Source organism: Sphingomonas sp. DMC6, from assembly GCF_056314225.1.
The window spans coordinates 55,140-112,810 of sequence record NZ_JBQUYT010000004.1 but is presented as its reverse complement, the minus strand read 5'-3'; the positions used below and the strand labels follow the sequence as shown (position 1 = coordinate 112,810).

Below are 57,671 nucleotides of genomic sequence, written 5' to 3'. Positions count from 1 at the left end.
GGTGAACATCGGCGAAGCGGTCGGCGTCATCGCGGCGCAGTCGATCGGTGAGCCGGGTACTCAGCTTACCATGCGTACCTTCCACATCGGTGGTGCGGCGCAGCTCAACGAACAGTCGAACCTGGAAGCGCCGGTCGACGGCAAGGCCGAATTCCGCGACCTGCGCCTGATCGAGGACCAGCGCGGTCGTCGCGTGGTGCTGAGCCGTTCGGGCGAAATCGCGATCCTCGACATGGAAGGTCGCGAACTGGCCGTCCACAAGATCCCGTACGGTGCGTACGTCATGTTCGACGACGGCCATGTAGTGTCGAAGGGCGACCGGATGGCCGAATGGGATCCGTTCACCATGCCGGTGATCACCGAAACCGGCGGTACGGTGAAGTATCAGGACCTGATCGACGGCAAGACCATGACCGAGCAGGTCGACGAAGCGACGGGTATCGCCCAGCGCGTCGTCACCGAATATCGCGGTGCAGGGAAAAAGGAGGATCTGCGTCCTCGCCTGACCCTGACCGGCGAGAATGCTGCCGAAGCCGCCCGCTACATGCTGGCGCCGGGCGCAGTGATCTCGGTCGAGGATGGTGCCACGGTGCAGGGTGGTGACGTGCTGGCCCGTGTGGCCCGCGAATCCGCCAAGACCCGCGACATCACCGGCGGTCTGCCGCGCGTTGCCGAGCTGTTCGAAGCGCGCAAGCCCAAGGAAAATGCCATCATCGCCAAGGTCTCGGGCCGCGTGGTGTTCGGCAAGGACTATAAGGCCAAGCGCAAGATCGGCATCCAGCCGGAGGACGGCGGCGAGGTCGTGGAATATCTGGTGCCGAAGTCGAAGGTGATCGACGTTCAGGAAGGCGACTACGTCAAGCGTGGCGACAACCTGATCGGCGGCTCGCCGGATCCGCACGACATTCTGGAAGTGCTCGGCATCGAGCCGCTGGCCGAATATCTGGTCAGCGAAATCCAGGAAGTCTATCGACTGCAGGGCGTGAAGATCAACGACAAGCACATCGAGGTGATCGTTCGCCAGATGCTGCAAAAGGTCGAGATCACCGATGGCGGCGACACCACGCTGCTGGCGGGCGAGCAGGTCGATCGCGATGAAATGGACGAGCACAATGCGAAGCTCGCTCCGGGCCAGGCTCCGGCCCAGGGCAAGCCGATCCTGCTCGGCATCACCAAGGCGTCGCTGCAGACCCGCAGCTTCATCTCGGCGGCGTCGTTCCAGGAAACCACCCGCGTGCTCACCGAAGCCGCGGTGCAGGGCAAGAAGGACACGCTGCTCGGCCTGAAGGAGAATGTGATCGTCGGCCGTCTCATCCCCGCCGGCACCGGCGCGGGCATGAACCGTCTGCGCGTCGCGGCCACCTCGCGCGATGCAGCGCTGCGCGTCGCCCAGCGCAAGATGCAGGAAGCCTCGCTCATCGCACCGGCTAGCGCAGCGGAAGAACATGCCGCTGAACTCGCCCGCAGCCCGCGCGATGCGGCCGGCACCGGGGATGATCCCCTGGCGTCGGTGGCCCCCTCGGGCCACGGCACCGATGCGGATGCCGGCGAATATCTGAACGAGGCGGAGTGAACCGCGCCGTTCAGCGGCCAAGCGCCTGCTGAACGCCTGAAATGGAAAAGGCCGTCGTCCGGAATGCCGGGCGGCGGCTTTTTCATTGCCCGATCAACGGCATAGAACCACTTCAGAAAAAATCGAGCAACAACGGCAAGTGATGATCCCGGCGCCGGCGGCGCAAGTAAAAATGCCCCGCCCGATGCGAAAAGGGGATCCCCATGTTCAAACATGTACTTGCCTGCGCCGGCGCAATGATTGCGCCCTCGATGGCCCATGCCGACGTCGCCACGATGTTCTACAGCGTGACCGGCACCAATTTCCACGCCGATAGCACGCCCGCCACGCCGGTATTGGCGGACACGGTGCAACTGCGGTTCAAGCTGACCATCGACCCGTGGACCGCGACCAATATCGACGCGACCAATGCCGGGCTGGACATTGTTTCGTTCAACCTGCCCTACAAGCTCTATTATGCCTTTGCCTCATCGGGCATCATGATCATCGCGACCAATCCCCAGCCCGCCGGCTGCGCGATCACGTCCAATTCCTTCTGCGCGATGATCAACAATCCGTTCGGCAGCCGCCCCAAGGTGCTGTCGCTGCAACAGGCGGGCACGCAGGGCAACTGGAGCGGGCGCACCAACAGCGTCAGCAGCTATGCCGTGGTGCCCGAACCGGGCGCCTGGACGATGCTGCTGCTTGGCTTTGGCGTGCTGGGCGGCGCGGTGCGCTATCGCCGGCGCATCGCTCGCCAAGGCATCACAGCGCCAGCTTCAGCCTGAGCGTCGACATCACGACGGCCGGCCCGCCCTCCTCACCGTTGCGGTCGAAGATGACCTGCACGTCCGGCTGGACGGTGAGGCGGCGGGAGACGCGGTCCGAATAGGTCAGTTCGAACGCGGACTCAGCGTTGGCAGCGCGGAGCGCCGTGTCGCGCATCACGCCGCGATAGCCGGACGTCGTGACACCGCGGCTGATGCCGAAGGACAGCGCAGAATCCGGTCTTCCCGGCACCGCGCGCTCGACCAGGAAGCCGGTCTGCCAGCCGCCCTGGAACGGCGTCGTCTTGCCATCGGACAGGCCGATGCGCGCAAACGCCGTCAGCGACCGGCTTTCCTCGCTGCCCGCAAGGTGGAGTTCGGCCAGGGCGTAGCCCCCATGAGCGATGCGCTTCAACGGCGCGCCGTCCGCGCCGGTCTCGGTATAATCGTCCTGACGGTGCGTGTAGCGCCAATAGCCGGCCGCCAGCTTAAACCCCTTGCGCTGCACACCGACCTCGCCGACCAGCAGCGCGCCATAGCGGAAGCTCAGATCAACGCCCCTAGGGTCGCCCAGCGTGCCGGCATTGCCGTTCAGCACCACGGCGCGGACATAGCCCAGGTCTCCCAGATGATGATCGATCCGCACGGCAAGCGCCGTGGAGGGGAAGATCGAAGGACCATTGGGGCCGGTCGCTGCGAATTCGGCGCCGACCCCGTAGGCGGGTGCCAGCAACAGGCCGGCGGCCTCGTTGGCGTAAAATTCGGTGTTCAGATTATAGAGGCCGGCCCGGACGCTGGTGTGCGCGCCGATGTGCTGCTCGATCCACGCCTCGAACAGGCGCAGCCGGTGCGTGCCGACTTCAATATTGTCGACGCCCTGCAACGTGCCGGCGCCGTCATTCGGTCGCGTGCCCATATTGTTGAGCACATGGACATGCGCGGCCGCCTGCTTCCACCCGATCAGCTTGTCGAGATCGCCGTCAGCCACCACGTCGAGATTGTCGAGCGCCCGCAGGCGACCATCCGCACCACCATGCGCGGCGACCGCAAGATCAACCGTTTCAGTAACATGCACTTCAATCGCGCGCTGCGCTTGCGCTGTCGACGCAACCGCCATGACGACAATAAATGCCAGAATAGAGTATCGCACCGCACACAAACCTTCCTCCCCCGCCAATAAATTTAGCTGTCAGGCGCGGTGCAGGTCCGTATCAACGCTATAAAAAGCGGGGATCGACGAATTATTCGTAGTAAATTCGTGAGAAAGGATTCCCAGTCGTGCAGTCCATCGCACATTCGACTCGCAAGATAACCCTCGTTGTTTTGGGAATTTTCCTGCTACTCGGAGCAACCGGAGTCGTCTCAGCATGGCAATTGAGCGCTGCACTCGGCCGTCAGGCCCAGGCTGCGGCGCTGCTGCGCAACCATATGGAAGCCGATATGATGCACGATGCGGTGCGTAGCGACGTGCTCGCCGCGCTCGCATCGACCGATCCCGGCATGCACCTTAGCTATAAGGACGCGCGCAAGGATCTGGCCGAGCATGTCGCGGCGCTACGCAAGGCGATCGACGAAGACGCCGCGTTCCGGGGCAATGCCGCGATCGAGGCCGCCACCGCCAGCATCGCCGAGCCGATGAAGGCCTATGCCGATGGCGCTGCGCGCATCACCGAAATGGCCACGACCGATCCAGCCGGCGCGCGCCGGATGCTCCCTGCCTTTTTCGACCTGTTCCACAAGCTCGAAGAATCGATGAGCGCGGCATCGGACGCGATCGAAGCGCATTCGACCGCCACCGCCAAATATGGTGAGCGGCTGGGCATCATCGCGATCGTACTGCTGGTCATTACGCTGGCTGCGGCGATCGCCGGGGGACTGGGCATCGCCCGGCTGGTCCGCGCCCGCCTGATCGCCCCGTTGGTGGATCTGGCCGAAGCGGTGCAGAAGCTGGGCGCCGGCGCCGATGCCACCGTGCCGGAGACCGATCGCCCCGACGAACTGGGCGAGCTCGCCCGTGCCATCGGCCATTTCAACCAGCAGGTGCAGGTCGCCGAGGGCGAGAAACAGGCCATGACGGCGCTGATCGTCGAAACGGTAGGCGCCGGCCTCCAGAATCTCGCCACGGGCGATCTGACCGCACGCGTCGATGCCGAACTGACCGGCCCGTTCGCGCGGCTGAAGCGCGACTTCAACGCCGCCGTGGAAAGCCTGCGCGGCCTGATCGGCACCGTTCATACCGGCGCCGGCCATCTCCGCCAGGCCTCACGCGAGATCAGCGATGCCGCCGACGATCTCGCCCGACGCACCGAAGCAACCGCCGCCAGCCTGGTCGCAACCACCCAGACCGTGGGCGAAATCGACAGCCGCCTCAAAAGCTCGGTTCAGGCGGCTACCACCACGGTCGAGCGCGCCGACCACACGATCCACGCCGTCCAGTCGGGCCGCTCGCGGGTTACCAACGCCGTGTCCGCCATGGGCCGCGTGTCAGACAGCGCCAAGGGCATCGATGCCGTAATCGAGGGGCTCGACAAGATCGCGTTTCAGACGCGCGTGCTTGCGATGAACGCCGCCGTAGAAGCAGGCCGCGCCGGCGAGGCCGGGCGTGGGTTCGCCGTCGTCGCCGATCTCGTCTCGGCGCTGGCGATGCGCGCGGAAGAAGAAGCCGGCCGCGCCCGCGACCAGCTCACCGTCACGCAGGTCGAAATCGGCACCGCCGTGTCCGCCGTGCAGGATGTCGACGGCGCCTTTGCCGAAATCAGCGAAAATGCCGCGACGGTGCATCAGCTTCTGTCGCAGGTCGCATCCGACAACCGCGTCCAGTCGCAGGCGATTTCGCGGCTGGGCGAGACGATCCGGACGATGGACCAGAGCACCCAGCAAAACGCCGCGATGGTGGAGGAGACTTCGGCCTCGGCACGCAACCTGTTGCAGGAAGTGACTCAGCTCGCCGATGCCGCCGATCAGTTCGAAATCGGCAGCAAACCGAACGGTTCCGCATCCGCACCTGCACCCCGCCGCCAGACCGAAGCTGCGGGCGTCTGGATGCACTGAGCCCCGGTCAGCCCATCGCGACGATGCGGTCGCCCAGCCGCTCCGCCTCATCGCGATCATGCGTGACCAGCAGGATCGGCAACCCGGTCTCGCGCCGCAGCCCCTCCAGCAGGCCTATGATCTCCTCGCGCCGTGCCCGGTCGAGCGAGGCCAGCGGCTCATCGAGCAGCAGGAATTCGGGTGCGGACAGCAATGCCCGCCCGATCGCCACGCGCTTCGCCTCCCCCCCGGAGAGCGTGCGCGGCCAGCGGTCGAGCAGCCCACCAATGCCGAGCAACGCAATCACCTCCTCGCCCTTCCCCGACGCGTCGCGCGGCCGGCCGTAGAACAGGTTCGCCCGCACCCGCAGATGCGGAAACAGCCGCGGCTCCTGAAACACATAACCGGCACGGCGCGCCTCCGGCGCCAGATCGACAGCCGCGGCCGTAGCGAACAGCGTGCGCGAACCCACCCGCACATGCCCCGCATCGGGGCGCAGCAACCCGGCGACCATGTTGAGCACGCTCGTCTTGCCCGCACCCGAAGGGCCGAACAACACCGTCACGCCGGCGCCGGGTTCGATCCGGCAGGCTATCTCCGCTTCGCCCAGCCGGCAGCGGACATCAACATCAAAGGACATGGCCGCCACGCCCCAATCGTCGCGCAAACCATTCGGAGCCGAGCAGCGCAACCAGTGCTAGCACCACCGAGATGCCGGCAAGGCGCAGCACCTGCCCCTCCCCGCCCGGCTGCTGCAGCGCGGAGTAGATGGCCAGCGGTAGCGTCTGCGTCTCGCCCGGTACGTTGGACACGAAGGTGATGGTCGCCCCGAACTCGCCCAGCGCACGCGCAAAGCCCAGCACCAGCCCCGCAATCACCCCGGGCATCGCCAGCGGCAGCGTCACGCTACGCAGCACCCGTGCGGGCGAGGCGCCCAGCGTCCGCGCCGCCGCCTCCAGCCGGGGATCGACAGCCTCAAGCGACAGCCGGATCGCGCGCACCATCAGCGGCAGCGCCATCACCCCCGCCGCAATCGCCGCGCCGCTCCAGCGGAACAGCACCGTGATGCCGATCAAGCGCTGGAGCAGCGCGCCCAGCGGTCCGGCCGGCGCGAAGGCCAGCAGCAACAGCCACCCCGTCACCACCGGCGGCACCACCAGCGGCAAATGGACCAGCGCATCGAGTAGCAACTTGCCGGGGAACCGCCAGCGCGCCAGCGCCCAGGCCAGCGCAAAGGCGATCGGCAGCGCGCCGAACACCGCCACCAGCCCCACCTTCAACGACAGGGCGACGATCGCCCATTCCTCACCGCTCACAGCGGCGTGAAGCCATAATGCGCGAAGATCGCCTTGCCGGCGCGCGACAGGAGGAAGCGGCGCAACGGCTCGGCATCGGGACTGGTCGCAGCCTTCAGCCGCGCGATCGGATAGCGGATCGGCGGGTGACTGTCGGCCGGGAATATCCCCGCCACCCGTACCGCGCGCGAGGCCTGTGCGTCGGTCGCATAGACGATACCGAGCGGCGCTGCGCCTCGCTCGACCAGCGCCAGCGCCGCCCGCACGCTTTCGGCCCGCACCACCTTGGGCGCGACCGCGTTCCAGATGCCCAGCTTCTCGAGCGCGGCCTTGCCATAGCGACCGGCAGGCACCGAATCCGGATCGGCCATTGCCAGCCGCCCGCCACCCAGCATCGCCGCCAGCGGGGCGCCGGGACGCAGCGCGAGGTTTCGGCGGTCCTCCGCACGTGCGACCAGCACCAGCCGGCCGCCCAGAAACGGTGCGCGCGTGCCCGGTGCGAGCAACCCGCGCTGCTGCAGATCGTCCATCCAGGGCTCGTCCGCCGAGACGAACAGGTCCGCCGGTGCCCCCGCTGCGATCTGCCGGGCCAGCGCCGATGAGGCCGCGAAGGACAGAACCGGCCGCGCATGCCCCGCCCACGCCCAGGCGTCGGCAGCAGCGTCCAGCGATTCCTGCAGGCTGGCAGCGGCCAGCACCAGCGGCGCCCGCCCCTGCGCCCGGGCCGGAAAGGCCAGCGCAGCCCCCAGGCCCGCCATCAGATCGCGCCGCCGTATCAGCATGGGACCGGGGTGGCGCAAAGCGGCGGCGATGGCAAGGGTGGAGGCACGCTGCCTGCCATGCTATCCTGACAGCCCCTGCCGGTAGGAGAGTATCTTTGCCCCTTGCAACCGCCCTTGCCGCGCTCGCCACCCTCACATCACCCGCATCTGCCGCGATTTGCGAAATCGGCCGCGCGGTGTTGCGGGATCTGCCGGCGCTGACGCCCAAGGGCGCGGACGGGACCACCTTTCATCTCGGGGAAAGCGCCACATCGCCTGGCCTGCTGCGCACCTGCCCCGCGCTGCGCGGCGCGCTGCCCGCCGGTTACACCTTGGCGGATGCGGATGCTCGCAAGCGCGCAAGCGAGCATATGCCGCAACCGGGCGTGCCGACGACGCCCGCTTATATCTTCTATTTCGCCCTTCCCAGCATCGATGCCGATGGCAAGGGCGCGCTGGTCAAGGTAACGACCGAGTGCACGGGCCTTTGCGGTGCGAGCTTCGAGATGCGCTATATCCGCACGCGCGATGGCTGGCGCCGCGACGGCGAAGTCCACATCCTCTCGGTTTCTTGACGCCGGTAGACAGGACGCCGGCGCTCAGCGCCGCAGCAACGCCCGAAACCCGCCGATAAGCTGGCTCGCCGCAAGGTCCAGCGGCGCGCCGTCCTTCAACGCGACACCGGTCGGGCGATCCGCCAGCAGCGCCAGCAGCGCCATCCGGCCCGATCGCACGGCGGTACGGCACAGGCGCCACCACAGGCGCGAGATCTGGCGGTCCACCGCCGCCAGGTCCGCCGCATCCCGTCCCTCTCCGAATGCCCCCCTGAGCACGCCGATACCGGCGAACAGCCGGGCCAGCGTCACGCGATCGGGCACCGGCTCCAGCGCCATCAGATGGCGCACGATCAGCGGCGCAATATCGGGCGCATCCTCGCCCATCAGTGCGGCATGGCGTTCGCGCAGCAGCGCCTCGGCATGGGCGCGCATCGTCGCGTTGAACTGGTTCGAGGCACCACCGGCATGCACGCGGTAGCGCAGCAGCACTTCGTCGATCTGCGCCAGCCGGCCAAAGGCGCGCAGCCGGTGATAGAGGTCGAAATCTTCGACATAGCGCAGTTCCGGCCGCTCGAACGGGTCGAGCTGCCGCGCGGCATCGGCACGGAACATCACCGAGGACCAGACGATCGGGTTCTGCACCAGAATCAGCCAGTCGATCAGCCCCGGCGTCAGCGGCCGCAGCCAGCGGCCGGACTCCACGCCCTTGTCGGTCAACAGGTCGGCGGCCGTCGCGACCAGCACCGTTTTCGCATCGGCATCGAGAACCGCCACTTGCCGCGCGAAGCGTTCGGGCAGGCAGATATCGTCCTGGTCCAGGCCAGCGACATAGCGGCCGCGCACTTCGGCAAAGGCGCGGTTGCGCGCCAGCACCGGGCCGCCATTTTCGCTCGCCTCGATCACCCGGATGCGCGGATCGCCAAAGCCGCGCAGCACCGCCGCGCTGTCGTCGCGCGAACAGTCGTCAACGGCGATCAGCTCCCAGTCGGTCCGCGTCTGGGCCTGCAGGCTGGCGATCGTCTCTGGCAGCAAGGCTGCGCCGTTATAGACCGCCATCACCACCGATACGGTGGGCACCGCGCTCATGCGGCGCGGCGCACCGCATCGCCCAGCAGCTGATCGACGATCATCTGGCCGATGTCGTTCTGCCACAGCCACAGGCCATTGGCCTTGCCGCTGAAGCTCGCCTCGCCGCCCAGCGGCCCGTCGGGCACGTGGCCGGAGGCCAGGCCGATCCCATAGACGCCCGGCACCGGCCGCCCATCGGCGTCGATCACCCGGCATTGCTGGTCGACCAGCCGCGGCCGGCCCGGCGCATCGGCCATCAAGGCGATGCGATTGCCTTCCACGTCGTAGAGCGGGAGCGCCCGCGGGCGATAGCCCAGCGCGCCGATCACCACATCGGCAGCCATCAGTTCGGCGCCGATTTCCTCGGCATTTTCGAGCGTCATCCGCCGCAGCCCCATGCGCGGATCGGGTGCACGGCCGCCCACGCCCAGCATCCGCAGCACCAGCTCGCGCGCCTCCAGCCGGAAGCCGGCAAGGCGATAGACGAAGCCGCTGACCGGGCAGATGTCCTCGGGACCGAAATCGGTGAAGCCATCGGCATGGGCTTCCTCAGCCGAGCGATAAAAGGGCCGGAGCGGTCGGCGATGATAGAGGCGCAGCCCCTCCGCCCCCAGCGGCAGCGCCGGTGCGGCCTTCAGCATCAGCGCCGCAGCGGCCATCGCGCTGGTCGAGCCGCCGACGATCGCGATGCGCGGAGCCCGGGTATCGGCAATGCGCGCACGCAGCCGGTCCAGTCCGCCGACGCGGAGGAAGTCGTCGCCCAGCATCAGCCGGTCGCCGGCCAGCTCGCCCAGCGTTGCACCCGCCACCTGTTCACCGGCCACATGCTCGCGCGCCTGATAGCCGCCGGTAGCGATCACGAGGTTGGCCGCGCGCATCACGCGCTCATCGCCGGTCACGAGATTGCGGACGCGCGCCGCCCAGTCTCCCTCGGCGGTGCGCCGCGCCTCGACCACTTCGGACCGGGTGACGACGGCGCCCCCTTCCTCGGCGACGATCGCCCCGAGCCGCGCGCCGGTCGCTTCCAGCAGCGGCGTGGTGCGGGTGAGCGGCACGCCAAGCCGGCCGACATGCATCGCCACTTCACGCCCGGCATGATGCTCGGTCAGCGCGGCAATATTGCCATGCACATTGTCTTTCACCGCGGTCAGGAAGGTCTCGGCCGTGCTGTCGGAGGTGATGGCATAGGTGCCGATCTCACCCCGGCCCAGCACCGCATCGCGCTCGATGATGGCCAGCCCGCTCCGCGCCAACGGCACCAGATGGTCGCCCTTGGTCGCCGCCGTCAGCAACGCCGTACCGGCCGGCCCGCCACCGACGATCAGCGCCGAATGGACCTTGCGACCGCGCCGGTCGACATGAATGCCGTCGAGCCCGCTCGAGCGGCATGCATCCATCAGCGTCTCGCAGATATGTTCGACATCTGCCTCAGTCATCGCGTCGGTGATCGGCAACGACACGATGCGCGCGGCGATGTCATCGCACACCGGCAGCGGCTCGATCATCGCCTGGCCACGGAACCAGGGCTGTTCGGCCAGATGCGGGCTGAAATAATGCCCCGCGCCGATGCCGCGTTCGGCCAGCGCGGCGATGATCGCGCGGCGATGGCCGGCAAAGGGGCGCGGCAGAAGCAGCGACTGGAACTGCAGCGCAGGTCGCGTGCCGCGCAGTTGCTGAAACTCGAACCCGTGCTTGTCGGCAAAGCTGCCCAGCCGGTCGCGATAGACCCGATCCAGCCGGGCGCGGTGCGCCGCCAGCCCCTCAATCTCGCCCAGCTTGGCGGCGGCGAGCAGCCCCAGCACTTCGGGCAGCTTGGCGTTGAGTCCCGGCCCTTCGGCCGATCGGCCACCGGCAAAGCCGAAATTGGTCATCCGACGCAGCGCGTCGATCAGCTCAGCGTCACCACTGTGCACCAGCCCGCCTTCGGCAGTGGCGAACACCTTGGTCGCGTGCATCGAATAAACAACGGCGAAGGGCGCGCCCGCGCCAAATGAAAATCCCTGCGCGTCACGCGCGCCGAGCGACGCCGCCGCATCGACCACCACGCCCACACCGCACGCCTGATACCGGCGATAGCGCGCCAGATCGATTCCCGCGCCAAAGGTGGCATAGGGCACCACAACAGCGATCCGGTCGCCATAGCGGCCAAAGGCAGCGGCTTCGGCCGCCTCGCTCATCGCCCAGTCGTCGGGGTCGCTGTCGCACAGCACCGGGGTCAGCCCCGCCCACTGCACGGCCTGCGCCGTCGCGGCGAAGGTGAAGCTGGGCACCAGTGCCAGCGCGCCAGTGCCCGCACGCGGGCCTGCGGCGTGGCGGATCGCGATCATCAGGCCCAGCGTGGCGTTGCTCACCGCCAGGCTGTCGCCGACACCGCCGAACAGGGTGGCGGTCGCCGCGGCCTCGAAATCGCGCACCACCGGGCCGCCATTCGAATAGATGCCGCGCCCCTCGATCGCTGCAAGCTGGTCGCTCATCGCGCTCAGGCGTGGCGGGTTCGGGGCGATAAGCGGCAGGCGGCGCATGCGAGTCTCCGGTCATCCCGGCCCCCCGGCCAGGATGTTTGCGCCGGAACCTCGCACTTGCGGCTTAGCAAAGGGTAAAACTGGCTTAGACCATGTCGGCGAAGGCTGCGGCGCCGCCCCGTTTTGGGACGGCAGCCGCTCCCCCTGCCCGCCGGTCAGACTGCCGCAGGCACCCGATGCCCGCTGCGTCGGCGGATCGCAGTACCCGCCATGCCAAAACCGATCAGCAGCATCGCCCAGTTCATCGGCTCCGGCACGCCGGTGATCGAGCGATAGATTTGGTCGGTGTTGAAGGTGTAGCCGCGGTTCGCCAGCACATCGACGTTCAGGTTCCAGCCGATTGCATCGAACGCGGCGAGGTCGGTCGCGGCGATCACGCCCATCTCGCCAAAGCAGAAGGTCGGGTCCATCACCCCGATCTGGGCATAGCCGTTGCAGCCGCCGGCCGACGAGGCAGTGTCCTTGAAGTGCGACGCCTGGCGCCCGTCGCCATTATAGGCCCCGGTCGAGAATTGCGACCGGCCGTTGAACTGGGTGAGGCCGCCATCGGTCGAAAAATAGGAAGGCGTGCCCACGCTCCAGTCGAGCGCCGGCCCGCTGCCCGGCACCGCATTGCGCGGATCAGTGCTGTAGCGGAACAGGTCGAGCACCGACCCTGCCGTCTGGTTGTCCCAGTTCACCTGGCTACCGATCGAAGCACCCGGGCCGACGCCCGAATATTGATCGTACAGGTCGACACCGCTGGTGAAGCCCAGCGCATGGCCGATTTCGTGGATGGCCACGCCGATAAAGTCCATCTTCCCGGCGGAAATGCCGTTGGTCGGATCGAAATCGAAGCTGAATGCCGAGCTGAAGGTGATGTTGGCATCCTTGCCCGACAGGCCATAGCCCAGCGCCTTCAGATTGGCCGAGGTCGCCACCAGCCGCGCATTGTCGCGCGTGATGCTGGTGTCGTACTTCACCGAATTCAGGTCGATGCCGGTGCCGCTGTTGCTTGCCGGTCCGTTGCGGATCATCGAAATGCCGTGGATCGCCCCGAACAACGGATCCTGATAGGTTTTCGAGGACAGCGTCGGCAACACGATCGCCGCGTCAAGCGATGACGTGCCGACGTCCTTCAGCGCGCCGATCACATCCTCTGCCGCCACTTCATAGCGGGTGCTGCCGGTCGAACCGATTATGTCCTGGCCCAGCTTGCTATAGCCCACGCCCAGATTGACCGTGACGTTGGTAGTAATCACGCTTTCCCAATAGGCAGCGGCAATTTCGAAGCCCTTCTCCGCCGCACTTCCCTTCACCCCGCCATTGTCGATCAGGTTGATCTTGAGCTGTGCGTGCGCCGGTGCCGCAGCCCCGCCAAGCGCCAGAACCGCCGCACCCGTTGCGGCCAGATGCTTGATCCTTGTCCGGATGGTCATCGCTGTCCCCCATTTTCCGGCGCGGCCCTACCGACACCTTAGATTAGTTAGTAATTTAGCAACCATTCTCGTCAAGAAAATTAATGCGTTATCGCATTGTGTTAATCGCAACCATTATGGAAGAACCGCTCAAAATGGGCGCGATGCGTTACAAATTGTTGCCAAATTTCTTAAGCGCTCGAGGCTAGCCAGAAAGCTGGCGGCGTAAGGTTGGTGAGTGATTTTTCCGGTTCGCCGAGCGCCGCGCCCTGCCGACGCTGAAGCATCATTGAGGACCGGTAACGCTACTGCGGAGAATCCCGGCAGGCTGGCCGCTCAATTCCACACCTGCCTCTCAGGTACAAACGGGGGCGCGCAGTATACCCAAATACAGGATAAATCCTTAGGTCAGTCTCGCCGCGTATCGATCTGCCAACCAAAGTTACCCTCCTATAAGTCACGAAGAGGGATCCGATTTGGTTTGAACAGGTGGAATCGTGCGCTATCCTTTCATTTCACTTCTATTGCTGACTTCCAGTGCCCTTGTGACACCGGCGCATGCCCAGAACGCATCAAGCACGGCGCCTGGCGGGCCAGACAAGCAGAACAACACCAAACCGGCGGCCGAGAAAGAAGTCTTCTCTACCGGTGTGGCCAAGGGTCGCGACCGGCTGGACAGCGCCACGTCAACCAGTTCGCTGAAGGGCAGCGATGCCCAGAAGCTGGGTCCGGTCGGTCTGGCCGACATCCTGCGCACCATGGCGGGCATCCGCGTCGAAAGCGGCATCAGCGAGGGGAACAATAACTACACCGTGCGCGGCCTGCCGATCGGTTCGGGCGGCTCGAAATATGTCCTGCTCGAAGAGGATGGCCTGCCGGTCGTCGAGTTCAACGACATCTTCAACATCGCCGGCGACAGCTTCTTCCGCGCCGACCTCAACCTGGCGCAGATCGAGACGATCCGCGGCGGCTCCGCCTCCACCTTCGCGTCCAATTCGCCGGGTGGCCTGATCAACCTGATCTCCAAGACCGGCGAGGTCGCAGGCGGTTCGATCCAGGCGACGACCGGGCTCGATTACGACCTGAAGCGCGTCGATTTCGACTATGGCACCCCGGTCAGCGACACGCTGCGCTTCCATGTCGGCGGCTTCTACCGCACCGGCGAAGGCCCCCGCACCACCGGCATGACGTCCTTCCGGGGCGGCCAGGTAAAGCTGAACATCACCAAGCAATTCGCCAATGGCTATGTCCGGCTGAACGCGAAGATGCTCGACGACCGCGCGCCCAGCTATGCCACCTATCCGGTGACGCTGACCGGTACCAATGATGCGCCGGTGCTCAGTAATATCGTCGGGTTCGACATTTTGAAAGACACGATGCTGTCGCCCAATATCAGCACGATGCTGGGCCTCGACAGTACCAACCGCGTCACCCAATATTCGGTGAAGGACGGCCAGCACGCCGAAAACAAGTCGATCGGGCTGGAAGCGCAGTTCGATCTGGGCGGCTGGACGCTGAGCGACAAGCTGCGCTACTCGACTGCTTCGGGCCAGTTCCTGCGCGGCTTCCCCAGCACGGTCGCGCCGATCGCGACGGTTGCAGCGTCGCTCGCTGGTGCCGGGGCTACGGCGACCTATGCCAACGGTCCCAATGCCGGCAAGCCGGTGCCCGCCAACGCCAATGGCAACGGACTGCTCTCCAACTTCTACGTCAACAGCTACAATCTGCGCAGCGGCGATCACTTTGCGAATGATTTCCGCGGCACGCGCGTATGGCGCGTCGGCGGCGGCGATCTGACGGTTACCGGCGGCCTGTATGTCGCCAGCCAGACGGTGGCAGCCGATGCGATGCAGGTGTCGATGGTTACCGACGTGGTCGGCGGCGGTCAGGCGGCGCTGGTCAACCTCACCTCGGCCAGCGGCGTCGCCCAGACGCAGGACGGCGTCTATGCCTATGGCCGCAACGGGCCGCGCCTGCGTCGCTCGTTCGACATCGATTACAGCTTCTTCGCCCCCTATGGCTCGGTCAACTACCATATCGGCAAAATCGCGATCGGCGGCAGCCTCCGCTATGACACCGGCCATGCGCGCGGTGTGATGATCGGCTCCGACCTGGGCGGCGGCCGGGTTGGCACCGGCAGCGTCGACATGAACGGCGACGGCAAGATCAGCGCACCCGAAACGCGCACCTCGATCCTGCCGCTCAGCCAGCCGGCGCCGGTGAACTACGACTACAAGTATCTGAGCTATTCGGCCGGCATCAACTATCGCGTCGCCGAGCCGCTGGCCCTGTTCGCCCGCTACAGCCGGGGTGGCCGTGTCAATGCCGACAAGATCCTGTTCACCAACGCGATCACCGCGACCGGGAACATCATCGAGCCGCGCCAGGCCTATGATGCCGTCAAGCAGCTCGAAGGCGGTCTGAAATATCGGCAGAACGGCGTCACCTTCAACGCCACGGCGTTCCTCGCCTATGCCGATGACCATAATCTGCTCAACGGCTCGGTGACCTGGACCAACCGCAAATACCGGACCTATGGCCTGGAACTCGAAGGCGGCGTGAAACGCGGCCCGTTCAGCCTGGCGGCAGGTGCGACCTACACCAAGGCCAAGATCACGCTCGACTTCTTCGACCCGACCCAGACCGGCAAGCAGCCGCGCCACCAGCCCGCCTGGACGCTGCAGGCCAGCCCGCAGATCGATACCCGCCTCGCCACTGTCGGCGCCAGTGTGGTGACGATCACCAGCAGCTATTCGCAGGACGTGAACCAGCTAAAGATGCCTGGCTTCACCACGGTAGGCGGCTTTGTGATCCTGCACCCGACCAAGGCGATCGACCTCGCAGTGACCGGAACCAACCTGTTCAACGCCAAGGGCTTTCTGGACATCAGCCAGAGCACGATGCCGACCACCGGCATCGGCTGGGCGCGTTCGGTGCAGGGTCGCACGGTCGCAGCCTCGGCCCGCGTCAACTTCTGATCTTCCGTCCCTCGGAGACCCCTCCCCCGGTCGCGGTCCGCCGCGGCCGGGAGTTCTTTTTGGCACGGGCGCGGGTTATTCCTCGCCCATCCGCAGCGCGGCGATGAACGCCTCCTGCGGGATCTGCACGCTGCCATATTCGCGCATCCGCTTCTTGCCTTCCTTCTGCTTTTCCAGAAGCTTTCGCTTGCGGGTGGCGTCGCCGCCATAGCATTTGGCGGTCACGTCCTTGCGCAGCGCGGCGATCGTCTCGCGGGCGATCACCTTGCCGCCGATCGCCGCCTGGATCGGGATCTTGAACAGGTGGCGCGGGATCAGGTCTTTCAGCCGCTCGCACATTCCGCGGCCGCGGCTCTCGGCGGTCGAGCGGTGGACGATCATGCTCAGCGCATCGACCGGCTCGTTGTTGACGAGGATGCTCATCTTGACGAGGTCGCCGGCGCGGTGGCCGATCTGCTCATAATCGAAGCTGGCATAGCCGCGGCTGATCGACTTCAACCGATCGTAAAAGTCGAACACCACTTCGTTGAGCGGCAGTTCGTACGTCACCTGGGCACGGCCGCCGACGTAAGTCAGATTCTTCTGGATGCCGCGGCGGTCCTGGCAGAGCTTCAGGATCGGCCCCAGATATTCGTCGGGCACATAGATCACCGCCTGAATCCACGGCTCCTCGATCTCGTCGATGCGGTTGGGATCGGGCATGTCGGCGGGGTTGTGGAGCTCGATCTCCTTGCCCTCGGTCTCGCCGGCCGCCTTGGTGAGGCGCATCTTGTACACCACGCTGGGCGCAGTGGTGATGAGGTCGAGGTCGTACTCGCGCATCAGCCGCTCCTGGATGATCTCCAGGTGCAACAGGCCCAGGAAGCCGCAACGGAAGCCGAAGCCGAGCGCGGCCGAGGTTTCCATCTCGAAGCTGAACGAGGCGTCGTTCAGGCGCAGCTTCGAAATGCTTTCGCGCAGCTTTTCGAAGTCCGCGGCATCGACCGGGAACAGGCCGCAGAACACCACCGGCTGGACTTCCTTGAAGCCCGGCAGCGGCTCGGCGGCGGGCTTTTTGGCGTCGGTCAGCGTGTCGCCGACGCGGGCCTGCGCGACTTCCTTGATCTGCGCGGTGATGAAGCCGATCTCGCCGGGGCCGAGGTCGGGCAGTTGCTCGATCTTCGGGCGGAATGCGCCGACACGGTCGACCAGATGGGTCGTGCCGGTCTGCATGAACTTGACCTGCTGCCCCTTCTTGATCGTCCCGTCGATCACGCGAACAAGGATGACGACGCCCAGATACGGGTCGTACCAGCTGTCGACCAGCATCGCCTTCAGCGGCGCATCCGGATCGCCCTTGGGCGCGGGAATGCGCTCGACGATCGCGTCGAGGATCTCGTCGATGCCGATGCCGGTCTTAGCGCTTGCGAGCACCGCGTTCGAGGCGTCGAGGCCGATCACGTCCTCGATCTCGGTCTTCACCTTCTCCGGTTCAGCCGAAGGCAGGTCGATCTTGTTGATGACCGGGATGATCTCATGGTCGTGCTCGATCGACTGATACACGTTCGCCAGCGTCTGCGCTTCGACGCCCTGCGCGGCGTCGACCACCAGCAACGCGCCCTCGCAGGCGGCGAGGCTGCGGCTCACTTCATAGGCGAAGTCGACGTGGCCGGGCGTGTCCATCAGGTTCAGGACATGGCCCTTCCATTCCAGGCGCACGGTCTGCGCCTTGATGGTGATGCCGCGCTCCTTCTCGATATCCATGTTGTCGAGCACCTGCTCAGACATCTCGCGCTCGGCGAGACCGCCGGTGCGCTGGATCAGCCGGTCGGCGAGTGTTGACTTGCCATGGTCGATATGCGCGATGATCGAGAAATTGCGGATCTTGGTGATGTCAGTGGCCATGATCGGGCGGCGTTAGCAGGGGTGAGGCCGGGCCTCAACGCCCCTGCAGAATTCGCCTGAATTCAAGGCAGGTCCGCGCCATGCAGGCGGCGGCCATTGGCGGCGGGATCATCCGCCTCGATCACCGCAGCAACGCTGCCCGGGCCGATCTGCAACACGTCGCCGTCGCCATCCAGCTTTGCCGTCGCCGTTCCCTCCATAGCGGAAGTAACGCTGAATCGCAGCACATCACCACCCTGAGCCTGCACCTGCACGATTGTGCCAAGCTTCAGCAACGGCGCGCCATAGTTGAGGGTGATTTGTTTGCCATGCCCCCCGGTCACTTGCAGCGGCGTGAAATGAAAACAGACGAGACGCGCAACGGCGAATGCAACTTCGTGCTGCAGCAACGTGTACAGGGCCTGCCCGTCCATGCTGCCCGTCGCGCGAAATCCTTCCGTGCGGACGTCATAGCCCGTCTCAATCGCTTTGGTCAGCAATGCGCCGAAAATGATGCGCCCGGCACCGTCCCGCACGGTGACGTCCATATTGACCATCATGTGATTTGTGGCGTTCGCGGAACTGCCGTCCGGCGCAGTCGGCGCGGGACCGCCGCCGCCGCTTACGTCGGAAATACTGCCGGAGACGATATAGCGGCCGTTGCCGGTTCGCACGCTCATCCCGCCGGCAGACAGCGCCGCCTGCAGGCTGGTTCGCATCGAGGCGAAGTTGTCTACACAGTCCTTGACCCACCATGTCGCCCAGGATGAAGCACTGGCCGCGACATAGGGGGTTGCGAGCGTTGCAGAGCGCCCGGCCGATTCCTCAAAATAGCGGCACTGCTTCACGCTGGTGATGGTGCCAACCACCAGGCTGGGCCCGAGAGCCGGTGCGCGCGCCGGTACCGGACGCGCGGCTTTTCCGGATCCCGCCGCGACGATCAGCGCCACACCTGCGAAAGCGACCAGCGAGCCGCCTGCGCAAATGGTACGCGCGATCATCGTTTGCCCCGCCGCTTGAGCGTATCCAGCTCCGCCGGCGTCGAGGGACGCACGATCGAACCGATTGGCGGCGGGCTCGCAAAGGGGGTAATGGCGACTGCCTTCGAGATACGGCCGGTAACCGCCGTCACCTGCACGAAGCCGAGTTGCGTTTCATCATTGCCGATCTTTTCGCCCGTCGCCGGATCGATAATCGACTGCCCCTTCGAGAAGACCGTCATGACGGTGCCGGGCACAACCGACCCCTCGCCATAGTTCAGCACGACCGTACCGTCTCCCTGCACGGCTGCGATCTGGATCGGATAGATTGTCGTCACCAGCCCGGTGGCGACCCTGTCGGCCGCCGACCGGAACAGCGCCGCGCTGTCGATCGGTGCGCTGCCGTCGCAAACCGCAGCACCCTTCTGTTTTTCATCGACGCGCGTGACATATTTGACTTCGCCGGTATCGGCATTGGTGATCTTGATGTCGATGCCGAGCGTAACGATCACATTGGCGCACGATGCGTTGCCGCCATGCGAAGTCATGTTGGCGAGAAACGTCGAGCCGAAGTCGCTCTTCTTTGTCATCGAAAGCGTCGTGATCGAGCCATAGATCAGATAATCGACGCCTTCGAAGCCGCCGACCCGGCCCGGCTTGTCGGTTGTCACCTGACGCCCCTTGGCACGCGCCTGTTCGGTCTCAAGCTTGCCAAGCCGCTCACGCTCAATCACGCGGAACTTGCTGGTATTGGTGATCGCGGTTTCCAGCATCCGCGAGAAAGTATCCGACTGGCCGGTACGGGCCACGTCATCCATCTGATAAATCGCCACAATCGGCTTTCCGGACTGCGCATTCGCGGTATTTGCAGCCAAAGCGAAAGATGCTGCGACAAGCGCCAACGGAAAATGATTCATCAATCCCCCCTTTAAGGCCGAATCGACCTTTATTCACCTGAACAATATTACAGAACCCATCATGGAAGGAATAGGCGGATCGATTGCATCGCAACAACATCAGATCGAATTCTCGTCGACGATTGTCACATTTTCTTCATAGAAAAAGGCCCGGCGGATCGCTCCACCGGGCCCTTCATCGTCATCGTTTCAGCCGCTATCAGCGGAACTTGCCGCTCAGCGACACACCGAACACCCGCGGCTCGTTGAGAACGGCGGCGCGATAATTCTCGATCACGCCCTTCAGGTTCTTCTCGCCGGTGATGTTGCGGACGAAGGCCGCGATTTCCCAGTTGTTGCTGGGCGCCGTGTAGCCGATCTTCAGGCCGCCTTCGAAGTTGCCGTTCGCGGTGAACTCCTTCGTCTTGTACAGCACGAAGTTGGTGTAGCCCTGCACGTTCCAGTCGGTCTGGATGAACAGCTTGCCGCCAATGTCCATCGGGATGTCATAGCGCGCATTGACGTTCAGGTTGTACTCGGGCGCGTTCGGCAGCGGGTTGCCGTCGATCTTCGCAAGGAAGGCCGGGGCACCGAACAGCGTGATCTGGCGATACGGGTTCAGCACGGTGCAGGTAAGCTGACCGGCGAAGGAGCAGGTCTGCACTTCGACATTCTTGTCGTCGATCTCGCTGTGCAGCCAGCTCGCACCCGCCTGGATCGACAGGTTGCGCACCGGATGCCAGTCGATATCGGCTTCCACGCCGTAAGCCTTGGCCTTGTTGGCGTTGAGCAGCACGCCGTTGCCGTTGGCGTCGTTGCCATTCAGCTGGATGTTGTCGAGCGTGTAGTAGAAACCGGTCAGGTTGAAGCGCAGCGTGTTGGCGAGCTGAGTCTTCACACCCGCTTCCCACGACAGGATCGTTTCCGAATTGGCGGTGGTGAAGTCCGAGTTGAACACCGCCGAGCGGCCCTGAATGGTCGGGCCACGGAAGCCCTTGGCGACGCGGGCATAGACGCTCACGTCCGGGTTCACTTCATAGCGTGCGCTCAGATCCCAGCTCGGCTGCGTATCCGACAGGCGGACGTGGCGGCGGCCCGGATAGGTGACGTTGCCGGCCACGCCGTCTGCGGTCTTCAGCAGATCGGTGGTCTTGGTATCCTGAGTCACGCGGCCGCCGGCGGTCAGCGTCAGCTTCGGCGTGACCGCATAGCTGACCTGGCCGAACACCGCCCAGCTGATGTTGAGATTGTGCAGCCGCACCCAGTTGTTGGGGTTGTTGGCATTGCTGTTGTTCAGCTTGGGCGTCGTGTCCGTCGCCGTCATGAAATAGCGGCGCTGGTAGAAATCGGTGATGTCGCGCGAGTCGAAATAGAGCGCACCGACCTGCCACTTCAGCGGGCCTTCGCCATTGCTGGCAGCGCGCACTTCCTGCGACCACTGGTCGAGCCCGCGCACGCGGCCCATCGATTCGCCATAGCCGGCATTGCCGAAATCGGCGGCCGCGCCGCCATCGGTATCGCCGCGGCTAAAGCCCGACAGCGTCTCATAGCCGGTGATCGAGGTGAGCGTGACGCCGCCCAGCTCCCAGTTCACATGCACCGATCCGCCGGCGGTGTTGTAGCTCTGCGGATTGTTCGCGCCTTCGTCCCAGCGCGCGCTGGTGAACTGCACGCCGGTGATCTGGTTCGAGCCCAGGTTCAGCGCGCCGCGACGGAACACGGTGGCAGTGCCGTCGTACCAGCGCGCATGGGTGGAGGCGAGGATCGACAGGTTGTCGGCCGGCGTCGCGAGCAGCTGCACGCGCACGTCGCGCTCGTTGAAGCCGCCGGCTGCCTTCTTCTTCGGCGCCACGGTGCCGTCGAAGCTCGGCCCCGAATAGGTGTTGTCGATATAATCGTCGCGGTGCTGCCACAGGCCGGAGATGCGGAAGGCCAGCTTGTCCTTGATGATCGGACCGCCGACGCCGGCATCGAGGTTCACGCTGTTATAGCTGCCATAGCTGGCGGTGGCGCGACCTTCATAGTCCTGGGTCGGGCGGATCGTGTCGAACTTGATGATGCCGGCCGTGGTGTTGCGGCCGAACAGCGAGCCCTGCGGACCGCGCAGCACCTCGATCTGGTTCACGTCGAACACCGGGTTCGACTTGAGCACGACATGCTCGAGCACGATGTCGTCATGGATGATCGACACCGGCTGCGACGCGCCGAGGTAGAAGTCGACGTTGCCCAGGCCGCGAATGTAGAAGCGCGGGAAGATGCGGCCGGTCGAGGATTCGACATAGAGGCCGGGCACCTTGCCCGACAGCGCGAGCAGCGTGTCGTCGCCGCCAGCGGTATAGTCGCGCGCCTGCGCAGCCGGCAGCACGGCGACCGACAGCGGCACGTTCTGCTGGTTTTCCGGACGGCGCTCGGCCGTCACGACCACTTCCTGCAGGCCTTCATCGGCAGTCGCGGCGGGCTGCGCCGGCTGGGTCTGGGCAAAGGCAGTGGTGGAGGCGAAGAGCGCGCCAAGGGCGGCGCCGATCATCAGGCTGCGCTTGTCGCGCGCGAAGTCGAGCATGAATTTTCCCCGATTGGACATTCGTGTTTATATGTGCACGGCACGACGCAACCGACCGCTGGAAAGTCCAGCAATCGCAATTGCTTGATGTTTGTTAACCCCGTGCCGTCGGCCGCGCGTTAGGCCCCGATTGTGAACATGTTGTGACAAAATTGCAGCGGCTTGCCGCATTGCAACAGGAGGCGGCCAAGACGTTGTATTTGGGCAACAGATGCGCGGCTGAGCGCCTTTCAGGCAAGCTCGACGCGCGCCGCCTCGATTGCCGCTACGGCCTGTGCGAACCGCGCATCGCCCTCGCCCTGCACCAGCGCCCAGCGCACGCCGCGGCGGTCCAATTCGGCGCGCGACAGGTCGAAAAAGCGCTGGCGCTGCTCGGCCGTGCCGAACATCCGCGTGCCATCCGCCACCCAGGGCAGATCGACATCGAACAACAGGTAGAAATCCGCCAGCCCGTCCCAGCGGTCGAACCAGGGATCGCGCTCGCCGAACAGCATTTCGGCCCACACCGCCGTCATCAGCGGGTCGGTATCGAGGATCAGCGGATCGGCCCCCGCCGCCAGCATCATCCGCGTGCCGGCATCATGCGTCTTGGCGATTTCAATCAGGTCGCGCATCGTAAAGGCAATGCCGCGCGCCTCGGCATATTCGCGGCCATATTCGTCGAGCACCTCGCCGCCGAAATGCGCCGCCAGCCGCGCCGCCAGCGTCGTCTTCCCCGTGCTTTCCGGGCCGTGCAGGCAGATCGTTCGGGGGCTCATGTCCGTGCTCGCATCCAGTCGATCAACCCCCAAACCGAAAGCAGCAGGAAAATGCAATAGAGGCCCGAAGTAAGCCACAAACCCTTGATGAGGAAAAGCGGAATCGCGGCAAGGTCCACGGCGATCCACAACCACCAGCATTCGACGAAACGACGCGACTGCAATAGTTGCGCGGCAACGCTCATCACGGCGATGCTGCCGTCCCACCAGGGCGCCGCCGCATCGGTAAAGCGGTGCATCAGCGCGCCCCAGGCCAGCGCCGCCACCAGACATGCCGCCAGCCAGCCAAGCCGCGCACGTTTGCCCAGCCGCTCCACTGCCACCTCGCCCACGGCCGCCTTGGTCCGGCCCCAGTTCCACCAGCCATAGCAATTGACCGCGAAATAGAAGGGCTGGAGCAGCGCGTCGCTGTACAGCTTCTGCGAAAAGAAGATCCAGGCGTAGAGCGACACCATCGCCAGCGCGAAGGGGTAGTTCCACAGGCTGCGGCGCACGACGAGCGTGACGTTGATCAATCCCAGCAGGGTCGCGACGGTTTCGAGCGGGCTCACCCGGCCCACCTAGCATTCCCCTTACCGGCGGGTCGAGCGGCCGCGTTCCGGCAGCGCGCACAAAATGCCATGCAAGGCTGCACAGGGCGCTTGACGCCCCCCGAACCCACCCTTATAGGCGCGCCTCCAAGCTCAAGCCGGTCTGCTCCCGAAAGCATGTTGGACCGGACTCCGTCGGGGAGTAGCTCAGCCTGGTAGAGCACTGTCTTCGGGAGGCAGGGGCCGGAGGTTCGAATCCTCTCTCCCCGACCATCTTCTTGAAATCGCCGGAAATAATGAACGCGAATGAGGCACGCCGCCGCTTGGCGCCGTAGCCGCCAAGCTGTGGCCAGCCCCGGATAAGGTCGGCAGACATGAAAGCCAGGCAATCGAGAGGCACAGTTCGGGCGGGAAAGCAGCGTATTTCGGGCTGCTCGGTGGTGGGTCCGCCGGGATTCGAACCCGGGACCTCTCGATTAAAAGTCGCTTGCTCTACCGACTGAGCTACGGACCCACGCCGCGCCACCTAGGGAAGTGGGCGGGCGCGGTCAACTGCGTGCAACAACTGGGCGATCCGCCGACCGCTCACAGGGTCGCGCCAGTCGGGCGCCACCGCCGCCAGCGGTGCCAGTACGAAACGGCGCTCGCGGAAGCGCGTATGCGGCACGGTCAGGCCCGGGCTGCTCCAGCAGCCGCCTGACCACAGGATGATGTCGAGATCGATCACGCGCGCGCTCCAGGGCTGGCCGCGGCGGCGGCCAAAGCTGCGCTCGATGGCCTTGAGCCGGCGGAGCAGCACATCCGGCGCGTCGTCGCTCGCCACCAGCGCTACTGCATTGGCAAACCGCCGGCGCGAAGGGCCGATGGGGGCGGTGCGGAGGATCGGCGAACAGGCGATGACCCCGCCGATATTGGCGAGCGCGGCGGCGAGTTCACGCTCGGGCGCGCCGTGGCGACCGCGACGATTCGAACCCAGGGCGATTGCATAGCTTGAACTGGCCACAGCGCGGGGCCTATCGCGGCACCATGTCTGCGCCAAGCCCCCTGCCCGATCGCGATTGCCCGCTCTGTCCCCGTCTGGTGGCGCTGCGCACGGCATTGCGGGAGGAGCAGCCCGAATGGTGGAACGCGCCGGTGCCGTCGCTCGGCGATACGAACGCGCCAATTGCCATTGTCGGGCTCGCACCGGGGCGCACCGGCGCCAACCGCACCGGCCGCGCCTTTACCGGCGATGGATCAGGCGACCTGTTGTTTCAGGTGCTGACGGAACTGGGTTTGGCCGAAGCCGGCGAGCCGCGCGGCGTGCTGATTCTGAATGCGGTGCGGTGCCTGCCGCCGGAAAACCGGCCCGCCCCCGCGGAAATCCATGCCTGCCGTCCGTTTCTGGAGGCCGAGCTGCGCGCGCCGGTGGTGGTGGCGCTGGGCGAGATTGCGCACCAGTCGGCGGTGAAGGCGATGGGCGGCAAGCTGCCCAAGCTGCGCTTCGCCCACGGCGCCGAACATCGCCTGCCCAAGGGGCAGTGGCTGATCGATAGCTATCACTGCTCGCGCTACAACCAGAATGCCGGCCGTATCACCGCCGCGATGCTGCTCGCCGTGATCGAGCGGGCCGTTGCGCTTAGAGATATTTGACGAGGCTGAGGCTGGAGAGCTGCGAGAAGACCGAATAGCTCGCCTCGAGCACGGTTTTTTGCTGGGCAAGATCGACGGCGACCTGCCCCAGATCGGCATCCTCGTTATTCTGGATCACGCCCTGAAGCAGGATCGCGCGATCCTCGCCCCGGCTCGACAGATCGTCGACCTGGTTCTGCTTGCGACCGTTGTCGGCGTTGACGGCACGCAGGCTGCCCAGCCCGGTGTCGATCTGGCTAACGGCCTGCTGCAACGATGCCTTTTGCGCGTCGGTCAGGGTCGCGCCGATGCTGCCGGCCTGGGCGAGCGTCTGGAACGCCTGATAAAGCCCCTGGCCGATCGAACTGGCGTTGACGCCATAGGTAACATCCACCCCATCCGACACGCGCGCGCTGGCAAGTACATTGTCGTCGTGGAAAGCGGCGCTGGCGGGGACGGTGGCGGCATCGGCCAGCGTCGCGACCGAGAAGGGCGACTGGGTGGTCTGCGATCCGCCGAACAGCGGCGTGCCGCCCTCGGTGGCGTTGAGCGAGGCGCGCATCTGCTGGAACGAGCTTTCCACGGCTTCCTGCAAGCCCGCCGACTGGCCGGTGCCGATCGCGGTCATGATCTGCTGCCGCAGATCCTCCACCGAGGTCTGGATGCCCTGAATATGGCCCTGATACAGCGACATGGTGGTGCTAACGCGCTTGGCCACGGTCGACTGCGCCTGTTGCTGCGCCAGCAGGCTGTGCGCCGAAAGGTTACGCACCGTTTCTGTGCCCAGCGAGGCGAAATCGGCGGCCTTCTTGCCGGTGGACAGCCGCGTCTGGCTGACGGCGAGCTTCTCCTGCGCGGTCTGGATGGCATCGGCCATAGTGCGCTGAAGCGGAATCGTGGCGACGCGAGACATGGTGCTGTTCCCTTACCGAACCATCTGGATGAGCGTGTCGTACATCTGGCTGGCGGTGCTCATCACCCGCGCCGCTGCCGAATAGCTGTTCTGCAGCACCACCATCTGCGACAGCTCCTCGTCGATATTGACGCCCGAATAACTGTCGCGGCGGTTCACCGCATCGGCCTTGCGGGCATTGGCGTCGTCGAGGCTGCTCTTTGCCTGACTGGCCTGAAGGCCCGCGCTGCCCAGCAATTTGGAGGAAAATCGCCCGACCGAGACGACGCCGTCCTTGCCCAGATCCAGCGTGCCCGCCAGCTTGTCGACAAAGGCAGTGGCCCCGCGCGTATCGCCCGCACCCAGCGCCTTGGTGTTGACCGCAGCGCTGGTGTTGAGCTGCGCCAGCGGCAGTATGGTGGGATCGGCGATGATGTCGGTGCGAACCGTCGCACTGGCGAGGCCGCTGTTGAGGCCGCTCAGCCCCATCAGCGCGCTGAAGCTGCGCCCGCTGCCATAGCGATCGGTTGAATCCGAAGGTACCGACAGCACCGCCCCGGACACCGACGTGGCCGGATCGAACCGCATCCGCCCGCGATTGTCGAGCGAGAAGGTGCCGAAATTGCCGAGCGGGCTGCCCTGCAACTGGGTCACCAGATCGCCCATCGTGCCGCCGCTCGTCGGCTGCAGCGTATAGCTGGTCAGCGCCAGGCCAGAGGCATCGCGCAGCACGATCTGCGCCGACTGACCGGTGGTGAAGCCATGCTTGTCGCTGGCGACGAAGCCGCTCGGCACCAGTGTGCTGCTGTCGCTGCGCACCAGATCGTTGAGCCCGAAATATTGCGCCACGCCCACCCCGGCGCGGCTGCTGGCATCGCCCGGCGTCTGCGCCACGGCTACGCCGTTGCCGCTGGCGGCAGCGCTGATGCTGAGCACGCCGTTGGTGAAACTGGCCGTGCCCGCTCCGCCCAGCCCTGTGTTGATTGCGCTCACCATGTCGTTGACGGTCGCGGCAGGGCCGAGCGCGTCGAAATCGACATTGGTGCTGGCGACCAGCGTGCCGTCCGCCTTGGTGACGGCAAAGGTCGCGGCCCCGGTGAAGCCCAGCCGGTCCGTCCCCACCAGTCCCGATTGGCGCCCGGTCAGCGTCTGCGGCGGCGGCACCGTGGTGCCGGCATTGGAAACCGAATTCAGCGCCTCCGAAAGGCCGCTGAACAGCACGCCCATCTGTTCGGAAAAGGCGGGCAGCGAGCGATCGCGCAAGTCGAGCAGCCCGCCCAGCTTGCCGCCGACCGCCGAGGAATCGATCTTCTCGCCGGTCGCAGCCCCCACCGACCCGTCGCTATTGGCGAAACGGATGCTGATGTCGGGATAGCTGAGCTGCGACGTGCCGGTGTTGTTGTTGGGATAATCGAGCTGGCGCAATCGGTTGTCGAGCAGCATCGCGCCCGAGGCGGTTTCGATCGTCACGCGCCCATCCGCCTGGTCGCGCACGTTGACGGAGATCAGGCCGCTCAGTTCCTCGATCGCGTTCATGCGCTGGTCGGCGGCGCCGCCCGCGCTGCGGCCCAGCCCCTTGGCCTGCGCCATGGTGCCGTTCAGATTATTGATCTGCTGGAGCAGCGTGTTGATCCGGTCGATCGAATAGCCGACTTCGGATTCGACATCGGCGCGCAGGCCGTCGACGTCGCGCGTCGTCTGCTGCATCGACGACAGTGCATCCTGCACATTGGCGGTGAACACCGCGACCGTCTGTGCAGATTGTTGCGATCCGGTCATCGCCACCGCGGATGCGCTGATTGCGTCCAGCCGCGCCGGCAGGCCCGACGATGCGCCCGGCTGGCCGAGCAGCGCCTGTAACCGGTCCAGATAGCTGGAATTGACATCGGCACGGCCATAGTCGCCGGCACGGCGATAGACGGTCGCTTCCAGGAAGCGGTCTGCAACCCGCTCCGGCTCGCCCACGGTTACGCCGCTGATCTGGCCCGACACCACCGAGGTGGCAACCGGCACCCGCTCGCGCGCATAGCCGGTGACCCCGACATTGGCGATGTTGTTGGATACGGCACGGAGTCCGGCCTGGGCTGCTGCCAGGCCGGAAGCCGCGCTTCCCAATATGTCGCTCAGCGCCATTGCAGTGGTCCCCCGGCGTCAGTCGTCAGCGCTTCAGATCGCTGACTTCGCGCAGCATGTCGTCCACCGTCGTGATGATCTTGGACGACGCGCTGTAGGCGCGCTGGAAGCGGATCATGTTGGTGAACTCGCCCGCCAGATCGACGGTCGAGGCCTCCAGCGTGTTCGCGGAGAGCGAGCCCGCCCCGAGCTGGCCCGGCGCGTTCATCGTCATCGAACCCGACTGGCGATTCGCCGAATAGGCATTGCCCGATGCGCGGGTAAGCCCGTTCGGATTGGGGAAGGTCGCAATCGGAAGCTGGAACACCTTGCGCGTCGAACCATCGTCGAAGATGGCGCTGACCACGCCTTCCTTTGACACTTCGACCGACGCGATATTGCCGAGGATGCCGCCGTCCGAACCACCCGAAATCAGCGAAGAAGGCTGGCCGAAAGCCGTCAGGCCGTTGATGCCGCCATCGTCGCCCAGATTCATCGTGATCGGCACCGAAGTGGCGCCGTTGGTGTAGCCGATGCTCAGCGGGCTGAACAATGCAGCGGTCGAGCCAGCCTTGTTCAGGCTGCCGTCGCCGTTGAACAGCACGGTGCCGCTGCTGACGACGCCGCCGGTGGCGGTAACGTCGCTGGCCGGAGACACATAGTTCTCGACCTTCCAGCTGTTCGCCCCGGTCTTCAGGAACGCCATGTTGAGCTGGTGGCTGCCGCCCTGCGAGTCATAGACGGTGAACGAGCGCGAGAAGGTCGGCGTCACCGCACCCGACGCCATGTTCCCGGCCGTATAGGTGCCGGTATAGGTCGCCGCATCCGACTGCAGGTTGATGCGCGCCGAAATCTTGGTGGTCGGCGCGGCCGTGCCGACCAGATCGCTCAGCCGCACCGGCTGCAGCGCCGAAAGGCTGCCCGTATTGGTGTAATTGCCGGTCGCGTCCAGGTGCCAGCCATACAGGTACAGGCCGGACGAATTGCGCATATAGCCTTCCTCGTCCGGCTTGAACGAGCCGGCGCGGGTATAGGCGACGGGGTCCGAGGCGGTGAGGCCGGTGCGGGTGATGAAGAAGCCCTGCCCGTCGATGGCGAGGTCGGTGCTGCTGCCCGATGCCTGGAGCAGGCCCTGCTTCGACACGCCGGAGACCGGCGTCGCGGCAACGCCGCCCGCCGAATAGTCGCTCGTCGCGCGCCCGTCGGTCACGAGCGTGCGGAACTGGGCTTCGACACCCTTGTAGGCGACCGTGTTGATATTGGTGATGTTGTCGGCGACCGTGGCCATGGCGCTGGACTGGGCGCTTAGCCCGGAGACGCCTGCATAGAGAGCGGAATAGAGGCCCAAAGCTTACACTCCTAGGAATGCCCGCGGACAGAACGCAGGCCACGCCTCCATTGTAGGATTGCGGCACGACCGACCCAAAAGCGGGTGCGGAATTTCCTAACGAAAAGTGCGAGGCGGCAAAATTTGCCGGGTGATCGCGCGCTGCCCGGCAAATTACTCCTATAATGCGAGCAAGCTCCTGCTTCTGTGAAAGGCACGTCCCATGCTCCGCATCACGCTTCGCGACGGCGAAAAGGCGATCGTCAACGGCGCGGTGCTGCGCGCTGTCGGCCGCACCCAGATCGCCGTGGAAAACAAGGTAGCCATCCTGCGCGGCCGCGAGGTCATGCGCCCCGAAGAGGCGACCACGCCTGCCCGCCAGCTCTATTTCGCCGCGATGCTCGCCTATATCGACCCCGCCGGCCGCGAGGGCCATCATGAGGCAGTGGTCCAGTTGCTGGGCGCCGTGCTCGCCGGATCGACCGCGCAGCAGACGCGCGAGATCTGCATCCGCTTCGCCCACGACATCGCCCAGAGCGACTATTACAAGGCGCTTGCCGCCGCGCGCGAACTGATCGCGATCGAAGGCGAAGCCCAGCCCGAGCACCAGGCCGCCTGAGGAAGGAACGGCGATGCAAACGCTCGCCAGCGCCGCACGCGCGATCCGCGACATGGTCCCCGACCGCCGCTTCGGCCGTGTCGTCGCGGTGCGCGGCGCGCTGATCGAAGTTGAGGGCCTGAGCGGCGTCGCCCAGATCGGCAGCCGCGTCATCATTCAATCGCCGACCGGCCAGGTCGAAGCCGAAGTCACGGCGCTCGATCGCGGCGTGTCGCTGTGCCTGCCGTTCGTCGATCCGCAGGGCGTCGGCCTCGGTGCGCAGGCGGAACTGGTCGCCGGCCAGTTCAGCGTACGCCCCTCCGCCGCCTGGCTGGGCCGGATGATCGACGGCCTCGGCCGCCCGGTCGACGGGCTCGGCCCGCTGGCGCGCGGCGCCGATCCGCAGCCGATCAAGGCCCCGCCCCCCGCAGCCGCCGGCCGCGCCCGCGTGGCCGAGCGCATTGAAACCGGCGTGCGTACGCTCGACTTGTTCGTGCCACTGTGCCGTGGCCAGCGACTGGGCCTGTTCGCCGGTTCGGGCGTCGGCAAATCGGTGCTGCTGTCGATGCTCGCCCGCTGGACGCAGTGCGACGTGGCGGTGATCGGGCTGATCGGCGAACGCGGCCGCGAAGTGCAGGAATTTATCGAGGACGATCTGGGCAAGGAGGGCATGGCGCGATCGGTGGTGGTCGTCGCCACTTCGGACGAGCCGGCGCTGATGCGCCGCCAGGCCGCATGGACCACGCTGGCGGTTGCCGAACATTTCCGCGATCAGGGCATGAACGTGCTGTGCCTGATGGACTCGGTCACCCGCTTCGCGATGGCGCAGCGCGAGATCGGCCTTGCCTCGGGCGAGCCGCCGGCTACCAAGGGCTATACCCCGACGGTCTTTGCCGAGCTGCCCCGGCTGCTCGAACGCGCCGGCCCCGGCGCGCCGGGTGCAGGCATGATCACCGGGCTGTTCACGGTGCTGGTCGATGGCGACGACCATAACGAGCCGGTCGCCGACGCAGTGCGCGGCATTCTCGACGGCCATGTCGTGATGCGCCGCGCGATTGCCGAGCGCGGCCGCTATCCGGCGATCGACATCCTCAAATCGGTGTCGCGCACCCTGCCCCACTGCCAGTCGGACGAGGAGAATGCGACCCGGCTCGCCGCCCGCAAGCTGCTCTCCACCTTCGCCGATATGGAAGAAATGGTGCGGCTGGGCGCCTATAAGGCCGGCTCCTCGCCCGAAGTGGACCGCGCCGTGGCGCTGGCACCCCAGATCGAGGCGCTGCTCAACCAGGGCAAGAACGATCAGGGCCATGTCGACACCGCTTTCGCGGCGCTCGCGGCTATCCTTGCCGGCGGTGAGGACGGCGTCGCCGACATGACCAGGGTCGCCGCATGACCCCCTATGACACCGCCCTGCGCGTGCAGCGGCGCGAAGTCGATGCCGTCAAGGTATCGATCAGCGTCGAAGTGGAACGCATCACCACAATCGAGGCCGTCACGTCGGCGCACGAGGCACGGCTGCGCGACGAGCGCGCGCTGGCGCCCTCCTTGCCGATTGCGGCCGACGCCTGGGTGGCGCGGATGAAAGACGAGCGGCGCCGGCTCGACGAGGCGGCCGCCCAGGCACAGGCGCGGCTGAACCAATTGCGCGCCCGCGCGGTCGAGGCCTATGGCACGATGCGCGCCATCGAAGGCGCCGCCGAACGCTATCAGGACGAAGCCGATCGTGTGGTCGAGGCCGCCGAACAGGCCGCAATCGATGACATTGCCGCCGCGCGCTTCCTCGCACTGCGGGCACGTGCCCGACGGAGGCTGGCATGATCGGCCGGACCGAAATGGCGCAACTGACGCCGGCGCAGCGCGCACAGGTAATCTACGCCCAGGCGCAGTCGCAGCTGTCCAACCGGCTGTGGCGTGCCGCGCTGGGCGAAGGCGAGCATGACGACAACAAGAATGCCTCGCCGCTGAACGGTGCAGGCATGTCGATGGATTCGCTGCTCGAGCTGATGGGCAATCAGGCGCCGGCTGCCGCCGCCACTGGTTGCTCGTGCCATTGCGCCTGCAACTGCCATGTGGCGGGCACATCCAATGGCGGGGCGGTGCTGCCCCCCTCCACCGGCGGTCTTTCGGAACAGGGCGGGTTCGGCGCGGCACGGCCGTCGGCGGACCCCCAGCAGTCGCTGCCGTCGGCGCGCGACCAGGGAGGGGCGCCATCCGGCGGCGGCGCGCTCGCGCTCGGCAATAACGGGCGCTACGGCCAGTTGCTCGCCGCCGCCGAAGCGCGGTCCGGCGTGCCGGCACCCGCGCTTGCCGCGATCGTCGATGCAGAAGCCGCCAAGACGCATGACGGCAGCTGGAATCCCCTGTCCCGCAATCCGCGATCGAGCGCCGCGGGGCTGGGCCAGTTCCTCAGCAGCACCTGGCAGGATCTCGCCCGTACGCCGGGCACCTGGCTGAACAGCGTGGCGCGCCAGCATGGCTGGGTGGATGCCAAGGGCGCCATCGATCCCGCCCATCGCGGCGAATTGCTGGCGATGCGCTACGATCCTGAAGCCTCGATCCTGTCGGTCGGCGACATGGCCAAGAACAATCTGGCGCGGCTGCAGCAATCGGGCCTGAACGTGCACGCCGATTCCGAAACGCTCGCCAAGGCGGCCTATCTCAGCCACCATCTCGGCGTGGGGGATGCCCGCAAGTTCCTGGCCGGCGCCATCGATGCCGGCCGCGCCCGCACCCTTCTGGCGGCACAGATCGGCAGTTCGGCTGCCGAGGCCCGCATCGCCAGCGCGGGCGATCCGGTGCGCGCGCACCGGCAATGGCTGCTCAGCTTCATCGAACGCCGCATCCAGCCGGAAAAATTTTCCTCCTAAAAATTTTCCTGAATTTATTTTCGCGGTCTCGACATCACGCCTAATGCCGCATTAACCATATAATTTCATGTGCTTAGGGCTAGCACGCTAGTGGATTATACCTATAATTCCCGGGTTTAACCTATAGGATCAATTAGCACTCCTTTAAGGTATTCCGGCCAAATCTTCCCTTGTCGACGGCGCCAAAACAGCGGGCGCCAGGACGCACCAGGGGAAGTTGAACATGTCGAAAATCACGATCGCTCTCGAGGCTGCAGTCGCAACCGTCATCGAGAATACGCCGAAGGACGCCAAGCAGACCGCCCGCCAGCGCGCAGAAGTCGATCGCGCCTTCGCCCGGATCCTGAAGCTCATTGCCCCCCGCATCCGCCACTTCATCCGCCAATATGGCCTGACCAGCCACTGGGACGATGCCGAACAGTGCTGCGCGATCGCCGTCCACCGCGCCATCCAGGCCTATGAGCCGGAAAAGGCCCAGTTCACCACCTTCGTCAACTGGCAGATCCGCGGCGAGCTGCAGAGCCTGCGCTTCCGCCTGATGACCGACCAGCGCCCCTCGGCCAAGAAGGTCGAAGCGACCACCGTTTCGCTCAGCGCCCTCACCACCTCGTCGGATGGCGACGAACTCTCGCCCGAGGCGCTGATCGAGGATGAAGACGCGCTGGCCCGCACCGAAAGCGCCGCTTCGGACTATCTTGCCGATGGCGCGATCCAGTCGCTGATCGAAGCCTATGTCGATCACCTCCGCAAGGTGGGTATCGAGCAGCTCCGTCGCCGCCCGCGTCCGAAGCGGGAAGAAGCAGCGCTGCGCCGCGAAGGGCCGCGCCTGCGCACCGCAACCCATGGCATCGACCCGGCCGAGCTGGAAAAGCTGGAAGCCAAGCTGGAGCGCGACCGCGAAATCGTTGCCCGCCGCGTGTTCCAGACCGCCACGCTCGACGACCTTTCGCTCGAAACCGGCGTGACCAAGGAGCGCGTCCGCCAGATCACCAAGCGCGCCGCCAAGGCCATTGCCGAAATCGCCGCCGCCGACCCGCGCTTCGCCGTGATGTCGGAATATGGCAAGGCCGCCGTCGCCAAGCGTCGCCCGGCACCTGCCAGCCGCCCGGCCACGCCGATCATCCCGGACGCCAGCCAGCCGCACAACCGCCTTGCCAGCGTCCGCGCCATCGATCCGGCGAGCATCGAAGTCGGCGTTGCCAAGCCGAACGTCGAAACGGTCGAGGCGGTGCTCCTGCCTACCCCCGCCGCGCCGAGCAGCGCCGCCCTGCACTGATCCGTCGGGAGCAGAATGCTCCTATAATGAACTGATCCTTCGCAGCGGAGCGCCCCATGAGCAGCGATTCCATTATGGTTGTACCCGCCGGCCAGCCGCCCGCGCTGCCGCGCCCGAACCGCAAACTGACCGAACTAGCGCAAGAAATGGCGCGCTGCGCCGTGCCGCTGCTGCCGGTGGGCGCACAGCTGATCCTGGGCGTCGAGCAGCATCTGAACGGCCGCCTGCGCATGCAATGGTGGCGGGGCGATGATTTTCGCCTGGTCGCCGAAATCGACGCGGCGCCGGAAGGCTTCTGCCCGGAAGACAGCGACGAAGGCGCGATGCAGGACGCCGCGGCCGCGCTGCTGACCTATCTTGCCGGCCGTTGGCCCTCGACTCCCCGCCGCCTCGGCGTGATCACCGACGGGACTGGCGTGGCCTTCTCTCCCGAACATCCCGCCACTGCCGAAAATGGCTGGTTGATGCAGCATGCCGCGGGCAGCAGCCGCCTGACGACGATTGTGCCGCTCAACCCCGAGGGCCCGTGCGCACTGTGGTCGTGTCCGGAACGGATGCATTCTTTCCATTAAAATGACCGCGTTTACCTTGTATTATCCAAAATATACTTCAAACTAGTCCCGAACCGCGCTCCTATGCGCGAAACGGGACGGATGAATGCAGGGTATGGGGCAGGAACTGCGGCACCGCGCTGGGGGCGGCGAGGTGCGGATCGATCTCAACCGGGCGGTCGTTTTTCCGAATCGACTGCGCGAACAGCGCCGGCAGCGGGGCTATCCCAAGCTGTTGCGGCTCGCTTCTGCGATTCCGGAAATTCCCTATATCCGCCTGTCGAAGATCGAGCGGGGCGAGGTCTTCGCCCGTGCCGACGAACTGCGCCGCATTGCGAAGGCGCTGGGTATTGCGCCGGTCGACCTGCTGCTCGATTGCGAAGCGGGCTTCGATCTCGACCAATGGGCCCAGCCCTTCCGTGACACCACTGCGCCAGACCTGCCGGAAGAGCGATTTGCGGTGCTGCTGGCCGCAGCGGTGCGCGCGCGCCGCGCCGGGGATTCGACGCTGACCATCGCTGTCATCGAGCGCGACTACGGCCTGCCGCCGGTCAACCTCTCGCGCGTCGAAAATGCGCAGAAGACCTTTCCGCGCTGGAATGCCACCACCCAGGCCGCGTTGTTCGTGCTGTTCGGCGTCGCCGACGAAGTCGAATTGCGCGCACTGATCGAGCTGCGCTTTGCGGCCGGCGAGCTGGACAGCTTTCTCGCCATCGTTACCGATATCGAAGGCCGCATGGCACGCACCCGCGCCCGCATTGCCGAGCTCGCGGCAGAGCTGGGCCAGGCACCCGCCGCGCCGCTGCCGGTCGCGACCCCCTCGGCCAGCGCGCCCACCGTACGGCTGGTGCCGGTGCATGGTGCACCGCTGCGTCAGGGGCTGATCGCCGACACGCCCACCGGCGAGCGGGCGGAAGCCCCCGGTGTCGCAGGCCCGCGCGCCTTCGGCCTCAAGGTCGGCCGGGCGACGCTCGGCGCGGGCCTGCCGGGCACCGCAACCGTCATTGTCGACCCGGACCGCCAGCCCCAGCCCGGCGGCATCGCCGCGCTGCGCGAGGAAGAAGGCTGGCGCCTGCTATCGGTCGGCAGCGACCGTTCCGGCCGCACGATCGGCTATAGCGTCAATCCCGAACTGGAAATCGCCCTCGACGATTGCGATCCGACAGCGCTGGCAGCCGTGGTGGCGGCGCTGTTCGTCTGAACGATTCCAGCCCGCGTGACTCCGTCACCCATCCTGCTAAGGCGGCGTCATGGGTGATCTGATCGCGATCGAGGGCGCCGATGGCGTCGGCAAGAACACGGCGGCGCGCGGGCTGTGCGATGCACTGAACGCGGCCGGGCGCAGCGCCACCATCATCGGCTTCCCGCGCTATGGGGAAACTGTGGCGGCCGTCACCATCGGCGAGATGCTGGCGGGCAAGCTCGCCGTGCCCGTATCGCCGCGCGCGGCCGCGGTGCTCTATGCGCTCGACCGGCTCGAATGGCGGGAGACGCTGGTGGCGGCGCTCGCATCGCACGAAGTGGTGGTCCTCGACCGCTACGTCGCCTCGAACATGGCCTATCAGGGCGCCAAGCTGGGCGGCGACGAAGGCCGGGCGCTGATGGACTGGATACTCGCGCTGGAAATCGGGCAATTCGCCCTGCCCCGCCCGCGCCTGTCCTTCTACCTCGACACGCCCTGGGATCTGGCCCGCGAACTGATCCTGCAAAAGGCGCAGCGCAGCTACACCGATCGCAGCTTCGACGAATATGAGGCCGACATCGCGCTGCAGCAGCGCGTACGCGGCAATTACGAAGCGATCGTCGCGGCCGATCTGCTCGGCCCATGGCGGATCGTTCGTGCCAGTGAAGGCGGTGCGATGCGGCCGCGCGAAGCAATTGTCGGGGAAATTCTGGGTCATATCGACAAGGCGTAGAAGGTGTGCCGCGCGGCGCTTGACAGCCCCGCTGGCCAGCCGCATTGGTAGCGCTATCACAATCATAAACTGGACAAGGCGAGAGGTCTTGGAAGCACTGCCCGAATTACTGCCTGCAGATCATGCGCAGGCCATTCTGGTCGGCCGCGTGGCAACCCCCGCAGGCCCCAGCCCCGTGATCGTTCGCGCCGGCCAGGTGATCGACGTGTCGGCCAGCGCGCCGACCGTCGCCGACCTGCTGGAACGCGACGACATCGCAACGGTCGACGGCCCGGTGCTGTGCAGCGTCGATGCGCTGGGCACCGAGACTGCGCCGCCCTTGCTCGCCCCCATCGACCTGCAATGCGTCAAGGCGTGCGGCGTAACCTTCGCCGTGTCAGCGCTCGAGCGGGTGATCGAGGAGCGCGCGCGCGGCGATTCGACCAAGGCCGCAGAAATCCGCAGCGATCTGGAAGCGAAGGTCGGCTCGGGCATCCGTTCGGTCGTGCCGGGCACTGCCGAAGCCGCCAGCCTGAAGGCGGCGCTGATCGATGCCGGCATGTGGTCGCAATATCTGGAAGTCGCTATCGGCCCCGATGCCGAGGTGTTCACCAAGGCGCCGGTGCTTTCCTCGGTCGGCTGGGGTGCCGAAATCGGCATCCGTTCGGACAGCGACTGGAACAATCCCGAACCCGAAATCGTGCTGGTGGTCGATCGCAACGGCACCATCCGCGGCGCGACTCTGGGCAACGACGTCAATCTGCGCGACTTCGAGGGCCGCAGCGCGCTGCTGCTCGGCAAGGCGAAGGACAACAACGCCTCCACGGCGATCGGCCCGTTCATCCGGCTGTTCGACGACCATTTCACCATGGACGATGTGCGCGGCGCGGTGGTCGATCTCACCATCGACGGGCCGGAAGGCTATCGCCTGTCGGGCACCAACAAGATGAGTGAGATCAGCCGCGACCCGACCGACCTGGTCCGCCAGGCGCTGAGCGAGCATCAATATCCCGATGGCTTCGCGCTGTTCCTCGGCACGCTGTTCGCGCCGGTGCAGGATCGCGACCATCCCGGCCGCGGCTTCACCCACAAGGTCGGCGACGTCGTCCGCATCTCTACGCCGAAGCTCGGCGCGCTCGTCAATCGCGTCACCACGTCCAAGGCCGCCGCGCCCTGGGCGTTAGGCATCCGTGATCTGATGCGCAACCTCGCCGCGCGCGGCCTTCTCTCGAACGCATAAGGGTCTTCATGTCGCAAGCCGATCCCCAGCACGCTCCGCTCGCGCGCGAGCTGCGTGCGGTCTATCCCAGCCTGAAGGGCAAGCGCGTTCTTATCACCGGCGGCGGCTCGGGGATTGGCGCGGGGCTGGTCGAAGGGTTCGTCCACCAGGGCGCGGACGTGACCTTCTTCGACATCGCCGAAGAAGATTCGCATGCGCTGGTCGCCAGCCTCGCCGATGCGCCGATCGCGCCGCGCTTTCACAAGGTGGACCTGACCGACATCGCCGCCGCCCAGGCGCAGGTGCAGGCACTGATCGACGCCGAAGGCAGCTTCGACGTGCTGGTCAACAATGCCGCCAATGACGACCGCCACACGATCGAGCAGGTGACGCCCGACTATTGGGACAACCGCATGAACGTGAACCTGCGCCACCTGTTCTTCATGGCGCAGGCGGTGATCCCCGGCATGAAGGCCAGGGGCGCGGGCGTGATCATCAATCTCGGCTCGATCTCGTGGCACCTCGCGCTCGAGGAACTGACGCTCTATCAAACCGCCAAGGCGGCGATCGAAGGGCTCACCCGCAGCTTCGCGCGCGAGCTTGGCCCCGACGGCATCCGTTCGGTCTGCATCGTGCCCGGCAATGTGCGCACCCCGCGCCAGCTGAAATGGTACACGCCCGAAGGCGAAGCCGAGATCGTCGCCGCGCAGTGCCTGAAGGGCCGGCTGGTTCCCGACGACATCGCCGCGATGGCGCTGTTCCTTGCATCGGACGATGCCCGGCTGGTAACGGGGCACGAATTTTTCGTCGACGCAGGCTGGAGATAAGATGACCGACAAGGTGGTGGTTTCGGCGCCGGAGAGCGTGTGGGGTCTTGCGGCACCGCTTCTCGAAGGCCCTGTATGGGTGGAACGCGACGCCGCCCTGTGGTTCGTCGACATCAAGAGCCACAAGATCCACCGCTATGACCCCGCCACCGGCGAAAAGAAGAGCTGGGACGCACCCGCACAGGTGGGCTTTGCGCTGCCCTGCGCCAGCGGCGGCTTTATCGCCGGCCTGCAGACCGGCCTTGCCCGGTTCGATCCGGCCGATGGCAGCTTCGTGCCCCTGGTCGATCCCGAACCCGGCCTGCCCGGCAACCGGCTGAACGACGGCACCGTCGATCCCGATGGCCGGCTGTGGTTCGGCACGATGGACGATGGCGAAAGCGCCGCCACCGGCACCATCTATCGCCTCGCCTCCGACGGCACCTGCGTCGCGACCTGCCCGCAAGTGGCGATCACCAACGGCCCCGCCGTCTCGCCCGACGGCAAGACGCTCTACCATGTCGATACGCTCGGCCAGATCGTCTATGCCTGCGACATCGCCGAGGACGGCACGCTGGCGAACCGCCGCGAATTCGTGCGGCTGGGCGAAGGCGAAGGATTTCCGGACGGCCCCTGCGTCGACAGCGAAGGCTATGTCTGGGTCAGCCTTTATGCCGGCAGCGCGGTGCGCCGCTATTCGCCGGCCGGCGAACTGGTCGAGATCGTCGAGTTCCAGGTCGATGCGATCACCAAGATCGCATTCGGTGGCCCCGACCTGAAGACGGTGTTCGCCACCACCGCGAACAAGCATCTCTCGGCCGAGGAAAAGGCCGCCCGCCCGTCCTCGGGCGATCTGTTCAGCTTCCGCGTGACGGTGGCAGGGCAGCCGACCGCGATGATCCGGGTCGGGGCGTAGGCCACCTCCCTCTTCCCCCCTCCCTGAAAGGGAGGGGCCGGGGGTGGGTGCGCGCGTCTGCGCGCTCCTGAGAAGCTAGTCCTCGTCCACAGTCGGCTCCCGCCGCCTAACGGCGGCGGACCCACCCCTAACCCCTCCCTTTCAGGGAGGGGAAAGCAGAGGAACGGGTAGCAACAATCCCCACCCTGCCCGCATCCCACGCACATGCGCCAAGAGCATGGATGGCGTGGAAATCCCGCAGCGTGTGTCGAATCGCAACTTCGACAACCTCGGTATCTCAATACCCTACTGATACATCGCCCGCGTCAGCCCGGCGATGCCGCCGCGTGCCCGCTCCCAGCCGGCTTCGTTGCTCAGGTCCAGCCCCAGGAACCGGCCGCTCGCCGCGCCGGACAGCACCAGTTGCTGGACTGCCGCGATCAGCAGCGCGTTGAGCATCGGCGCGTCGATCCCCGCCGGGCGCTGCAGCGTGCCGCGTTCGCGGGCGATCCAGCCACTCAGCGCCTTGCCGCGCGCGTCGGCAAAGGCCGTAGCAAGCGCCGAGGGCGCCGACAATTCCCACGCCAGGATCTTCTGCGCCAGCGGGTCGCTGCGCAGCGCGTCGAGCAATGCCACCGCCACATTCCCCATCAGCTCGGCATAGCTGGCGGGCGGCGCGACATGGTCGGGCCGCGCGAGGGCGGTTTCCATCCACGCCGACACATCCTCGGCGATCGCTTGGGTGAGGCCATCCATCCCGCCGAAATAACGGTAGATGAGTTGCTTGTCGTACCCCGCCGCCCGGGCGATGGCGTTGACGCCCCACTCCGCGAAGCCTTTCTCCGCCAGCAGCGCCTTGGCCGCCGCCAGGATCGTCGCCCGCGTGTTCGCCGCATTGCGCGGCCGCTTCGCCGAAGCCTCGTCCATCGCCTTGTCGTCTCCCCCGATGATGACGCGACGTTAACTATCACTGGGGAGTGACTCAGGGCATCTAAGGGGTGGCACGGAGGGCGTGGGGCGTCTTCACCCTCACCCCTCAATGATTATGCCGCGGCGCCTTCAACCCCGTGCCGCGATATTTGGTCGCAAATTCCAGCACCCCGCCTTCGTGCAACTGCCCGGACTTCTCGCGGTACAGCTCCTCCCATGGCGTGTTGCTGGGCGGGATCGGCGGCGCGGGTTCGCCCTTGCGGCGGGCGATCTCGTCCTCGGCGACCAGCGCATCCACCCGGCCCCGGTTCAGGTCGATCCGGATCGTGTCGCCGGTGCGCAGCCACGAAAGCCCCCCGCCCGCCGCGCTTTCCGGCGAGGCGTTGAGGATCGAGGGGCTGTCCGACGTGCCCGATTGGCGCCCGTCGCCCAGCGTCGGCAGGCTCTGGATACCGCTCTGGAGCAGCGCATCAGGCGGCTGCATGTTGACCACCTCGGCCGAGCCGGGCCAGCCCAGCACGCCCGCGCCGCGAATGACGAGGATGCAATTGTCGTCGATGGCGAGCGCCGGATCGTTGATCCGGTGGTGATAATCATCCGACCCGTCGAACACGACCGCCCTCACCTCGAACACGCCTTCCTGCCCCGGCCGGGAGAGATAGCGCGCGCGGAAGGCATCGGAGATCACGCTGGTCTTCATGATCGCCATGTCGAACAGGTTGCCGGTCAGGACCAGGAACCCCGCCTTCTCCATCAGCGGCTTGTCGAGCGGGAAGATCACCTCGGGATCGAGCACCCGCGCGTCCGCGACATTCTCCGCCATGGTGCGGCCGGTGCAGGTAGCGACGCTGCCGTCGAGGATGCCCGCGTCCACCAGCAGCTTGAGCACCGCCGGGATGCCCCCGGCGCGGTGGAAGCGCTCGGACAGATATTGCCCCGCCGGCTGCATGTTGACGATCAGCGGCAGGTCATAGCCGGTCTGCCAGTCCTCGGGCGTGATGGTGATGCCGGCATGGGCGGCCATCGCATTGAGGTGCGGCTGCGCGTTGGTCGACCCGCCGATCGCGGTGAGCAGCCGAATCGCGTTGAGGAAGCTCGCCTTGGTCAGGATCTTCGACGGGCGCAGATCCTCATAGGCCATCTCGACGATGCGGCGGCCGGTCTCATAGGCGATCTGCCCGCGCTCGCGGTACGGCGCCGGGATCATCGCGCAGCCCGGCAGGCTCATGCCCAGCCCCTCGGCCAGGCTGTTCATCGTCGAGGCCGTGCCCATGGTGTTGCAATGGCCCGAGGACGGCGCACTCTCCATCGCGCGGCGGAGGAACTCGGCCTCGTCGATCTCGCCCGCCGCCATCTTGCGGCGACTGCGCCAGATCACCGTGCCCGAGCCGACCAGCTCGCCTTCGTGCCAGCCGTCGAGCATCGGGCCACCGGAGAGGACAATCGCCGGAATGTCGACGGTGGAGGCGGCCATCAGCGACGAGGGTGTGGTCTTGTCGCAGCCCGTGGTCAGGATCACTGCGTCGATCGGATAGCCGTTGAGGATTTCGACCAGGCCGAGATAGGCAAGGTTGCGGTCGAGCGCGGCGGTCGGGCGCCGGCAATTCTCGAAAATCGGGTGGAGCGGGAACTCCATCGGGATGCCGCCTGCCGCGAGAATGCCTTCGCGGGCGCGCTTCACCGTCTCCAGATGGATGCGGTTGCACGGCGCGATGTCGCTGCCCGACTGGGCGATGCCGATGATCGGCTTGCCCGAGGTCAGCTCCGCCGGCGTGATGCCGTAGTTCATGAACCGCTCGAGATAGAGCGCGGCCATGTCGGCACGGCCGGGCGCGGCGAACCATTCGCGCGATCGGAACGGACGGGCAGGCGTGCGGGTCACGACGATCTCCACATACAAAATATAAGCCCCTCCCTTTCAAGGGAGGGGTTGGGGGTGGGTCATCGGCGGGCGGGGCTCGATGCCCCGGCCGTCGACCTCCCCCTCCGGGCGCCGGAGCGCGGCTAAGTCGCCGCGCACCCACCCCAACCCCTCCCTTCCAAGGGAGGGGCTAAGGTTCGTTTTACCCCTCCATCGCCTCCAGTTCCTTGCCCTTGGTTTCCTTGATGAACTTCAGGACGAGGAAGAAGCTGACCACCGCGCAGACGGCGTAGAAGGTGTAGCTGACGGCAAGGCCGAGCTTGGCCAGCATTACCGGGAAGCTCTGCGTGACGATGTAGTTCGCGAACCATTGGGCGAAGCCACACACCGCGAGCGCCGAGCCACGGATCTGGTTCGGGAACATCTCGCCGAGCATCACCCACATCACCGGGCCCCAACTGATGTTGAACAGCGCAGAATAGGCGAGCGCCGCGATCACGGCCACCTGACCCATCGAACCCGGCAGCACCAACGCGCCCTTCTCGATCGTGCCGGTCGAGAAGGCATAGACCATGATGAACAGCGTGATCGCCATGCCCGCCGACCCGATCAGCAGCAGCGGCTTGCGGCCGATCTTGTCGACAAGGCCGACGGTTACGAAGCAGGCGAGGATCGAGATGCTGCCCGAGATGATATTGGTCAGCAGCGCCTGCGATTCGGAGAAGCCGGCTGCCTGCCACAGCGTTGCGCCATAGTAGAAGATCACGTTGATGCCGACGAGTTGCTGGAACACCGCGATCACCAAGCCGGCCCACACGATGGTGCGCAGTCCCAGGAACCCACCCGAAGGTGCGAGCACGTCGGACAGGCGCGGACGGTGATCCTGCGAGAAGCTGGCCCGAATATCGGCGAGCTTCAGCGCGCCCTGTTGGCTGCCGAACAGGTCAGTCAGCACACGTAGCGCCTCTTCGTTGCGGCCGCTCGCGACCAAATAGCGCGGGCTCTCTGGAATGAAGTATAGTGCAACGAGGAAAATAGCGGCCGGGATCGCCTGCATCAGGTACATCCAGCGCCAAGCCTCGACGCCGAGCCAGAACGGATTGAGCGAGGGAATGTCGCCGGGAACTCCCGGACGCGCGGCACCCTGTGCCAAGAAATAATTGGCGAAGAACGCTGCCGTCAGGCCGGTTATGATCATGATCTGCTGGACGGTCGTCATACGGCCGCGAATGTTCGCTGGCGCGACTTCGGATATATAGGCGGGCGAAAGCACCGAGGCGGCACCCACCGCTACACCACCCGCGATCCGGGCGATCACGAACAGCCAATGTGCATGAGCAAAGCCCTGGATCACCGCGCCGATCAGGAACAGCAGAGCTGCCAGGCGCATCACATTACGGCGGCCGAGCTTATCCGCCAGCGTACCCGCGAAGAAAGCACCCGCGACACAGCCGATCAGCAGCGAGCCGACCGTAAAGCCCAACCACCAATCATCCAGCGCGAACGCGGCCTTCAGCCCCGGCTGGGTGCCGTTTACCGCGCCGCTGTCATATCCAAAAAGCAGGCCCCCGATCGTGGCGACGGCCACGATGGCGCCGATCAGGCCGAAATTGGCCCGCTCCGCCGTCTGATTCATCTGATCCCTCTCCTCACCCCGGATGTGCGGTGTTGTTAGCGGTAACGCTGGCCTGTGCAACGGAGAAAAGCAAGCGTCTTTCCTGCCGCTATGATAGCGTTGTCGTGCCCGTCGCGCGAGAGGGGTTGGCGGGGTCTATCGGCTACCGGGCGCGGCGGAGGATTCGCGCAGGATCAACTGGTGCGCCAGCACCTGCTCATGCGCTTCCGGCTTGCTTGCGTCGCGCAGCGTGTCGAGCAGCATCTTCAGCGCTGCCTCCGCCATCGCGGCGATCGGCTGGCGTACCGTGGTCAGCTCGGGCCACATTGTCGTGGCGAGCTGCGTGTCGTCGAACCCGACGACGCTCAGATCCTGCGGCACATGCAGCCCGCGCCGATGCGCCACCCCCACGGCAGCGGCGGCCATATCGTCGTTGCTCGCGAAGATGGCAGTCGGCGGCACCGGGCGATCGAGCAGCCGCTCGGTCGCGTCGATGCCCGAGCGGAAGGTGAAATAGCCCTGCTCGACCGGCATGTCGGCCAGGTTCAGCCCGGCCTCGCCGATCGCAGTGACAAAGCCGCGATAGCGCTCGGCGCTGGAGGTCTGGTTCGGGTTGCCGCGAATGAAGCCGATCGTGCGATGCCCCAGCCCGATCAGATGGTGCGTCATCGCGGCCGCCGCCGCGCAATCGTCGATCCGCACGTTCAGGCTGCCTTCGGGTGCAAGCCCCATCGCGACCGACACCCAGGGAATGCCGGCCGCTTCCAGCTCGGCGCGGACCGCGGTCGACTCGGACAAGGGCGGCGGCAGGATCACGCCCTGCACATGCGTCTGCACAAAGCCGCGCGTCGCCTCTGCCTGTTCCTCGGGGCTTTCGCCTTCGCACGCCTCGAGCACGAGATGGCACCCGGCGCGGCGCGCCGCGGCCAGTGCGCCGATCAGAAACTGCGAGAGATAGGCCGCCGAAGGGTTCGAATAGAGCAAGCCGATCTGCGTCACGGCCCCCGCCGCCAGACTGCGCGCGGCGCTGTTGGGCGAGTAATTGAGCTTTTCGATGGCAGCGAGCACTGCTTCGCGCGTCGCCTCGCGGACATTGGCGCCGCCGTTCACGACGCGCGACACGGTCATTGCGGACACGCCGGCTTCGCGCGCCACATCCTGTACGGTGATCGTGCCCCGGCTACGCCTGCTCGGTCTGCTCATTACCCCTCACTGGCCCGGGCATAGGAGTACCGTCACAGGAATGCAATCGTTGCACCCTGCCGCACCGACGGTTGACCGTCGCAAGGCGCACCGTATAGATGATAACGCTACCATAGTAAGAGCGACGCGCGTGCCAGCGTCGCCGGGGATCCTGAAGGAGAGGAACATGCGTTCATTCCGCCGCATCGCTGCGCTCGCCGTTCTGGCAACCGCACTCAGTCCGCTTGCCCTGCCCGCGCCGGCATTGGCACAGGCAACCCGCCAGTCCGCCCCGCTCTACAAGGATGCGCACGCGCCGGTGGAAGCACGCATCGACGACCTGCTCGCGCGGATGACGCTGGAGGAAAAGGTCCAGCAGCTGCAGGCGCTGTGGCTGAACAAGGGCCTGATCCAGGACGTGAAGGGCGAGTTCGATCCCGCCAAGGCGAGCGCCAATTTCCCCAACGGCCTCGGCATGATCTCGCGCCCCTATGACCGGCGCGGCGTCGCGGCCGGCCAGACGACCGCCGCCGGGGCCAATGCGGGCGACGTCAACCGCAGCCCGGAAGAAACCGCGCGCTATGTGTATGCCGCGCAGAAATGGGCGGTGGAAAAGACGCGGCTTGGCATCCCGATGCTGATGCACGAGGAGTCGCTGCACGGCCTCGTCGCGCCGGGCGCCACCAGCTTCCCGCAGTCGATCGCGCTGGCGAGCAGCTGGAATCCCAAACTGGTCGAGAACATCTTCTCGACCGCCGCCAGGGAAGCCCGCGCGCGCGGCGCCAATCTCGTCCTCGCCCCCGTGGTCGATGTCGCCCGCGATCCGCGCTGGGGCCGGATCGAGGAAACCTATGGCGAGGATCCCTATCTCGTCACCCAGATGGGTCTCGCCGCGATCCGGGGCTTTCAGGGCACCACCCTGCCGCTCGCACCCGACAAGGTGTTCGTCACGCTGAAGCACATGACCGGCCATGGCCAGCCCGAAAACGGCACCAATGTCGGCCCCGCCTCGCTGGGCGAACGCACGCTGCGCGAGGATTTCTTCCCGCCCTTCGAGCAGGCGGTGAAGACGCTGCCGGTGATGTCGGTGATGGCGAGCTATAACGAGATCGACGGCATCCCCAGCCATGCCAACAAATGGCTGCTGACCGATGTGCTGCGCGGCGAATGGGGTTTCCAGGGCGCCGTGGTCAGCGACTATTTCGCGATCCGCGAACTCATCACCCGCCACCACATGTTCAAGGATCCCAAGGACGCCGCCCAGCGCGCGATGGACGCCGGGGTCGATGTCGAAACCCCCGATGGCGAGGCCTATACCCACCTTGTCGAGCTGGTGAAGGCAGGCCGGATCAGCCAGGGCGAGATCGACAATGCCGTGCGCCGCGTGCTGCGGATGAAGTTCGAAGGCGGGCTGTTCGAAAACCCCTATCCCGACGTGAAGCTCGCCGCCGCGCGCACCAACACGCCCGAAGCGATCGCCCTGTCCCGTCAGGCGGCGCGCGAATCGATCGTGCTGCTGAAGAACGCGCAGGGCCTGCTCCCGCTCGACGCGAAGGGCATCAAGCGGATGGCGGTGATCGGCACCCATGCCAAGGACACGCCGATCGGCGGCTATTCAGACCTGCCCAACCATGTCGTCAGCGTGCTCGAAGCGATGCAGGCCGAGGGCAAGGGCAAGTTCGGCGTCGACTATGCCGAGGGCATCCGCATCACCACGCACCGCAACTGGTCGCAGGACGATGTCGCGCTGGTGCCCGATACCGTGAACGACCAGCTCCGCGCACAGGCCGTGGAAACCGCGAAGAACGCCGATGTCGTCGTGCTGGTGCTCGGCGGCAATGAAGCGGTGAGCCGCGAGGCATGGGCCGACAACCATCTGGGCGACAGCGAGACGCTCGACCTGCCGGGGCCGCAGGACAGGCTGGCGAAGGAAATCTTCGCGCTCGGCAAGCCGGTGGTCGTCATCCTGCTCAACGGCCGCCCCTATTCGGTGAACTATCTGGCGGAAAAGGCGCCGGCGCTGATCGAGGGCTGGTATCTGGGCGAGCAGACCGGCAATGCGCTGGCCGATGTGGTGTTCGGCCGGTACAATCCGGGCGGCAAGCTGCCGGTGTCGATCGCCCGCAATGTCGGCCAGTTGCCGATCTACTATAACAAGAAGCCGAGCGCGCGGCGCGGCTATCTGTTCGGCGACACCAGCCCGCTCTACCCGTTCGGCTATGGCCTGAGCTACACGAGCTTCGACATCGCGGCGCCGCGGCTGGGCACGCCCACGATCGGCATTGCCGACAAGGCGACGGTCGAGGTGGACGTGACCAATACCGGCAAGGTCACCGGCGACGAGGTCGTCCAGCTCTATGTCCATGACGACGAGGCGTCGGTGACGCGCCCGGTGATCGAACTCAAGCGGTTCGAGCGCGTAACGCTGAAGCCGGGCGAGAAGAAGACCGTGCGGTTCACCCTGACCCCCGACGATCTGGCGCTGTGGAACAGCCAGATGCGCCATGTCGTCGAGCCCGGCACCTTCACCATCTCCGCCGGGCCGGACTCCGCGACGCTGAAGAGCACGACGCTGACGGTGCGATGATGTGGGCCGGGGCGGTGGCTTGGGTCACCGCCCTGCCTTGCGGTGAGGCGGGATGCGAGAACGGACGTAGGGGTTGTGGAGGTCGCTTGTCGGGTAACGACCAACTTACGCCGTTTCGATTCGCCTGCGGGGACGGCGCCTTATGCCAGAGCCGGAATTCGTACGTGCCAGAGCTTTCGGGCAGCCAGAAGCCTCAATTTTCGAGGTTCGAATGGTCTGCCGCAAATCCAAGAGCGGTCGCTCCGGGACACGCTTCACTCGGGCTCGACGCTATCTGCTTCCCCGGGGGGGAGCCCTTGCTCGCGCTGTTTTCGCGCTTTTTCAAGAATAGCCGGCTCGTAAACTCGCATTAACGATAGGGCAGCAAACACACGGTCCCACAGGTTTGCAGAATTTACGCCCGGCGTCTTACGCCGTGCGTAGGTGAACAGCGATTCAGCGCGGGCATAAAGAGCTGCAGCCTGGACGATGTGGATTGCCAGCAGATCGGTGTTTATGTCGGTCCCGGCAACCAAAGGCCGTGTGCGGGCGGAGAAAATCTGAGCTTCCCGAAGGATGCTCTCGATGCGCTCGGCGACGTCCTCGGCGTCAGTCAGCTCGACGATCTTCTCGAGCGAATCCAGAAGTTCGTAGGGAAATAGCGGCACGTCGGCTGTTACGGGTTGGACGGAATTTGGATCATGGTCCAAGGGGTAGAGCTTTGCCGCTACTGGCCAGGCGGCATACAGCGCTTCGCCGGCCTCTTGAGCAAACTCGCAAATTGAACTCAATGCGGTCGGCAGGGATGCGCGAGCCGCTCGCAACCGCGCTGCCCGATCATGATCTGCTTGGTCCTTGGCTGCTGCTATCTGCTCGCGCGCGACTTCGATTTGCGAGTTCGCCGCGTTGACCTGCTTTTGTGCAAAGCGGGCCGCGTAGAGCGCAGCTCCCACAGCGAGCAGTCCGGTAATCAGCGTCTGAAAGTCGTAGATCCAGTGTCCCACGGCGAGGAAAATGCGCGCCACCCGGTCGCCCCCATGCTGATGCTAAGAGTGTGAGCCTAACACAACTTGGCAGCACTATCCTCACGCGCCACCTTGGAAATCGCGTCGAATATGAAATCCGTCATGATCAACATGTTGAGACTCGATTTTTCGGATGCGTAGCTTACGCGACCGTGGAGAGCAGCATGGCGGTTCGGCACCGAATCGAGGCAGGCTTCCTGCACCTCCGCAGGCGTGCGGACCTGCTTATAGAGATGCTCCGCCAACTTTTTGTAGAGCCGGACGCCGCTTACGCCAGGAACAGTAAATTCCGACGCGCCAAGCCTGCCTAACGCCTTAAACAGCTGATTTGCGGCGCTGGCGCCCATGGCATTCGGAAGCAATGCGTCACGAGTGACCCGTTCGATTTGCGGAAACAGAACTGCCGGTGCTACGCGATAAAGGCCAAGAGTGTGCGCTCGAAGGCATTCATCAAACGCTTTCTTGGCTTCCAAATCGACATCGCTTTCGTCGACAGATGCCCGGAGACTCATCTCGATTCTTGGCCAGTTCTCTCCATAGAACTCGCGCAACCGCTTGTCGGCGTCTTGCACGTCCGCCGCCTCGGCGATCAACTCGGGGGGAATGGATGCGTGCGGGAGCCAGCCTGCTTGCAACACCAGTTCGCACCAGGCCCACTCCAAAACGACGGCGCCTAGGGAGCTGACGAGTTTGATGAACCCTTCCGCAGAGGCTTCGATTTGGGAGAGTTGCTGGCTCGTCATGGGCATCGATATTCCGCTACTATGCAGTTGGACCCGCGCGCTTCTCTTGCCGTGTGCCATCGCGATCAGGCAATCGCGGCTGTCCTTTTCTGACACGAACTGCCGTGCGCCCAATCTCTCTGAAGTGGCATCTTGGTCCCAACCCAAGGCATCCGCAGCGATCACAACCCGCACCGTCAAACGCGGCGACAGCCGTCTTGCACCCGCAGTAACGGTCCCCATATGTTCCACAAATGCTGGCGTCGGCCGGCCGCTCTTTGATCTCGTTCGCCCCCCTCCTGCACGCGAAGCGACACGCTTCACGGCCGCGATTCGTGTTTCAGCGGGCAACACGCAACGAAGCTGCACGAGCCTAAACTTCCTAAACTTCGCCCCCCGCACCGGCCCGTCGCGAGACCGCGCCGAAACGCGTGCGGGCCTAAACTTCCTAAACTTAGCACCCCCGCACCGGCCCCGCCGCGAGCCCGCGCCGAAACACGCGCGGGCCTAAACTTCCTAAACTTCGGTCGGCAGCCCCTTCACGAAACTGGCCCCGTTTCGCTCAATCTTTACTCCCCGGCGCGTGCGGTCTCCGGATCGCCTCGTAATAGCTGAGCGGCTGCGGCGGTGCGGCGTGGCCGGCCGGCAGCGGGCGCTTCGCGACCGACTGCCAATAGGCGATCGAGGCATCGCGCCACCACTGCGCCTCCTCGCGCTGGATGGCGAGGAAATCGCGGACCTCGGCCCAGCGCCGCGCGTCCACCTTGCCCTCCAGCCCGGCCCAGCGGTGCTGCATGTCCTCCACCGTGGCGATGCCGGTGTCATAGTGCGCGATCAGGCTGTCCCACAGCGTTGCGCCGGAGCGCATGCGATAATCCCAGGGGACATGGTGGAACCACAGCAACAGGCTGTCCGGCACCGTCTTCAGGTCGCCCCAGCGCTTCGCCAGCTCCGGCGCATATTGGCCCAGCGCGTTGGTGCCGCTTGGCGTGCGGTCAAAGCCGATCCCGTTGGCATCGGCGCGGTGATAATAGACCGGGTTCCATTCGGGCCGGGTCAGGTTCGATACCCAGGGCCCCGGCCCATAATGATGATCGGTGGACATCAGATGGCCCAGCCCCAGCGGCGTCATATAATTCACCACCGATTCGCGCGATTCGAGCATCATCGCGACGATCGGGTCCGCCACTGCCGGGTCGTTGCTCCAGGTGAGATGCGCCCAGTCGCGCGCGATGTCGGCGGCGCTGTCCTCCGGGTTCCATGCCAGCCGGCCAAAGGCGTACCAGTTCGCCTGGTCGAACTGCGATCCGCTCCAGTTGAAGTCGCTGCCGATATTGGCGACCCCGGCCATGCCGGTCGGCGCACCCGGCGCGACGGGCGTTTCCAGCGTGCGGGCGACCGTGCTGCCTTGTGTCGGGCGGAAGGTGTCGCTCCGCAGCACCTCTTCCCACATCGTCCCCAGATAGGCGAGGTGCGTGGCGAAGCCGAGATACTCCTTGGTGATCTGCACTTCCATCATCAGCGGCGTCTTCGGCATCGCGCCGAACAGCGGATGGAAGGGCTCGCGCGGCTGAAAGTCGATCGCGCCGTTCTTGACCTGGAGCAGCACATTGTCGCGAAACTTGCCGTCGAGCGGCACGAACTCGTCATAGGCCTGCTTGTGGCGGTCGGCGTCGTTGGTCGCCGAATAGACAAAGGCCCGCCACATCACCACGCCGCCATGCGGCGCCAGCGCATCGGCCAGCATGTTGGCGCCATCGGCATGGCTGCGCTTGTAGTCGGACGGGCCGGGCTGGCCTTCCGAATTGGCCTTGACCAGAAAGCCGCCGAAATCGGGGATCAGCGCGTAGATTTCATCGACCTTCGCCTTCCACCAGGCGCGGACGGCGGGGTCGAGCGGATCGGCACTCTTCAGCCCGCCGATTTCGATGGGCGCCGAGAAGCGCGCGGTCAGGTAGAGGCGAATGCCATAAGGGCGGAACACCCCCGCCAGCGCCCGCGCCTTGGCCAGATACAGCGGGGTCAGGCTGTCGGCGCTGGCGTTCACATTGTTCGGCACCATGCCGTTGATGCCGATCGACGCATTGGCGCGGGCATAATCGGTGTAGCGCGGGTCGAGATAGCCGGGCAGCTTCTGCCAGTCCCACAGCGACTGGCCCGCATAACCGCGCTCGACCGTGCGATCGAGATTGTCCCAATGGTCGAGCACCCGCAGTTGCAGCCGGGGTGAATCGGCCAGGTCGAGCGCGGCGATCGGCTGCCGGGTCTGCACCAGCTTCAGCAGACGGAAGACGCCATAGAGCGCGCCGACATCGCTGTTCGCCGCAACCAGCGTCACGCGGTGCTCGTTCATGGTGACCGAACGAAGCAGAAAGCCTTCGCGGCCCAGTGGCGCGAGCGGGAGGTTCATGCCGCGCAGCAGCGGAGCCCCCTTCGTCGCCACGACGATGCCGCCATCGCCGTCCACGGCGCGGTGCCGCTCGGGGGCGGTGCCCAGCATGCCACCCAGGCCGCGGGTCAGTTCCGCCTCGGCTGCGTGCGAGGTGGGGCTGTCGTCGCCGAGCACGATATAGCGCAACTGCCGGGCGAGTGTCGTACGGGTCGTTTCGTCGAGGGGGGCATAGCGCAGCCAAAGGTCGTACCCGGTTTCCGCATGCAGCCGATGCGGCATCAGCAGGGCCGCCACCGCCAGCAGCATCGTGAGTCCGAATCGCTTCATGCACCTGCTCTCCCCTGCGGTCGCTCGCCGCTTGCCCCGCTTCTAGCAGCAAGAAAATGATAGCGCTATCAACTCCGTACCATCGCCATCAGCACATCCGGTATTATCCGCCACAGCCTCTGGAAATCGCAAGGTTCAGCTCCCATTTTCCGGGCGTACCCATGGGGTATGCGCAGTGCCGTGAAGAGCGAACGAGCGGGTTTTCGGACGCGCGACAGTCGCCGTTCGTCGCAAAGCCGTCGTTCGGCACTGTCGTCTGACACTTTGTCGCGGCAGCGATGCAAAAGACCTGATCGGTACGCTCCCGTTCAGGTTTGACGCCTATAAAAAGAGAGCGCGCAAGGCCGGATCAACGGTCGGCGTTCCAGGGAGCAGACCTATGGCGGCAGTGGCCGCGAGATGGACAGGAATTTTCAGGAGCGCTCCCTTGCAAGTGGCGCCCGATCCCCGGTCGTTGCACGAGCAGGCCGACGCCCTTGGCCGCAGCCACGCCGCTGCGGATCGGGTCGCCAGTTCGGCAGCCTTCCGTCAGGCATTGCTCCACGCCGCCCGCACTCCCGCCCAGCACAGCGCCGTCACCATCCACGCCGCAGACATCGAACGCCGCGCCCGGGCAGGCCGCGTTCGCCGGATCGACGGGCGCGAGGAAGATATATTGTACGCGCTCGCCCGCCATCTGGCGGCAACTCTGCGCGAATCCGGACCGGGCGACGCGAATATCGTCGCCAATCGCTATCTCGACATTTCTCCCCAGGGGGCGACGGGCTGGTCCTTGCTGCCGCTGTTTCTTTCGCTCCATCTGGAGGATGCTGCGGCGATCGACGCGATGCTCGCCCCCGCCCCGCCGCAACTCGTCGTGATCGGCGGCTTGTCCGGGGCCGGCAAGTCCACGCTCGCCCGGCTGCTCGGCGGCCATATCGGGCAGCGCCCCGGCGCGCGCGTGCTGCGATCGGATGTGTTCCGCAAGCGGCTGGCGGGCCTGCCGCCTGAGACTCGCCTGCCGGCGTCGCATTATACGCGCCGCAACGATGCCGAGACCTACGAAGCGCTGTTCGAATCGGCGGACGACCATCTGCGCTGCGGCAACGCCGTGATCCTGGAAGCCGTGTTCCTCAACCGCAGCGAGCGCGAGGTGGCGGAAGCGCTCGCGGCGCAGGCGCGCGTTCCCTTTACCGGCATCTGGCTGGAAGCGCCGGAGCGGGACCGGCTTGCCCGCGTGGCGGCACGGCGCGGCGACGCCTCGGATGCGACCGAGGAGGTGGCTCGTGAACAGGCAAAGCGTCCTATCGGCGACCTGTTCGGCTGGCACCGGATGCGCTCCAACCGCGCAACCGATCTGCTGGTCCCCGCAGCCCGCAGCGTTATCGATCGTGCGCGGCGCTAATCCTAGTAACGGCAGACGGTACGGTTCAGACCGTTTCCGACTCCGTGCCGGCCGCCACGAAAGGCGCCTCGGGCTCGCGTGGATAAAACAGGCCGTGCAGCGATTCCAGCATGCGCCGCGCATCCGCGCTCGCCAGCGAATAGAAGATCATCTGCCCTGCGCGGCGTGCGGATACCATGCCCTCGCGTCGCAACAGCGCAAGCTGCTGCGACACCGCTGTATCCCGCGCACCGGTCAGCCGCGCCAATTCCCCTACGGACTTCTCGCCGTCCAGCAGGTGGCACAGCAGCAGAAGCCGGCTACGACCCGAAAGCGCCTTCAGGAATAGCGAAGCGCGGTCGATTACTTCGATCAGTTCGTTCTTCACGCCGCAATGGCTATGCCCGTCCGCGTTTGCATGCAAGCCGCTATCGCGCGGAAAGGAAAGGAATTTTCGAAACATATATCAAGTTTGTTGCAAGTTACGTCACAAGAATGCAGCGCCTCGCACACGCGGAAGCACGCAAATCCGCAAACGGAGCCGCCCGCTGCACCCTTTTCGACAATATACTAAGGATCAGTCCGGCAGGACTCAGCTCGCCTGCGCCCCTGCGCCCGAACCGACCCGCCCCGTCCGCTCCAGCTTGCCCCAGCCGACCCACCAGCCGCCCAGCGCCGAACTGATCGCGCGCAGCACCACCCAGTACATCAGCTGACGATAAACGAAGCGCTGCATCACCAGCAGGATGGCCGGATAGCGCAATCGCCGGCTGTTGAGCCGGTAAGCCACCCAGCCGCAGCCCACGTCGATCGAGGTGAACGCCAGCCAATAGATGCCCATGGTGCCGACATCTCCCTGGGTCTGTTCCCAGCCATGCTGCCAGATGCGCACGCCGGTTGCGATGATCGCCGTCACCAGCGCCAGGTCGATCAGCGGCGATATGGCGGCGAACAGGATCTGGAACACCCATGCCTGGGGGAGGCCGATCAGGGCGAGGCCGAGGGCGGTACGCTCACGATACAGCCCGCGATGCTTCCACAGGCACTGCAGCGTGCCGAATGCCCAGCGATAGCGCTGCTTTGCCAGCGCCTTGAAGCTCTCCGGCGCCTCGGTCCAGGCCACGGCGTCGGGGTCATAGCTTACCCGCCAGCCCGCACGCTGGATCGCGATGGTCAGGTCCTGATCCTCGGCCAGCGTATCTTCGGGATAGCCGCCCACCGCATCGAGCGCCACGCGGCGCCAGGCACCGACCGCGCCGGGGACCACGGTGATCGCGTTGAAGCCGGCAAGCGCGCGCCGCTCCAGATTCTGTGCGGTGATATATTCGACTGCCTGCCAGCGGGTGACCAGATTGACGCGGTTGCCCACTTGCGCACTGCCGGCGACTGCGCCCAGCTTCGGATCCGCAAACCAGCGCGCAAGGCGGCCGATCGTCTCCGGCTCGAACTGGGTGTCGGCATCGAGCGCGATGATCACCTCGCCCTTCGCCTGTTGGAGCGCCCGGTTCAGCGCCGAGGCCTTGCCTCCATTCTGGAGCGTAAGCAGCGTCACGCGCGGATCGTCGCCGAACGCCGCCGCGACGATTTCGCTGGTCCGGTCCTTCGACCCGTCATCGGCGACGATCAGCTCGATCGAGGGATAGTCGCTGGCGAGTACGCGGCGCACCGACGCCTCGATAACCCGCTCCTCATTATAGGCCGGAATGATGACGGAAACGCTGGGCACGAACTCGGGCGGCGTGCCGCGCTCCCGCAGCCGCTGGCGCAAGGCGAGCGCAGCCAGGATCAGCGCGCGGGCGATCCCCAGCGTGATGGCAATGAAGAACATCCAGCGCAGGCCCGAAGCGAGCGCGGCAAGCACGATGAAGATGGCAATATCCGCCCGCACCGCCAGCAGATCCTCGCCCTGAATCTGCGGCATCACCGCGTCATAGGAAAGGCCGGCAAGCTGCGACACGGGCACGAAGCGATAGCCCGCCGCCCGCAGCTTCTGGATGATCACCGGCAGCGCCGCGACGGTCTGGCTGCGGTCGCCGCCGCCATCATGGAGCAGGACGATGTTTGCCGACCGGTCGGGCGTGGCGCTCAGAACCTGATTGACGGCGCTGTCGATGATTTCCTGCGTGCCGGGCCGCTTCCAGTCGTCCGGGTCGGCGTGCAGGCCGACAACGGTATAGCCCAGCTTCTGTGCAGCCAACGCAGGATCAAGTTCGTCTGCGGTGGTCGGCTCGGCGTCTCCGAAATAGGGCGCACGGAACAGCCGCATGCCGCGCCCGGTATAGGCCTGTACCAGCCGCTGCGTGGCATTGAGCTCGATCCGGGTGCTCTGGTCGGAAACCAGCGCCAGATTCGGGTGGGTATAGGTGTGATTGCCCAGTTCATGCCCCTCCGCCACCATGCGGCGCAGCAGCAACGGGTGCTGCAATGCATTTTCGCCGATGATGAAGAAGGTGGCGGGCACCTGTTCACGCTTCAGAATGTCGAGAATCTGCGGCGTGAAGTTCGGGTCGGGGCCGTCGTCGAACGTCAGCGCCACCAGATTCTTCGAGGCGCCGGTCCGCACCACCCGATAGGGGGTGGGCAGCACCGGATAGGTGACGTCGCGGATCATCTGGGCCTTGTCGAACACCGGTTCGCGGCGGCCGACGGCGGGGGTAGCTACGACACGCAGGATTTCCCCATTGCCGTCCACTTCGGGCTCGCTGGCGGGCACCATGCGCGTAAGGTCGGGAACGCCGCCGTTCCGGAAACTGATCAGCGCCGGCCAGATGCCCGCATCTTCACGGCCCAGTCGCCAAACAGCGACGCTGCCCACACCCATGGCGCGCACGGCCTGCAACTGGTTCCAGGTCGCGGCCGCATCGACCATCCACACTTCGTGATGCTCGCCGTCTTCGTCATAGGCGAAGGCGCTGTTGCCACTGACCTTGTCGAAGGTGACGGTCGCGTCGCTATCCCGCGCCGCCTGCCATGCTTCTTCGATGCTCAGCGGGTCGACGTCCTTGCCGTGCCAGTCATAGCCATAGCTGGCCAGCGCGACGATCAGCTTGCTGGTGCCGACTTCGCGCACGGCGTTGCGCAATTGCTCGACGAACCAGGGCTGCGAGGCGATCGGGCCGGCTGTGCCCCCGCCCCAATGTTCGTCATAATCCATCAGAATCACGCGATCGGCGGCGGCTGCGAAACGCTTCAGATTCCAGTCCGAATCGCCCGCCGGGACCGTCACTGCCACCACCTTGTCCTTGGGGAGCGCGGCATTGATCTGGCCCAGCAGCTGGATATAACCCGACAAGGCGCTGGCGGGCAGGCTTTCGAAGTCGAGTACGACGCCGGCCTGGTTCTTCGCCATCACCATCGCGGCAAGGTCGCTTGCCAGCTTCTTGCGCGCGACTGGGCTGGCCAGCAGCTTTACAGTACCAGCCGTGTCCCACGCCGCATCGGTTACGTTCTGCACCATTGGCAGCACGCGCGACGGCCGGCGCGCATTGGCCATGATGCTGCTGAACTTGGGATCATCGACGATCTGCATCTTGTGGTCCGGCCCGGTCACCGTCACCAGCGCGGGCACCACCCAGTCGAGATCGCGAATGTTGCGCCGGAGCGAATCCGCGCTGGCGGGATCGTCGGGCACATAGAAGCCCACGGTCAGCGGGGCACCCGGCGTGCGGTTCGATGCCGCAGGCAGCCAGCGAGCCGTACGCTGCTGCCCCCGGGCATTGAGCGAGCGGATCGCGGCCGGCCGCGCATTTTCCCAGCGGACCGCCAGATCCTGTGCCGGCGTAACGCTCAAAATCGTCGCGGCGAACACTACGGCCGTCAGCAACACCACGATGATCAGCGCGATAACGGCGCGGAAGGTCCAGCGCTTGCGACTACCTGTTGGATCGAAAAAAACCGGACGCGACATGCAGGAATCCCCAAGCGGCCGGAATCATGCCCGGCCGCGTAACAACGAGGGCCTCTCTACAGCGTCTCACTGAACCTTGGCTATACCGGGAAAAATCCGGGGAAAGAGGGCCGTTTCCCCCATCAACGGCAACGCTTTTCGCTGCGATATTTTTTGCGCACCGCCGCCGCGTGGCAAGCAAGCGCGCATTTCTCGTCGCGCGGATGCCGGGGCTTGCC

Annotated in this window: 46 protein-coding genes and 2 tRNA genes (2 of these 48 cut by a window edge); 20 read left to right on the top strand and 28 right to left on the bottom strand. The window is 65.7% G+C overall.

The genetic code is table 11. From position 1 onward, the window contains the following. Positions 1–1,573, top strand: the end of a protein-coding gene (gene rpoC / locus ACT53M_RS11125) for a DNA-directed RNA polymerase subunit beta' (protein WP_476233391.1). It extends 2,711 nt beyond the left edge of the window; only the last 1,573 of its 4,284 coding nucleotides appear in the window; the start codon falls outside the window, past its left edge; the stop codon is at positions 1,571–1,573. A 203-nt stretch (positions 1,574–1,776) separates the two neighbouring features. After that, on the top strand, positions 1,777–2,340 hold the full coding sequence (locus ACT53M_RS11120; protein ID WP_476233390.1) for a PEPxxWA-CTERM sorting domain-containing protein: 564 nt from the start codon (positions 1,777–1,779) through the stop codon (positions 2,338–2,340). On the opposite strand, the gene ACT53M_RS11115 is transcribed toward ACT53M_RS11120, so the two are convergent. Then, positions 2,318–3,394 (bottom strand): carbohydrate porin, encoded by a 1,077-nt coding sequence (locus tag ACT53M_RS11115; RefSeq protein ID WP_476233388.1) that lies wholly within the window; start codon positions 3,392–3,394, stop codon positions 2,318–2,320. The two genes, ACT53M_RS11120 and ACT53M_RS11115, sit on opposite strands and share 23 nt — an antisense overlap. A gap of 299 nt (positions 3,395–3,693) precedes the next feature. Between ACT53M_RS11115 and ACT53M_RS11110 the strand changes: the two genes are divergently transcribed. Further along, positions 3,694–5,370 carry a methyl-accepting chemotaxis protein gene (locus ACT53M_RS11110; RefSeq protein ID WP_476233386.1) on the top strand — a complete coding sequence of 559 codons (1,677 nt, stop codon included), beginning with the start codon at positions 3,694–3,696 and terminating at the stop codon, positions 5,368–5,370. Positions 5,371–5,377: 7 nt separating this feature from the next. Here the strand turns inward: ACT53M_RS11110 and ACT53M_RS11105 are convergent, their stop codons facing one another. Genes ACT53M_RS11105 through modA form a run of 3 tightly spaced genes read right to left on the bottom strand, consistent with a single transcriptional unit; the run spans position 5,378 to position 7,426 of the window. After that, on the bottom strand, positions 5,378–5,989 hold the full coding sequence (locus ACT53M_RS11105) for an ATP-binding cassette domain-containing protein (protein ID WP_476233385.1): 612 nt from the start codon (positions 5,987–5,989) through the stop codon (positions 5,378–5,380). After that, entirely contained in the window at positions 5,979–6,665 is a 687-nt protein-coding gene (gene modB, locus ACT53M_RS11100; RefSeq protein ID WP_476233383.1) for a molybdate ABC transporter permease subunit, read from the bottom strand. The genes ACT53M_RS11105 and modB overlap by 11 nt, the downstream gene beginning before the upstream one ends. Next, on the bottom strand, positions 6,662–7,426 hold the full coding sequence (gene modA / locus ACT53M_RS11095; RefSeq protein WP_476233380.1) for a molybdate ABC transporter substrate-binding protein: 765 nt from the start codon (positions 7,424–7,426) through the stop codon (positions 6,662–6,664). The genes modB and modA overlap by 4 nt, the downstream gene beginning before the upstream one ends. Before the next feature lie 95 nt (positions 7,427–7,521). On the opposite strand from modA, the gene ACT53M_RS11090 reads away from it, so the two are divergent. Further along, positions 7,522–7,980 (top strand): hypothetical protein, encoded by a 459-nt coding sequence (locus ACT53M_RS11090; RefSeq protein WP_476233378.1) that lies wholly within the window; start codon positions 7,522–7,524, stop codon positions 7,978–7,980. 24 nt (positions 7,981–8,004) lie between these two features. On the opposite strand, the gene ACT53M_RS11085 is transcribed toward ACT53M_RS11090, so the two are convergent. The 3 genes from ACT53M_RS11085 to ACT53M_RS11075 all read right to left on the bottom strand — a co-directional run bounded on the left by ACT53M_RS11085 (position 8,005) and on the right by ACT53M_RS11075 (position 12,970). Beyond that, positions 8,005–9,048 carry a glycosyltransferase family 2 protein gene (locus tag ACT53M_RS11085; RefSeq protein ID WP_476233376.1) on the bottom strand — a complete coding sequence of 348 codons (1,044 nt, stop codon included), beginning with the start codon at positions 9,046–9,048 and terminating at the stop codon, positions 8,005–8,007. Further along, positions 9,045–11,552, bottom strand: coding sequence for a DegT/DnrJ/EryC1/StrS family aminotransferase (locus tag ACT53M_RS11080; protein ID WP_476233374.1), 2,508 nt, complete (start codon positions 11,550–11,552; stop codon positions 9,045–9,047). Before ACT53M_RS11080 ends, ACT53M_RS11085 begins: the two co-directional genes overlap by 4 nt. A gap of 155 nt (positions 11,553–11,707) precedes the next feature. Next, the gene (locus ACT53M_RS11075; RefSeq protein WP_476233373.1) at positions 11,708–12,970 is read right to left on the bottom strand and encodes an NF038122 family metalloprotease; all 1,263 of its coding nucleotides are present in this window, start codon (positions 12,968–12,970) and stop codon (positions 11,708–11,710) included. A 524-nt stretch (positions 12,971–13,494) separates the two neighbouring features. Here ACT53M_RS11075 and ACT53M_RS11070 point away from each other — a divergent pair. Then, positions 13,495–15,927 (top strand): TonB-dependent receptor domain-containing protein, encoded by a 2,433-nt coding sequence (locus tag ACT53M_RS11070; protein ID WP_476233372.1) that lies wholly within the window; start codon positions 13,495–13,497, stop codon positions 15,925–15,927. Positions 15,928–16,002: 75 nt separating this feature from the next. Here ACT53M_RS11070 and lepA read toward each other — a convergent pair whose 3' ends face one another. From lepA to pnuC, 6 genes are all read right to left on the bottom strand, one after another. Further along, positions 16,003–17,811, bottom strand: coding sequence for a translation elongation factor 4 (lepA, locus tag ACT53M_RS11065; RefSeq protein ID WP_476233370.1), 1,809 nt, complete (start codon positions 17,809–17,811; stop codon positions 16,003–16,005). 62 nt (positions 17,812–17,873) lie between these two features. Continuing rightward, the gene (locus ACT53M_RS11060; RefSeq protein ID WP_476233368.1) at positions 17,874–18,740 is read right to left on the bottom strand and encodes a hypothetical protein; all 867 of its coding nucleotides are present in this window, start codon (positions 18,738–18,740) and stop codon (positions 17,874–17,876) included. A gap of 47 nt (positions 18,741–18,787) precedes the next feature. Continuing rightward, on the bottom strand, positions 18,788–19,588 hold the full coding sequence (locus tag ACT53M_RS11055) for a CsgG/HfaB family protein (RefSeq protein ID WP_476233367.1): 801 nt from the start codon (positions 19,586–19,588) through the stop codon (positions 18,788–18,790). 298 nt (positions 19,589–19,886) lie between these two features. Next, positions 19,887–22,226 (bottom strand): TonB-dependent receptor, encoded by a 2,340-nt coding sequence (locus ACT53M_RS11050; RefSeq protein WP_476233365.1) that lies wholly within the window; start codon positions 22,224–22,226, stop codon positions 19,887–19,889. A gap of 230 nt (positions 22,227–22,456) precedes the next feature. Continuing rightward, complete coding sequence (locus ACT53M_RS11045; RefSeq protein ID WP_476228852.1) at positions 22,457–22,984, bottom strand: AAA family ATPase; 528 nt, start codon at positions 22,982–22,984, stop codon at positions 22,457–22,459. Beyond that, the gene (gene pnuC, locus ACT53M_RS11040; RefSeq protein WP_476233364.1) at positions 22,981–23,535 is read right to left on the bottom strand and encodes a nicotinamide riboside transporter PnuC; all 555 of its coding nucleotides are present in this window, start codon (positions 23,533–23,535) and stop codon (positions 22,981–22,983) included. Before pnuC ends, ACT53M_RS11045 begins: the two co-directional genes overlap by 4 nt. Before the next feature lie 175 nt (positions 23,536–23,710). On the opposite strand from pnuC, the gene ACT53M_RS11035 reads away from it, so the two are divergent. Then, positions 23,711–23,787: transfer RNA gene (locus ACT53M_RS11035), tRNA-Pro, on the top strand. Positions 23,788–23,952: 165 nt separating this feature from the next. Here ACT53M_RS11035 and ACT53M_RS11030 read toward each other — a convergent pair. Both ACT53M_RS11030 and folK read right to left on the bottom strand, forming a co-directional pair. Further along, a tRNA-Lys gene (locus tag ACT53M_RS11030) sits at positions 23,953–24,028 on the bottom strand. 12 nt (positions 24,029–24,040) lie between these two features. Next, positions 24,041–24,517, bottom strand: coding sequence for a 2-amino-4-hydroxy-6-hydroxymethyldihydropteridine diphosphokinase (gene folK / locus ACT53M_RS11025; RefSeq protein WP_476233363.1), 477 nt, complete (start codon positions 24,515–24,517; stop codon positions 24,041–24,043). A 23-nt stretch (positions 24,518–24,540) separates the two neighbouring features. Between folK and ACT53M_RS11020 the strand changes: the two genes are divergently transcribed. Next, entirely contained in the window at positions 24,541–25,146 is a 606-nt protein-coding gene (locus ACT53M_RS11020) for a uracil-DNA glycosylase (protein ID WP_476233362.1), read from the top strand. Here the strand turns inward: ACT53M_RS11020 and ACT53M_RS11015 are convergent. The 3 genes from ACT53M_RS11015 to flgE are packed head-to-tail and all read right to left on the bottom strand — an operon-like array spanning position 25,133 to position 29,477. After that, positions 25,133–26,038, bottom strand: a complete 906-nt coding sequence (locus ACT53M_RS11015) for a flagellin (protein ID WP_476233361.1) — start codon at positions 26,036–26,038, stop codon at positions 25,133–25,135. The two genes, ACT53M_RS11020 and ACT53M_RS11015, sit on opposite strands and share 14 nt — an antisense overlap. A 12-nt stretch (positions 26,039–26,050) precedes the next feature. After that, positions 26,051–28,150, bottom strand: coding sequence for a FlgK family flagellar hook-associated protein (locus ACT53M_RS11010; RefSeq protein ID WP_476233360.1), 2,100 nt, complete (start codon positions 28,148–28,150; stop codon positions 26,051–26,053). Between the two features lie 25 nt (positions 28,151–28,175). Further along, on the bottom strand, positions 28,176–29,477 hold the full coding sequence (flgE, locus tag ACT53M_RS11005; RefSeq protein ID WP_476233359.1) for a flagellar hook protein FlgE: 1,302 nt from the start codon (positions 29,475–29,477) through the stop codon (positions 28,176–28,178). 202 nt (positions 29,478–29,679) lie between these two features. Between flgE and ACT53M_RS11000 the strand changes: the two genes are divergently transcribed. The 11 genes from ACT53M_RS11000 (at position 29,680) to ACT53M_RS10950 (ending at position 39,584) form a co-directional block, all read left to right on the top strand. Then, positions 29,680–30,075 carry a flagellar biosynthesis repressor FlbT gene (locus ACT53M_RS11000; protein WP_476233358.1) on the top strand — a complete coding sequence of 132 codons (396 nt, stop codon included), beginning with the start codon at positions 29,680–29,682 and terminating at the stop codon, positions 30,073–30,075. Between the two features lie 13 nt (positions 30,076–30,088). Beyond that, entirely contained in the window at positions 30,089–31,447 is a 1,359-nt protein-coding gene (gene fliI / locus ACT53M_RS10995; RefSeq protein ID WP_476233357.1) for a flagellar protein export ATPase FliI, read from the top strand. After that, positions 31,444–31,872, top strand: coding sequence for a hypothetical protein (locus ACT53M_RS10990; RefSeq protein ID WP_476233356.1), 429 nt, complete (start codon positions 31,444–31,446; stop codon positions 31,870–31,872). Before fliI ends, ACT53M_RS10990 begins: the two co-directional genes overlap by 4 nt. Then, the gene (locus ACT53M_RS10985; RefSeq protein WP_476233355.1) at positions 31,869–32,921 is read left to right on the top strand and encodes a peptidoglycan-binding protein; all 1,053 of its coding nucleotides are present in this window, start codon (positions 31,869–31,871) and stop codon (positions 32,919–32,921) included. The genes ACT53M_RS10990 and ACT53M_RS10985 overlap by 4 nt, the downstream gene beginning before the upstream one ends. 223 nt (positions 32,922–33,144) lie before the next feature. Beyond that, complete coding sequence (locus ACT53M_RS10980) at positions 33,145–34,197, top strand: sigma factor-like helix-turn-helix DNA-binding protein (protein WP_476228841.1); 1,053 nt, start codon at positions 33,145–33,147, stop codon at positions 34,195–34,197. A gap of 56 nt (positions 34,198–34,253) precedes the next feature. Next, positions 34,254–34,769, top strand: a complete 516-nt coding sequence (locus tag ACT53M_RS10975; protein WP_476233354.1) for a hypothetical protein — start codon at positions 34,254–34,256, stop codon at positions 34,767–34,769. A gap of 85 nt (positions 34,770–34,854) precedes the next feature. Continuing rightward, positions 34,855–35,949 (top strand): helix-turn-helix domain-containing protein, encoded by a 1,095-nt coding sequence (locus ACT53M_RS10970; protein WP_476233353.1) that lies wholly within the window; start codon positions 34,855–34,857, stop codon positions 35,947–35,949. Positions 35,950–35,998: 49 nt separating this feature from the next. After that, complete coding sequence (locus ACT53M_RS10965; RefSeq protein WP_476233350.1) at positions 35,999–36,664, top strand: dTMP kinase; 666 nt, start codon at positions 35,999–36,001, stop codon at positions 36,662–36,664. Between the two features lie 88 nt (positions 36,665–36,752). Beyond that, positions 36,753–37,883: a fumarylacetoacetate hydrolase family protein gene (locus ACT53M_RS10960; RefSeq protein ID WP_476233348.1), complete on the top strand. Its 1,131-nt coding sequence runs from the start codon at positions 36,753–36,755 to the stop codon at positions 37,881–37,883. Positions 37,884–37,891: 8 nt separating this feature from the next. Next, positions 37,892–38,689: a D-xylose 1-dehydrogenase gene (gene xylB, locus ACT53M_RS10955; RefSeq protein WP_476233346.1), complete on the top strand. Its 798-nt coding sequence runs from the start codon at positions 37,892–37,894 to the stop codon at positions 38,687–38,689. A 1-nt stretch (position 38,690) separates the two neighbouring features. Continuing rightward, positions 38,691–39,584 carry an SMP-30/gluconolactonase/LRE family protein gene (locus ACT53M_RS10950; protein ID WP_476233344.1) on the top strand — a complete coding sequence of 298 codons (894 nt, stop codon included), beginning with the start codon at positions 38,691–38,693 and terminating at the stop codon, positions 39,582–39,584. Positions 39,585–39,869: 285 nt separating this feature from the next. On the opposite strand, the gene ACT53M_RS10945 is transcribed toward ACT53M_RS10950, so the two are convergent. The 4 genes from ACT53M_RS10945 to ACT53M_RS10930 all read right to left on the bottom strand — a co-directional run bounded on the left by ACT53M_RS10945 (position 39,870) and on the right by ACT53M_RS10930 (position 45,172). Beyond that, positions 39,870–40,490, bottom strand: a complete 621-nt coding sequence (locus ACT53M_RS10945) for a TetR/AcrR family transcriptional regulator (RefSeq protein ID WP_476233342.1) — start codon at positions 40,488–40,490, stop codon at positions 39,870–39,872. A gap of 109 nt (positions 40,491–40,599) precedes the next feature. Next, positions 40,600–42,375: an IlvD/Edd family dehydratase gene (locus tag ACT53M_RS10940; RefSeq protein WP_476233340.1), complete on the bottom strand. Its 1,776-nt coding sequence runs from the start codon at positions 42,373–42,375 to the stop codon at positions 40,600–40,602. A 181-nt stretch (positions 42,376–42,556) separates the two neighbouring features. Beyond that, entirely contained in the window at positions 42,557–43,990 is a 1,434-nt protein-coding gene (locus ACT53M_RS10935; RefSeq protein WP_476233338.1) for a sugar porter family MFS transporter, read from the bottom strand. 135 nt (positions 43,991–44,125) lie between these two features. Further along, a complete protein-coding gene (locus ACT53M_RS10930) occupies positions 44,126–45,172 on the bottom strand; it encodes a LacI family DNA-binding transcriptional regulator (protein ID WP_476233337.1) in 1,047 nt (348 codons plus the stop codon). Positions 45,173–45,338: 166 nt separating this feature from the next. Between ACT53M_RS10930 and ACT53M_RS10925 the strand changes: the two genes are divergently transcribed. Then, entirely contained in the window at positions 45,339–47,738 is a 2,400-nt protein-coding gene (locus ACT53M_RS10925) for a glycoside hydrolase family 3 N-terminal domain-containing protein (protein ID WP_476233336.1), read from the top strand. Between the two features lie 254 nt (positions 47,739–47,992). On the opposite strand, the gene ACT53M_RS10920 is transcribed toward ACT53M_RS10925, so the two are convergent. From ACT53M_RS10920 to ACT53M_RS10910, 3 genes are all read right to left on the bottom strand, one after another. Further along, a complete protein-coding gene (locus ACT53M_RS10920) occupies positions 47,993–48,742 on the bottom strand; it encodes a hypothetical protein (RefSeq protein ID WP_476233335.1) in 750 nt (249 codons plus the stop codon). A gap of 35 nt (positions 48,743–48,777) precedes the next feature. Continuing rightward, positions 48,778–49,650: a hypothetical protein gene (locus tag ACT53M_RS10915; protein WP_476233334.1), complete on the bottom strand. Its 873-nt coding sequence runs from the start codon at positions 49,648–49,650 to the stop codon at positions 48,778–48,780. A 376-nt stretch (positions 49,651–50,026) separates the two neighbouring features. Beyond that, positions 50,027–52,183 carry an alpha-glucuronidase family glycosyl hydrolase gene (locus ACT53M_RS10910; RefSeq protein ID WP_476233333.1) on the bottom strand — a complete coding sequence of 719 codons (2,157 nt, stop codon included), beginning with the start codon at positions 52,181–52,183 and terminating at the stop codon, positions 50,027–50,029. A gap of 433 nt (positions 52,184–52,616) precedes the next feature. On the opposite strand from ACT53M_RS10910, the gene ACT53M_RS10905 reads away from it, so the two are divergent. Next, positions 52,617–53,567, top strand: a complete 951-nt coding sequence (locus ACT53M_RS10905; protein ID WP_476233836.1) for a P-loop nucleotide/nucleoside kinase family protein — start codon at positions 52,617–52,619, stop codon at positions 53,565–53,567. Between the two features lie 25 nt (positions 53,568–53,592). Here ACT53M_RS10905 and ACT53M_RS10900 read toward each other — a convergent pair whose 3' ends face one another. The 3 genes from ACT53M_RS10900 to ACT53M_RS10890 all read right to left on the bottom strand — a co-directional run. Next, positions 53,593–53,934 (bottom strand): helix-turn-helix domain-containing protein, encoded by a 342-nt coding sequence (locus ACT53M_RS10900; RefSeq protein ID WP_476233332.1) that lies wholly within the window; start codon positions 53,932–53,934, stop codon positions 53,593–53,595. A gap of 204 nt (positions 53,935–54,138) precedes the next feature. Then, complete coding sequence (locus tag ACT53M_RS10895; RefSeq protein ID WP_476233331.1) at positions 54,139–57,453, bottom strand: trifunctional glycoside hydrolase family 18/polysaccharide deacetylase/glycosyltransferase family 2 protein; 3,315 nt, start codon at positions 57,451–57,453, stop codon at positions 54,139–54,141. A gap of 122 nt (positions 57,454–57,575) precedes the next feature. Further along, positions 57,576–57,671 carry the final stretch of a hypothetical protein gene (locus ACT53M_RS10890; protein WP_476233330.1) on the bottom strand. The gene runs 138 nt beyond the window's last position, so the window shows 96 of its 234 coding nt (coding positions 139–234); the start codon falls outside the window, past its right edge — the gene reads right to left on this strand; it ends in the stop codon at positions 57,576–57,578.

Bases quoted from the DNA above. Each gene is read 5' to 3' on its own strand.
- modA (WP_476233380.1), bottom strand. From the start codon at position 7,426: ATGCTGATACGGCGGCGCGATCTGATGGCGGGCCTGGGGGCTGCGCTG.
- ACT53M_RS11105 (WP_476233385.1), bottom strand. From the start codon at position 5,989: ATGTCCTTTGATGTTGATGTCCGCTGCCGGCTGGGCGAAGCGGAGATA.
- ACT53M_RS10925 (WP_476233336.1), top strand. From the start codon at position 45,339: ATGCGTTCATTCCGCCGCATCGCTGCGCTCGCCGTTCTGGCAACCGCA.
- ACT53M_RS10990 (WP_476233356.1), top strand. From the start codon at position 31,444: ATGACCCCCTATGACACCGCCCTGCGCGTGCAGCGGCGCGAAGTCGAT.
- ACT53M_RS10980 (WP_476228841.1), top strand. From the start codon at position 33,145: ATGTCGAAAATCACGATCGCTCTCGAGGCTGCAGTCGCAACCGTCATC.
- ACT53M_RS11020 (WP_476233362.1), top strand. From the start codon at position 24,541: ATGTCTGCGCCAAGCCCCCTGCCCGATCGCGATTGCCCGCTCTGTCCC.
- ACT53M_RS11055 (WP_476233367.1), bottom strand. From the start codon at position 19,588: ATGGATGACGTGGCCCGTACCGGCCAGTCGGATACTTTCTCGCGGATG.
- ACT53M_RS11120 (WP_476233390.1), top strand. From the start codon at position 1,777: ATGTTCAAACATGTACTTGCCTGCGCCGGCGCAATGATTGCGCCCTCG.
- ACT53M_RS10975 (WP_476233354.1), top strand. From the start codon at position 34,254: ATGAGCAGCGATTCCATTATGGTTGTACCCGCCGGCCAGCCGCCCGCG.
- ACT53M_RS11010 (WP_476233360.1), bottom strand. From the start codon at position 28,150: ATGGCGCTGAGCGACATATTGGGAAGCGCGGCTTCCGGCCTGGCAGCA.
- ACT53M_RS10950 (WP_476233344.1), top strand. From the start codon at position 38,691: ATGACCGACAAGGTGGTGGTTTCGGCGCCGGAGAGCGTGTGGGGTCTT.
- ACT53M_RS11075 (WP_476233373.1), bottom strand. From the start codon at position 12,970: ATGACCATCCGGACAAGGATCAAGCATCTGGCCGCAACGGGTGCGGCG.
- ACT53M_RS11085 (WP_476233376.1), bottom strand. From the start codon at position 9,048: ATGAGCGCGGTGCCCACCGTATCGGTGGTGATGGCGGTCTATAACGGC.
- ACT53M_RS10930 (WP_476233337.1), bottom strand. From the start codon at position 45,172: ATGAGCAGACCGAGCAGGCGTAGCCGGGGCACGATCACCGTACAGGAT.
- ACT53M_RS11045 (WP_476228852.1), bottom strand. From the start codon at position 22,984: ATGAGCCCCCGAACGATCTGCCTGCACGGCCCGGAAAGCACGGGGAAG.
- ACT53M_RS10895 (WP_476233331.1), bottom strand. From the start codon at position 57,453: ATGTCGCGTCCGGTTTTTTTCGATCCAACAGGTAGTCGCAAGCGCTGG.
- ACT53M_RS11015 (WP_476233361.1), bottom strand. From the start codon at position 26,038: ATGTCTCGCGTCGCCACGATTCCGCTTCAGCGCACTATGGCCGATGCC.
- ACT53M_RS11050 (WP_476233365.1), bottom strand. From the start codon at position 22,226: ATGCTCGACTTCGCGCGCGACAAGCGCAGCCTGATGATCGGCGCCGCC.
- ACT53M_RS10965 (WP_476233350.1), top strand. From the start codon at position 35,999: ATGGGTGATCTGATCGCGATCGAGGGCGCCGATGGCGTCGGCAAGAAC.
- lepA (WP_476233370.1), bottom strand. From the start codon at position 17,811: ATGGCCACTGACATCACCAAGATCCGCAATTTCTCGATCATCGCGCAT.
- ACT53M_RS10910 (WP_476233333.1), bottom strand. From the start codon at position 52,183: ATGAAGCGATTCGGACTCACGATGCTGCTGGCGGTGGCGGCCCTGCTG.
- ACT53M_RS10985 (WP_476233355.1), top strand. From the start codon at position 31,869: ATGATCGGCCGGACCGAAATGGCGCAACTGACGCCGGCGCAGCGCGCA.
- ACT53M_RS10945 (WP_476233342.1), bottom strand. From the start codon at position 40,490: ATGGACGAGGCTTCGGCGAAGCGGCCGCGCAATGCGGCGAACACGCGG.
- xylB (WP_476233346.1), top strand. From the start codon at position 37,892: ATGTCGCAAGCCGATCCCCAGCACGCTCCGCTCGCGCGCGAGCTGCGT.
- ACT53M_RS11000 (WP_476233358.1), top strand. From the start codon at position 29,680: ATGCTCCGCATCACGCTTCGCGACGGCGAAAAGGCGATCGTCAACGGC.
- ACT53M_RS10935 (WP_476233338.1), bottom strand. From the start codon at position 43,990: ATGAATCAGACGGCGGAGCGGGCCAATTTCGGCCTGATCGGCGCCATC.
- fliI (WP_476233357.1), top strand. From the start codon at position 30,089: ATGCAAACGCTCGCCAGCGCCGCACGCGCGATCCGCGACATGGTCCCC.
- ACT53M_RS10970 (WP_476233353.1), top strand. From the start codon at position 34,855: ATGCAGGGTATGGGGCAGGAACTGCGGCACCGCGCTGGGGGCGGCGAG.
- ACT53M_RS11080 (WP_476233374.1), bottom strand. From the start codon at position 11,552: ATGCGCCGCCTGCCGCTTATCGCCCCGAACCCGCCACGCCTGAGCGCG.